Source organism: Bifidobacterium sp. B4111 (assembly GCF_026537235.1).
GTDB lineage: Bacteria > Actinomycetota > Actinomycetes > Actinomycetales > Bifidobacteriaceae > Bombiscardovia.
In genome coordinates this window covers 1-57,671 of the sequence record NZ_JAFNMO010000006.1, presented here as the reverse complement: position 1 = coordinate 57,671, position 57,671 = coordinate 1, and the positions used below count along the sequence as shown (strand labels likewise).

The following is a 57,671-nucleotide window of genomic DNA, read 5'->3' as shown; positions in this document are numbered from 1 at the left end:
CAGAACGGATCCGCCAATTCGGGGCAGGGCGGCGTTGCAGCCTAGGAAGTAGCCGGGGAAACGGTCCACAAAATCCAGCAGATTCCCAAAGGTGTCCCGATCCACGTGCATGGGGGTGTGATCAGCGTTGACACAGATGCCATGCTCGCGGAAGTACCCATAGGGCGAGAACTGCCAGAACCAGTCGTGGCCGCCCAGAGTCAGTGGGATGGTCCGCAGTGTACGCTTGTCACGCCCGGCGAAGCCCTCATTTTCATGGCAGATGGTGCACTTGGGGTACCCGCCTGCGGTGCTGTTGCCCGCCGCAGCCTTCTTCATGTCCTTGAATTCCGGCTTGGCCAGGTTGATGGTGACCACCACGCCCCCGGAGGAGAAACGAGGGTTCCTGTCCAGACGGGACTTCTTGATGTAGGTATTTTTGACGCAATAGTCATAGAACCAGTGCATGGCAGCCATACCACCCTGGGCCCCCTCCACCTGCGTGAAGCGCCGCTGCAGCTGGGATGGCCTAGAGGACAGGATTCCCATGACCGTATCTGCCAAGGAGAGGGCCTCATCCTGAGCCATAAGACCGGCACCCTCCAAGGCCTGCATAAAGGACTCCAGGAGTTCATCGACGCCACCGGAGACGGGATCAGCAGATCCATTCCCGGAATCGTAGGAGTCCAAGGAGAAAAGCGCCAGGATCTGATTGCGAGCCCAGTCGACATCGGACAGGTCCAGGTCCAGACAGGCACAGGCGTACCCGATCAGAGCATCGAGGCTCCGGTAAACCCGATTCAGCATCAGCTCCTCACCTCTTCGACCACCTGGGCGGTCATCTCCTGCATTTGGGCATCGTCAGCCTCCATCTCCTCCACCAAGCGCATCTGCGTATGGGTCCGCACCAGATTGTGCTCCGGGTAGGCGGTGGCGAAATAGGTGTCGCCCTGAAGGTAGTCGGTCAGGAAGCGCATGCCGCACTCCAAGGTCATAATCCTGCAGGAAGCCGGGAAGAGGCTCAGCTCCCGGTCCACAGCCTTGCCGGCCACGGCTCCCAGGAACCCTTGGGCATAGGCACGGTAAAGATCAGGGTTGAAATGGACCTTATCCAGATCACGCTCATCCTCCAGGGCTGTCGAAGCGCCGAAACGGATGGAGTCGCCGAAATCGAAGAGCATGGATCCGGGCATGATCGTGTCCAGGTCGATGATGGCCCTGGCCTTACCGGTGGCGGCATCCATCAGGATGTTGTTGAGCTTGGTGTCGTTATGGGTGACCCTGAGTGGAATGGATCCATCGGCCAGCCCGTTCATGATGACCGGGTACTGGTCGGCACGTTCCATATACCAGTCGATCTCGGTCCGGCAGGTGGATGCCCTGCCTTTGATATCTTCCTGAACAGCCCGTTTGAAGGTCTCGAACCGTTTGGGGGTGTCATGGAAGTGGGCGATGGTCTCGGTCAGCTGAGAGGCATCGAAGAGCGCCAGGGAGTTCTGGAAGCGTCCGAAAGCCTGGCCCGCCTCCCTAAAAACATCTGGGCTGGGAACCAAATCGTAGGAGATCGTGTTCTCAATGAAGGCATAGACCCGCCAGGCCCCACTTGCCAGCTCGCAGTAGGTATTGCCTTCTCTATTGCGGATGATATCCAGGGTCTCCTGACCCTGCGAGCGCAAAAATTCGGTCACCAACTCGATGTTGCGCATCAGGGAGGCCGTATCAGGGAAAACCGAGGTGTTCATTCGCTGCAGAATGTAACGACGCTTGTCCGTCTGTATCAGATAAGTCTGATTGATGTGCCCGTTGCCATAAGGCGCAATGCTCTCCACACGCCCTTTGAGGGGGTAGCGGGCGGCAACCGCGGCCAGCTCCTGATCCTGAACCGTCGTCATAATAGCCTCTTTCCTGCCGAACCTGCCCTTATGCCTGCTGCCAGACCATGGCGCTGGGTTCCAGGACAATGTCTCTGACCTGGCCGTCTGCCTGACGAACGCTGGTCTCCTGGGGCAAGTCGGTGTTGTTGACGACGCAGTAGATGCCCTCCTGCGGGAAGTAGGCCACCTCGCAATGAGGGTTGGTGCAGCTCCAGTCCCCATACCGATCCTGTCGCCCACTGGCGTAGAAGAGGATCCGTTCAAGAAGCCTGGCGTTGACGGCCGAATAGGGCAGTCCGGAAAGGTAGACCCCACGGCCCATGCCATACTGGTTGACCGCCAGCTGCACCTGACCCTGGTCAGCCCTGAGCAAGGTGACATCCTCGTTGATGGGGTAGGTGTTCACCACGGGCTCTCCGAAGTCCACCTTGCCGTCCTCGGGCAGATCGGCAGTGATGAAGTGCTTCTCGGTGACCTTCGGGAAGTACTTGTCTACCGAAAGAGTGTGGAAGCGCTCCTGATCAACGCCGAATACGTCGGCCAATTGGAAGAAGCGTCCCTCTCTTTCCAGAGCGGTCGGCTGGCCTATGCCGACCAGGGCCCCTCCCCCGTCGACCCAGGCTCGCAGGGTCTCCAGCAGGGCAGGATTCCTCCAGACCCCGCCACCGCTGAAGGCCGTATCGGCCGGGCCACCGGTGATGATCACATCCAGGTCATGATCCACGCCGTGGACCAGAATGTCGTTGAAGCTGATGAAGCGGACGTTCACCCTCATGCCCGACAGTGCCTCCAGAACCCCGTAGTAGGAGTAGGTCTGCTTGTTGGGCAGGGCGTGCGCCACCGTGTAGGCCATCCAGGACCGCATGGCGCCCCAGGAATTCAGCACCGCCACATTGAGCTGTCCCTGGGCCGCCCTCCCCTTGGTCCTGTCATGCAGATCGCGGAACTCGTCTGCGATGCGCGCCACGGTCTGAACGAACTTGGGGAACTTGACCGCCAGGGATGGGTAGCCGCCGTAGCCCATGCGCGATATGGGGCTGCGCAGAATGGCCCTACGGGCCTTGCGCCAATTGTCCAGCCCCTCGATGCTGGGATCGTTGCCCTCATGGAAGGTATCTGGGAAGAAGTAAGGCAGAAAACGACCTTCGGTGTAGCGGACCCCGGGAATATCGGAGATCATGCGCAGGGTGGTGCCGTCGCCCACGGACCCAACCACAGCATCCAGACCCAGCTTCTCGAAGCCCGGCTTGTAGGGCTCGGTGCCGATCCACTGGTCTCCCAGGAACATCATAGCTTCCTTGCCTGCCTGGTGGGTCATATCGACCATGGTCTTGACATTCTCCCGCACAAAATCCGAGAGGAAATCAATCCAATCGCGCTGTGCCCTGCCAGGAATGCAGAAGGAGGAGTTGTAGCTGCCCTTGTTGATGAAGTCCTCTGGACGCAGACGGTAACCGTACCGAGTCTCGAAGTCATCCAAGGCCTGGGGGGAGACCGTGCAGGCATATCCGAACCAGTCCACCAGCTTCTCCCGGTGGAGCTGGTCGAAGATCAGCGTGAACTGGTAGAAGAAGGTGGTGAACCGGACCACGTCGGTCGCCGGGTTCTCATCCAGCCACTGCCGATAGGCATCCATGACGAACTTTCGGGTGGCAGGATGGTAGATGTCCAGGGGAATCTCGTGTTCCTTGTCGCCCCAGTCGTTGGTCAGGTGGTTGTACATCTCGACCGGATCCCAGATGATGTAGGCCAGGAAGGATGCCGTGTACTCATGCATGGGGGTGGCCCCGGTCACGCGAACCAGGTCCTGATCCGGATCCAGGCTCCACTCCGACTGGTCCAGGACCCGTCCGGCGGTGCGGTCGATGACCTCCCAGTACCGATGGGGGTCGGCATCCCTGTTGGGCCTGAGCTGCTGGTCGAAATAGCGGTCCATCAAGGGAATCTGCACTTGATCTTCGTGGGCCAGTATGCGCTCAGACATCAGGTAGACCTGCGGGGTCTCGTCCATGTGCTTGCTGATCCACTCGTTGTGGGCGCGAGTAGGGAAGTAGGCGCTGTACACCTTCATCCCTAAGTTCAGCAGCTCCTGGTCCAAACGGGTGCCGTCCGAGTTGCGAATGGCATCCGCACCCCAGAGCTTGGCCAGCTCCTTGGTCTTTTCGGCAAAGTTCTCTTCGCCCGGCAGGGTAAAGCGCCCGGTCGTGGTCATTGAATCAAATCTCCTTGGAATATCTCGTAACGGAATGACTGAAAAACTGTGTGCAGCCTTGGACCCTTACTCCTTGACCGAACCGGCGGTCAGTCCAGCCTGCCAGAACCGCTGCAGGCAGAAGAAGAGGATGATCACCGGCAGAACACCCAGCAGCGACCCCATCATCAGCGCCCCTCGATCGGTAAAGACCGGCAGAGAGACCAGACCATAGAGGCCCAGGGTCACCGGGAAGAGGTTCTCGCTGGAGAGCATCATCAGCGGCAGGAGGAAGTTGTTCCAGGTGGCCACGAAGAGGAAGAGGAAGATCGTGACCATGGCGGGCGCAAGAATCCTCAACACGATCGTGAAGAAGATCCTGGCTTCACCGGCACCGTCGATCCTGGCCGCCTCCAGAAGCTCGGTAGGTACCGAACTTTGGGCATATACCCTTCCCAGGAAGAAACCGAAGGGCGAGACCGAGCAGGGGATGATCACTGCCAGCATGGTGTTGCTCAGATGCAGGGCATTGAAGATGGAGTACTGGGGGATGGTCATCAGTGCCGAGGGCATCAGCAGGGCAGACATGGCGATAGTCATGACGACACCCCTGCCCCGGAACTGGAACTTGGCTGTGCCATACCCGGCCATGACCGAAACCACCGTGCCGATCAGGGCGGATACCCCTGAGTAAATCAAGGAATTAAAGACCCAATGCCAGAACTGTGAGTGTGTCCAGCCCAGGAGGATCGAGTAGTTGGTGGCCACCGCCTGGGGAATCTTCTTCAGGTCGACAGCAAACCAGAGGCCGTTGCTGCTGACCAGCTGGGAGGGCGACTTGGTAGAGGCGATGATGGCCCAGTAGATGGGAAAGAGGAAGTAGATCAGGGCGAAAACCAGGACCACGATGGTGGTGATCTTGACCACCTTGGTGGGCCTCATGGAGCGGGGCAGTTCATCGGCCTTCTGCTTGAGGAGCTTCTCCTGCTTTTTTGCGAGGCGTGCGGGGTTGGCCGAGGTCATGATTCGTTCACCTTCCTCTCGATGTATGCGTAGAGGGCGGCAAGGACCCCGGCAATCAGTGCCATGACGATTGCGATGGCGGAAGCCGGACCGTCACCCTTAGGGGTGAGGATGCCTCGTGACGTGTTCATGGCCATCATCATAGGGGTGTAGGAGTTCGATATGCCCTTGTCGACGGTCTGCATGACCTGGGGCTCGTTGAAGAGCTGGATGCTGCCGATGATGGACAGGAGCATAGCTAGGAGGGCCGCCCCCCTGACGTTGGGGAGCTTGATCCTCATGGCGATCTGGAAGCCGTTGGCTCCGTCGATTCGTGCAGCCTCATAGAGATCACGAGGGATGGCCTGGAGAGCCGCCAGGAAGATCAGCATGTTGTAGCCCGTGAAGGTCCAGGTGGTGATGTTGGCCATGGAGGCGATCAGAGCGTTGGGCGCGAAGAAGTTGACATGGATTCCTATGGCTGCCAGGCCCTTGACGATGGGCGAGAACTGGTCGTTGTAAAGGAATACCCAGATGATGGCCGCGATCGCGCCCGGGATGGCATAGGGCAGGAAGTAGCCCAGCCGATAGGGGGTGACATGCTTGACGATGAAGGAATCCAGAAGCATGGCCAGGGACAGGGCGGCGATGATCATGACCGGGACCTGGATGACCGTGTAGATCAGGACCCTGCCGATGCCGGTCCAGAAGGCTGCGGAGGTGACTGTAAATCGGAAGTTCTCCAACCCGACGAACTTATTGATCATCTCGCCCCCGCCGTAGGCGCCGCCGCCCGAGGCCACCTGCTGGAAGAAGCTCATATAGACGGCATAGGCAATGGGGATGATGAAGACGATCGCAAAGAGGATGCAGAAAGGCATCATGAATGCCCAACCCGTCCGTTCGTTGCGTTTGACGATCTCGGATCTCCCCTTCTTCTGAGCCCCTGCCTCAGCTGCTGTTCGATGGCTCATGTGAATAACCCATCCTCTCGGAACCTATAAGGCGAGCGACCTTCCAGCAGGCGGGGAACACGGGCCACAGACCTGGGTTCCCCAACCTGGTGAGATTGTCAGGGAAGGTCTCCCTGCTGTATCCGCCGAAGAGCGGTTACCGATCAATCCTTGGCGATCGGAAGGCCATAATCCTTCAGTGTGGCAAGGGATGTCTTCTGTGCTGCATCGAAGGCATCGGAGACCTTAGCTTGACCCTTGCCGGCCTTGTCGGCAGCCTCGCCGACGGCGCTGCTCACCGCGGAGAATCCGGGCATGTAGTTGAAGGAGCCCATGTTGGCGTTGGCCTTGGCAAACTCCGCCATCACGTCCTGCCCGCCGAAGAACTCGGTCCAGGACTGGGGGGTCTTGGCTTTCTCGGTGGAGGCCGCGACAATCAGACCCTGAGAGGTCAGATCAGGCACCTGGGTGTTGAACCAATCCAGGAACTCCATGGCCTCTGCCTTGTGCTTGGTGCCCTTGATGGCTGCAACGCCCGAACCGCCGTTGGGTCCGGTCTTCTCGCCGTTCTTGAACCAGTCACCGATCTGGGTGACCCTCCACTGGCCCTTGCCGGCATCACCGATCCAGTCCATCATGATCGGGGCATTCCAGGCGGCGTCGATGGAACCGATAATGGAGCCGTCATGGAAGGCGCCAGCGAAGGAGGGGTCGGTGCTGGGGGTCAGGTTCATCGCCTTGGCATCGAGCAGCTGCTGGTAGAAGTCGGCTGTGGCCTTGGAGCCGGGCGTATCAACGTTGACGACCCACTTGCCGTCCTTGATTTTGTACCAGGGAGATGACGCACCGGAAAGGGCGGAGAAGGCCATGCCTGCACCATCGGGCTGGTAGGTCATGATGTACTTGCCCTGAGCCGCTGCCTTCTTGGCCGATTCGATGAATTCCTCGGCCGTGGTGGGAACCTTAATGCCCAGCTTGTCGAATTCCGTCTTGTTGTAGTAGTAGACCATGGGGCCGGTATCCTGGGGCAGACCGAAGACCTTGCCGTCCACGCTCATGAGCTTGCTGGGACCCTCTGCGAAGTCTTTGGAGTACTTGCCTGCCTCTGCAGTGACATCCTCGACGATGCCCTTGGTATAGACCTCGGGCAGCTCAGCGTAACCTACCTGGGCCAGATCGGGAGCATTACCGGCCTTGACGTCGGTCTCCAGCTTCTTGATCAGGTCGCCGGGGCTGCCGTTGAACTTGGTGGCCTTGACCTGGATGTTCGGGTGATCCTTGTTCCACCTGGCCACGGTGTCCTTGACCATGGTCATGCCCTGCTTGTCGGGAAGACGGTGCAGGTATGTCAGTTCGACCTTGCCACCCGACTTGGTGTCACCGCCCTTGCTGGCACCGGATCCGCCGGAGGAACCGCACCCGGCCAATGCCATGCTTAAGGCCGCCACTGCAGCCATGGCCGCCATTATGCGTTTGCTGCTGGTTCTCATCTTGATTCACCCCTTCATAAAAAACAACATTGTCTTAACCTCGAAGTGCACATTCAGTATAGCAGTACTTATTTGCGAGGACAGTTTATTAATTCAATTACAGGAAATGTAGATTTAGCAAAGCGGTGCTAAACCACGGGATTTTCATTTGATTATCTTCATTCACAATTGATATCAACCTGTTTGATCAAACGAACTCTAGGCTGGTGTAGCGCTTTGCGGTAGCAGCGCTTTCGACGACTTCGCCCTATGCCCTATAAGGCAAGCGCTCCTACCTTGTCTGAGAATCCCTCTATGCTTACCCGTAATTGCAAAGCCACTGAAGAGGTCGCCGAACCTATCAGTAACCGGGATCAGACAGTGCGGTGTCGCGCATTCCCGGCGAAAGGAGGTCCGGCCGAAACGGTTCGGATCCGCCCATCCGACCCGTTGGGCCCGGGTCGAACAGGTCCGGGACTGTCGCAACCCCATGTTGCGGAGCGCTATGTGCAGTGTCACAGACAGGCAACCCGCCTGGATTCCGCCTGAGCGGAACTGGCCGGAACCGTCGTCATAGGGCTCTCAGGTCAGTCCAAGGAAAAGAGCAGTTATGGCGACCAGGCAGGGCGGAAAGGACAGCCCCTCCGCTTCCACCGACCGGGTTCAACGCAACCTTAAAACCCGACACGTCACCATGATCGCCCTGGGCGGCTGCATCGGCACCGGCCTGTTCATGACCTCCGGCTCCACCATCGCCAAGGCCGGACCAGGAGGCGCGCTGGTGGCCTACGCGGCCATGGGCCTCATGGTCTATTTCCTGATGACCAGCCTGGGCGAGCTGGCCACCCACCTGCCCACCTCCGGCTCCTTTGCCGCATACAACGCCCGCTATGTGGATCCGGCCCTGGGATTCGCCATGGGCTGGAACTACTGGCTGAACTGGGCCATCACCGTGGCTGTGGACATCTCCACCGCCGCCCTGCTGATCCAGTACTGGCTGCCCAACACCCCAGGATGGGTCTGGAGCCTGCTGGTCCTAGTAGTCATCTTCCTGATCAACGCCCTGACCGTGTCGGCCTTCGGCGAGGCCGAGTTCTGGCTGGCTCTGATCAAGGTGGTAACGGTGATCGTCTTCCTGGTCATCGGTCTGGCCATGATCTGCGGCATCATGTTCCGCCCAGCCGTGGGCCTGGGCAATTTCACCTACAAGGACGCCCCCTTCGTGGGAGGATTCCCCGCCATCCTCAACGTCTTTCTGATTGCAGGCTTCTCCTTCCAGGGCACTGAGCTGATCGGGGTCACGGCCGGCGAGTCCGAAAACCCTGGCAAGGCGGTTCCCAAGGCCATCAACGACGTCTTCTGGCGGATCCTGCTCTTCTACGTGCTGTCCATCTTCGTCATCGCCGCCCTGATCCCCTACACCAGCCCCAATCTGCTGAGCTCCGCCGAGGGGGACATCGCCATGTCACCCTTCACCATGGTCTTCCAGCGGGCGGGCCTGGCCTCGGCAGCCAGCGTCATGAACGCCATCATCCTGACCTCGGTCCTCTCGTCCGCCAACTCGGGTGTCTACGCCTCCACCCGGATGCTCTACGCCCTTGCCAAGGACCATTACGCCCCCGCCTTCTTCGGGCACACCACCCGTCACGGCATACCCATGGCCTCGCTGATCGCCACTCTCGTGGTCTCCCTGGCCACCTTTGCCGCCAGCATCTTCGGCCAGCGGATGTACATGTGGCTGGTGGCCGCCTCGGGGCTGACCGGATTCATCGTCTGGGTCGGCATCGCCCTGAGCCATTACCGCTTCCGTCGCGCCTGGGTGGTCCAAGGCCACCGGGTTGAGGAGTTGCGCTACCATGCCAAGCTCTTCCCCCTGGGGCCCATCCTGGCCCTGATCCTGTGCATCATCGTCATCGGCGGGCAGAACATCGAGGCCTTCGTCAACTGGAACTGGCAGGAGATCGGCATCACCTACATCAGCGTGCCCCTGGTGCTTGCCCTCTACTTGGGTTACAAGATCCGGCACCATACCCGGATCGTGCCCCTGAAGGAGATGGATTTGAGCGGGGATCCGGAATCGCTATGACAGATCTGTCAACTACCATGACACATTGTGACCACGGGAGCCGAAAGGCCATACCAATGGCATAGACTCCCTAAGCGTTCGAGGACCGGCTCAAGGACCCGGCCATATGAATCCATTCCGGCATCCAGCCGGCATATCAGGAATCGCAATTTCAGTACGACCCCGGACTCCCCGGTGCGTCGCCCAGCCAAAAGGAGGAGGATCATGACGCAGAACACCAGCAATGCAGCGTCGAACACCAATCAATCCGACCGGGCCGGGCAAGAGCATCATGGCTACGGCAGCGTCAAGCGCAACCTCAAGACCCGCCACATCTCCATGATCGCCCTGGGCGGCTGCATCGGCACCGGCCTGTTCATGACCTCCGGCTCCACCATCTCTACAGCCGGCCCCGGCGGCGGACTTCTGGCCTACATAGCCATGGGCGTCATGGTCTACTTCCTGATGACCAGCCTGGGCGAGCTGGCCACCCACCTTCCAGTGTCGGGATCCTTCGCCGCCTACAGCGCCCGCTATGTGGATCCGGCCCTGGGATTCGCCATGGGCTGGGACTACTGGCTGAACTGGACCATCTCGGGTGCCGTGGACATCTCCACCGCGGCCCTGCTGATCCAGTACTGGCTGCCCAACACCCCAGGATGGGTCTGGAGTCTGCTGGTCCTGGTCATCGTCTTCCTGATCAACGCCCTGACAGTCTCCGCATTCGGGGAAACCGAATTCTGGCTCTCACTGATCAAGGTGGCCACCATCATCGTCTTCCTGGTCATCGGCATGGCCATGATCTGCGGCATCATGTTCCAGCCGGCGGTCGGCCTGAAGAACTTCACCTACAAGGACGCCCCCTTCGTGGGAGGATTCCCGGCCATCATGAGCGTCTTCCTGATCGCCGGCTATTCCTTCCAGGGCACCGAGGTAGTGGGCGTGACTGCCGGTGAATCCGAAAACCCCGGCAAGGCGGTCCCCAAGGCCATCAACGACGTCTTCTGGCGGATCCTGCTCTTCTATGTGCTGTCCATCTTCGTCATCGCCGCCCTGATCCCCTACACCAGCCCCAACCTCCTGGGAGCCTCCGACGGGAACATCGCCATGTCGCCATTCACCCTGGTCTTCCAGCGGGCCGGCCTGGCCTCGGCAGCCAGCGTCATGAATGCTGTGGTGCTGACATCCATCCTCTCGGCCGTCAACACCGGGGCCTACGCCTCCAGCCGCATGCTCTACGGACTGGCCAAGGATCACTATGCTCCGGCCATCTTCGCCAAGACCACCAAGAGGGGCATCCCCCTGGCAGCTCTGGTGGCCACGGTATGCATGTCTCTGGCCACCTTCGCCTCCAGCATCTTCGGCCAGTCCTTCTACATGTGGCTGGTGACCGCCACCGGACTGACCGGATTCATCGCCTGGATCGGCATTGCCCTGAGCCACTTCCGCTTCCGGAGAGCCTTCAAGCTCCAGGGGCACGACCTGAGCGAGCTCAAGTACCACTCCAAGCTTTACCCGTTCGGCCCGGTCCTGGCCATGGTGCTCTGCGTCATCGTCATCGCCGGACAGGACATCCCCTCCCTGCTCAACCTGAACTGGTCGCACATGGCCATGACCTACTTCAGCGTGGTACTGGTCCTGGTCCTCTACCTGGGCTTCAAGTTCGTCAACCACACCAAGATCGTGCGCCTCAAGGACATGGACGTGTCCGGCGCCGAATCCGCCCGCTGAAGCAGCAGGACACGGCGGACACCTTGTAAAAGTGCCCCGCAGATGATCTGTTCCATCTGCGGGGTACCATCGGGCCAAGCTCAAGCCTAGGTCAACGACGATGACATCGACCTTCTGACCGGAATGGCCACCATCAAGGCCAGCGAGACCATGAGCAAAGCCGCCAAACTTACTGCAGCGACATCCGCCCCGGTGGAGGACAAACCACCGCCCCCGACCGATGCATCACGGACAGGGTCGTGACGACCATGCCCGCTGGCGCCGGCAGAGATCAGACTGGTACCTTGTCCTATACTGCCGTCCTGCGTCCCGTTTCCGCCCGGTCTGCTGAGGGGAACCAGGGCCTTGACAGCCTCCTGAAGACCCTTCAGCGCCTCATTAACAGCAGCCTGGTCGGCATCGGGATCGTCATAGACAGCCTGTGCCCGCATTCGAGCCGCAGTGAAAGCCATCCAGGAACCGGACTCATATTTGCCTTGATCCAAACCATCGGCCTTCTTCAAGGCAGCAGAAAGACCGGATTTGTCGACCTTGGCTATGGAATCAACCACCTTGACCCGGACTTTCACATCAGGGTGGGCGAGTTCTTCATCCGCATCCATGTCCAGCACAGGCAGACCATCCGCTGCCCAATGTACTCGGCGCACGAAAGTATCCCGCCCGGAATAGTTGCGGTAGCCATCCGTCTTGTTGGCGTATGCGTGGAAGACGTAGATCTGATTGCCGTCCTCGTCCTCGCTCCACATGCCATGGCCCGTGCCCAGCTGCCATTTTCCGTTGAAAATGCCTGAATTCTGGATGGGATAGTTAAGGTTGCTCCAACTGGCTGGATTGGTCAGATCGGTATTGCCTGATCCGTCGGCCACGGCCATGCCCGTGGTGTAGGTCTTGCCGACCGAGGAACCGGAGTACATCAGATAGAGCTTGCCCTGGTGCAGGGTTACATTAGGCCCCTCGGCGATTGTGGCGTTCCAGGCGTAATCTGGGGCGACAATCCTCACCGGGTCGGCGGTGACGTGAGCAGGGTCGGCAGGATTCATCCTGGCCAAATAGGTGGCGCCCAACTGCTGCCAGACATAATAGGATTGTCCCTTCTGATCCTGGAAGTAGCTCATATCCAAGGACATGCCGACACTTCCATCAGCGGCAAGGGCCAGGGGACGCCCGTCGGAACGAGTCACGGCTTGCGGCCGCTCCCAGTTGGAAGCAACGGTCGGGTCGAGGTCATGACCTCCGGCATCCTGCTTGAGCTGCATATAGACGGCCTTGCCATTGGTCCACTGGTTTCCGTATCCCGCCATGAACAGGACTGTCAACCTGCCGTTGATCTCGTGAATCTCGGGCGCCCAGAAGCTGTGCATGATCGGCTGCCCCTCTGCATCAGGATCCCCCGCCTTAAGGATGATGTGTTCCTTGGCGTTGTACCCGTTGGCATCAATCAACCCGGAATCCTGGCCAAGGGTGTCAGCCAGATCGGCGATGGCATCGGCCATCCGCAGGGGCATATGGGGACTGCCATGCTGCCAGGTGCAGTCTCCTTCAATGTCGTTGGTGGCGATCATGAGGTACTTGGTATCCACCCGTTCATGACCGTCCACCTGCCGCTTCCACTGCCACTTATAGATGGAGGGGTCAGCGCGCTCCTCAGCGAAAGGAACTCTGTAGGAGGTCTGGCCAATGGTGCCGGTGACCTCATATTCCCCGACTTTGTTCAAGTCAAGATGCGAGGTATCCCAGTCTTTGATGGGCAGTGAACCTGTGGAACCATCGGAATAGGTCAGTCGAGCGGTTTTCGGCAGCTTCAATCCGTTTGCTGAACTCCCCTTGGTCACGGTGATGTCCTTGAAATCGTTCACGCCGGTGTTGGCCAGACGACCGAATCGGGTTTGCAGGGCCTTGACACGGTCCTGATCAATGACGATGGACGAACCGTGGCGATAGTCATCAATACCATGAACCTTTGACGCCGGTTGACTGCCGCCGACTGTGGCGAACCGCCCAACATGAACAGGCCCATGCGCGGAATCCTTGTCCTTGAGCTCAGCGAAACTGGTGTACTTGGGCACTCCGTTGTCGTCATACCACCCGATCATGGTGGTCTTGGACGCCGTATCGTAGACCCCGTAGGGGCTGTTGACCCCGTTGGTTTCGCCCAGGTCAATCAGGCCTGCGGAATTCGGGGACTCCTCATAGGCAAGCAGGTCAGCAGACCGGGCAAAAAGCAGATGACCGGGACTGTCCGGCACATCCGTCCCCCGGTTGGTGCGCACGGAGAGGATACCGTAAGACCCATCCCCCATCATGAAAATCGAGGGATCCTTGAGGCTGCGCGCGTAGTCCCTGGTGTTCTGGTTGACGGGCTGCGAGGCGTAACCCAGTGGGAAGAAGATGCCATAGTTGCCGTTGTAGGGCTGGTACCGCCCCGAAGCTTCGTCCTTGAGGGCCAGATGCATGCTGTGCGCGATATCGCCGTTGTTGGCAGTATCCGCCGAGGTCGCATTACGGTCGTAGGCAAGGAGGGTGCTGGCCTTCGACTTGGGAAGGACTTTCACCTCGAAGTCTTTGACAATAGGTTCAGCAACTCCCGCAGCTGTGATTGTGGCAGTGATCCGTCCAGAGACAGGTTTGTCGCCAGCTATGGAGACCAGTCCCCCGTCTTGGATGGAGATGCCGGACGCGGCCTTCAGCTGCAGAGTCGTATGATCCGGAGCCACAGGAAGCTTGGTCCCCGAGGCGATCAGGGGCGGGATGACGTAACCGTCAGCCGCCTCCTGCAACCTCTCGGCCTTGGTCTTCGTACTCGGTTTTACGGTGATGCGGTAGCTCTTGCTGCCGGTCAATCCACGCACTGTGGTGGTAGCCGTCATGGTTACCGTTTGATCCTGAGCGCCGGAGGGCGGCTGGTTGACCATACCTGTATCAGTGATGACCGAAGGATCCGATGAGGACCAGGTTACCGTGCCTCCTGCTGTGGGAAGTGCCAGGTAGTCGCCGTCCACGCTCTGGTCATGGAAGCCCAGGGCATCGATGCGTCCGTCCACCAGTTCGCTCCTGTGGATGTTGGCGTCGACAGTGCTGATGCTCTTGACCTTTCCAGCGTCCAGAGCCCTGCCGTAGACGCGGAAGTTGGCCACCTGGCCCTTGAAATTCACATCCTTCCAAGGCGAGTGGCCGATGGTGTTGAGGCTCTGGTCGCCAATGTCGGCAGTCGTGACGGGAACCTTGCCAGAGGCGACCTCCTCGCCATCGACATAGAGCTTGGCCATACCGTCCGACCCGTCCAAGGTGGCCGTCACCGACATCCACTGGTCGGCCCGGACTGCACAAGAACCCGACTGGACCAGATGCTCGGTCCCCTTCGCCTTGATGCCTACCAGGGGCTGGCGTCCGAAGGCGCAATTGAGGGAGCTGAACAGGTATTCCTGGTTGGAGGCGTTGCCGATGTTCCACATGAAGTGGAAGCTCTTCAGCATGTCGGGATCCGCCTTGACCTCCATCTGGACGGTAGCGGAGGACTTGCCGGAAAGCAGATCCGCAGGCAGCCGAACCCAGCTGCCCCCTCCGCTCCAATCTCCACCGGAAAGAACCAGCGATTGATCCTTCCACAGATCGTCTCCCGGATTCTGCACCTGGGCCTCACCAAAGGCGCTGCCAGAGGCGGTATTGGCGACCGTGTGCCCGTCCGATGGCTTGCTGGCAAAGGAGTACTCAGCCAGCAAATCCTCGGTGGGCAGGGTTTCAACAGCACTTGCTGCTGCAGGGATGAAAGCCAATCCGGCCAAGGCGGTCGGAATCGCCATCATCCAGGCGATCATTCTTCCACATCGTTTCACTTCTGCTCATCTCCGTCCATGGCTGTTGCCGGCCCCTGTCGACGGACGAAGAACCTACAGACGGCAATGAGAACCAGCCCCAGGCTTGCTGCCAGCAGGAGACTTGGAACCTTTGACAGGTCCACACCTGTGGCGGAGAGGGAGGGGCGAGCCTGTGCCTGCGGGTTCGCAGTACCGGATGGATTGCCGGATGATGAATGCCCCGGCTTCTGAGTGTTGTCTTTGTCGGGTGCAGGCTGGGCGCTGCGAATCTGGGTCAGTTTGACCTTGTAGGTCCTTGTGGTGGCCTTATCGGCTGCTGTGACCGTGATCGTCAGCATCCTTTCAGCTGATCCAGAAGAGTCCAAGGTCAAGGCGACAGTAGCCTGATCATCCGTGGCGAGAGCGGCGATGTCAGTCTCAGTCAGTCCATGCAGGTCGGCGAACGCCAGCGTAGCAGTACCCGCCAAGGCCTGCGCCAGGTCCACTGGTTGGCCGGCCACGGTCAGAGACTTGAGGCTGGCGTCATTGGAGAGGACCTTGACCGTGACCTCCACGGGCATCCGAGAAGCATCCGCAGCGATTCCGCTCACTCGGAAGGTTCCGGGGTGGTTGTAGGAGGACGGATCCACGGCATCCCAAGCCACCTTCACCTGCTCCTTGCTTCCGTCAGCCTTGGTCAGCTCCACCTGGGCAGGAAGATTCGGCGTGGGATCCTGACCGACCTTCGTCTCTACAGACATGGCCGGAACCGAGGCGACCGCCACATGGGGCGCATAGGCCTCCAGGACCTTCTGATACTGAGCCCTGGTCACTGGCAGGACAGTGCCGTGCCGTGGTTTGCCGCCGTCCGTATTGGTCGGGAAGTTGGCCTCGGGCATCTTGTCGCCGATCACCTTCCACTGGTCGGCCTTGGATATATTGTTCGTGGCCATCGGCACATAGTGGTTGGGGCCACCGTGGTAATTGGGCTGATCGGCAAAGAGGTAGTACTGATATCCGTTGACATCCCCATCGTTCGCCCGGAAAAGCGATGGGCCTTCGCCGGCGCTGAAAGTACCGCCGTAGCCGTTGGCCTGCCCGCCGCCGATGCGCTCCCCGACCAGAGACCAGTCGTTGGCATCACCGGATGCGGCAGTCGGATAGGATCCGGCAACCTTGGCCAGAAGGTCCTTGGACTTCTCCTGACGCAGGGTCATGGTCTTCTCGTCCTTGTAGACGCGATAGTAGGTGCCATCCTTCTTCTGCACGGTGGCATCGATGGATCCCGAGCCGGGCTGACCCCTGCGGTCTACATCGATCCAGACCTGGGGCTTGGAGAAGTTGATGAAATCGTCAGTGGTGACATACATCATCCGGTTGTAGGTCAGCGCGGTCCTTTCAGCCGGATCGGTGCCCGGATACAGGTTGGAGGCCCAATAGACCACGTACTTGCCGATCTCGGCATCGTAATAGGCCTCAGGCGCCCAGGTGTTCCCGGCATAGTCGGTGCTCACCTTGACATGCCGCTCCTGGGACCAGTGGGTCAGATCATCCGACTCCCAGATCTCGATGTATTTGGATCCGTTGGCCTGGGCACCCATGAAACCGCTCAGGCCTCCGGGCGCATTGGGACGTCCGGATATCTTCAGATCGGTGGCCAGCATGTAGAACTTGTCACCTTCCTTGGACCTCATGATGAAGGGATCGCGAAGTCCCTGCTCGCCCTTGCTTGAGGTGAAGAATGGCGAACCGTTGTTCAGCGTGTTCCAGTCCAAGGCATTGTTGCCCTTGGATGCAGCCAGACTGATCTTCTCGCCGCCGACGCCCTCGCCGGTGAAGAATGCCCAGACATAGGCCTGATCCTTGGAGTTGTCGGCAGGCATGGGCTGCACCTTAAGGGTGAACTCCTTGACCAGCCTGCTGTCGCCATGCCTGACCTCCAAGCTCAGGACCACGGTTGCAGCCGGCTTGCCAGCGGCGGGACGGTTGACCTTTACCGTCTTGGAAGAGCCGTTGACGCCATCGACAATGACCGCGCCGGCCGTTCCCGGATCCTTGACGGACCAGGTGAAGGTGGAGCCGTGCTCACCGAGCGTAGGTATGGAGACATTGGTTCGCACATCGTCGGCATTCTCAATGCCCACGGCATCCAGATCAGCCTGCGCCTGCTCCTGATCACTCGGAAGATGGGGAACTAAAACCTGATAGGCCTTGGTGCGAGTGACCCCGTTCAGGCTGAAAGTGGCCGTCAGAGTCACCTGCGCGTCCGGCTGCCCGGAAGCAGGCCTGTTCACGGTGACTGACCCGTCACCAGCTACTGCCAGGGCCGGTGAATCGGATGCCCAGTCCAGATGCACGCCCGAGAGATCCGTGGGAAGGGTGAAGTTCTCACTCGCCTGAGCAGGGACCGCTACCGTCGGCATGATCTTCTCCAAGGCCTGGCTGGTATAGAGCCCCTTGACCGCAGCGGAATCCATGGCCTGATCGTAGATGGCGTAATCATCGACCTCGATCTTGCTCTTGGGATCGGGATAGGAGGATTTGCCCAGGTAGGCGACCAGATCCCCGTAATTGCCGAGACCGCCTTGAGGTATGGAGTAGGTGGAAGAACCCAGCGGAGCGCCATTGAGATAGGAGCTCATCGTTCCTGTGGAGCCGCTGATGACTGTGGTGTACAGGGCCATGTCACCAGTGGATTTGGAGCCGGATGAGGGAGCCCCGGTGGATCCCGGACCCACTTCGGTGCCCCATGGGGACTGGTTGGGCTGATTGGCGGTCGCCGTGGTCATTACCGCCTTGACCCGCCCCGTAGGGTTGGACGGGTTGAGCAGGAAATACCCTTTGGTGGTATCTGCGTTCCCTATGTAGGCCGCTGAAGTGTTCATAGATCCGGAATTATTCTTCAGCCAGATCGAAACAGTAAGGTCCTGCTTATCCTTCAAGGCACCGGTGGGAATGACTACGTCCTGGGTGCCGGTCAGCACGAGGCGACCATCCTTGACGGAAGCATCGCCTTCCAGAGTGGCGTCACTGTGACCGTCAGAGCCCCCGTTGGCTATGGTCCGGCCGCTGGGGGCAACGTCGAAGGAATAATGGATCAGCGGTTTCTCTGCCTCCTCACCCGATGCGACAAGGGGCAGCAACAACCCCGATGCCAGTGTTACACACCCTAGGAGCAGCCCCAGGGCCCTCTTTCCATGTCCGTTCATTAACGGGCCTCTTCCTGTGTAATGCCATCACATCATTGCGGTGGCTCTTGAATGCTCCCAAGAACAGCTGATTCCAGGAGCCTTTTGTCTTGGACTGCCAATGCCGGCCATTCCTCGAAAACCCATAGGAACAGCCGGTCAGAACAGTCATCGCCTGGATGCCGACCTATACCCGGCCGATCGCAACCAGCAGATTGCCAGGACTGCGCATGCGAGCGCAGCCAAGGCAATGACGCCAACGGATGCACCTGTTTGAGAAAGCCCCTGATCCTGTGAAACCGACCCAGCACCTCCTGCCTTGACTTGTTCAATGGGAGATGTCTGGGAGGGGTGGGTATCCGACGTGCCAGGCACGCCAATGTCTGCAGCCTTGGCGACAAGCCCGGTCACCTTGGTCGAGGATGGCTTGACCAGCTTGTCGGTGTACCCCTGATAATCGACTCTGATATCTCCGGAAACCTCATCCGGCACAGTCAGCGCCGCCTTCCCATCGGCCCCCAGTTTCACATCGGCCGTCCAGGACTGACTCAGCCTTGATGCCGGGCTTTGCGTGATGCTCACGGTGCCAGCCACATCACCCTGGTCTTCGGCCTTGACGGTCACGCTCAGCTTGCGGCTGTCCGGGGCATAATCAGCCTGGGTCGTAGAGGCGACCGGTTCCAGATGTGAGGGATTGGCTGTGGTGTACCTATGCATGGCTTCCAGAACATTCCGAGGCACGGCCACGAAAGCCCCATGCCTCTTTGGGGTGGGCATGCCACCATCCGTGACATACCCGGTGACGCCCTTGCCGGGCTTCTTCTGAGTAAACCATCCCGGCGTCTGCGAAAGCCTGTGGGACCAGTCTGTTTTGCTCAGATCCGTCTTGCTGGTCATGAAGGGTTGATAACCCCCCGAATCAGCCATGATGACCATGGCGTCACCGGCTTCGTTCTGGTTGACGTCATCCTTGTTCAGAGCTATGGATTCCGGCCCCTCAAAGGGAAGCAGCCGCTGGTCGAGCAACCGCCAGGTGCTGGTCTCATCAGCATCGGGATCCGAACTGGACGTGGTGCAGGTCAGGCACTTCGACCGTTCCAGGAAGGTGGACTTGCCATCCACCACGTAGGATCCTGCGGCACCGTTCTCCTCGTTTTTGGTCATCCGGTAGTAGTAGCTGCCGATTTTGAAAACCGTGGAGTCAATGCGCGAGTATCCGGTGTCCTGCCAGTCCTTGGCGGGGGTGAAGGTCTTGAAGTCCCTGGTGATGGCATAGCGCACGATGTTGTACGGGGAACCCTTCTTCCCGGTGACGGCCGTCGAGCGTGAGCCGTCGGTATAGGCCCTTGAGGAGAAGAAGACCACATAGGCGTTCAGCGCGTCATCCCAGAATGCCTCAGGAGCCCAGGTCATCCCCTGGTTGGGGGAGTTGACGACGATGCCTGCATCCGAACCGTCCTCGGCGTTGGTCCGCGTCCAATTGACCATGTCCTTGGATTTCCAGGCTTCGATCTTCAGCGAACCATATTGCTGGTTCTGACCCCAGCCCTGGCGCGAGACCTTCAGATCGGTGGCGATCATATAGTATTCGTCGCCATCATGCGAGCGCAGCACATATGGATCGCGCAGGCCGGTGGTGTCCGTCTTGGAAGTGATGACGGGGTCACCGTTGTTAATGGGGCTGAATGAGAAGAAGTCATTGCGCTTGGTAGAAGTCGCCGATTCATACAGAGCCTCGCCGATCTTTCCTCCTGTCTTGTCCGCGTCAGAGAGAAAAGTGACCGCGGCGTACCCGACATTCGGCGCAGACCGTGGCTTCTCCTTGACCACAACATCGACACTGCGCGATACCGTGCGCCCATTGCCCGCCTTGGCGGTGGCCGTCAGACTGACCTTCTTGGAATCGCCCTGCCCATAAGAGGGTCGGGTGACGATTCCGGCGCCCCGATAAGGGTCGGCTGCACCATTGGCTGGTGCCCGGTAATTGCCGTCTGTCGGACTGATGCGACCGGGATCGGAAGAGGTCCAGGTGACATCAACATCATGTCTGGGTCCCTTGGCCAGCAAAGGCAGGTTCCCTGTCGCCTGAGACGGAATCCCAGTGATCAGAGCATCCACATCATCTTGGGCGGCCGTTTCCGGATCCAAGGGTTTGACGGTTACGTCGACTGAACTGACCAGTCTGCCAGCCCGGCTGGTGGCGGTAATGGTGCTGGTTCCAGCCTTCACAGCCTTGACCTTGCCCTTGGCATCGACCGTGGCTACAGAGGGATTGGACGAGGCCCAGCTCACCTCCTGGCTGATGGCATTCTCAGGCGTGATTGTTGCGGTCAGCTGCCGCTCATCGTTCTCCGTCAAGGCCAGGGATCCGTTCACCAGGCCGGTTCCGGTCACGGTTATCCCAGTCGGCATGACCAGATCGGCCCCCTTGTAGATCTTCAGGTCATCAATAGCGCCATTCCAGTACGCATCCCCCTGATAGAAGGATCTGCCGATGTAGGTGGTGGAGCCCCCCAGATCGGAGAGCTTGATACCGGTCTTGGCCTTGATTCCCACCAACTTGTTGTCCCTGAGCAGGGCCATGGAATCATCCTTGATGATGATTCGGAAGTCGTGCCAGATTCCGTCATTGTTGTCGAGCTGCTCCTTGAAAGAGGGCTCATTGTGCCAGCCATTGTCCGCAACAGCCAATTTGGCGCTGGTCTTGCTCAGATAGAAGAAAAGGTAATGCGAAGCATCTTTGCCGATAGCCAGCGAGAAGTAATTGCCATCGTCGGCATGCCTCGACTTGGCAGCGAAGTCGATGGTCGCCTCGTTGCCTATTGATCCGAAGATCTCCGAAGGCAGCTGAGCATATTGAACGTTTTTTGAAGCATCCGACTGACCGTTCTGCAGATTCAGGGCCTCGTTTCCGTTTCGGTCTCCGAAGGCCCCAATGGATGCCCCGCCGTGAAGAGTCATGGCATAGCCATTGACTGAATCCGATAAGTTTCCCTGGCTAAAGTCATAGGAGGCAACCGGGGTCAGTGATCTGGTTTCCTGCCCTTGTGCCTCAGGACGCTCAAGGGCGTATGCCGTACCTCCCGCGAAGGACAGCAACATCGGCAGGGTCACCATGACCGACACCAATGTTTTCATTTTTTTCATGCACTCCACCACCTTTGGCTCATCGGGATACCACAATCCCGCCTGCAGTGTCATGCCGACTACTGGCTTGGCTTCGATGACTACCCTTGAGCCGACACGACAAGTATTCATAGATGGGTCATGACTCATGATTGATCATCACGTCAGCACCTATGCCAAAATCCATTCTGGCATCTGCGATTAGCCACTGTCCCTGAAAAGAATAACGATTCAATAACAATAGATTCTCAGTATTAGCGAATACGAACAGCAGGCATTCCCCTACCGTACGGATCGAGGAACCATGCAACTGGGGCTCGACGCTGAACCCCGATGCCTCAAATAAAAAAAAAACGCCGCAGACCGGATTCATATCGAATGCTGGTCTGCGGCGATGCCAGGAAAATGGCAGCTGATGCTCAGAACCTAGAGGTCACTGCACCTGGGAGCGGGCGATCTTGCCGGTGAAGGACTGGGCCTCATCGGCATCCTTGACGTCCTTGTTCCAGGAGAACATGGCGCGCAGCTTGGGGCCGACCTCCTCGATCTTCTCGTGGGAGAACTTCTCCTGGAGCTCCTTGAACTTGGGGGCGCCGGCATCCTGGTCGTCAATGAACTCCTTGGCGAAGGAGCCGTCCTGAATGCGCTGCAGCTGGTGACGCATCCTGTCCTTGGTGGACTCATCCACCACGGTGGAGGTGAAATCGCCGTACTGGGCGGTGTCGGAGCAGGACCAGCGGGCCTTGTTCAGGCCACCCTCGTTCATCAGGTCGACCAGCATCTTGAGCTCGTGGCAGACCTCGAAGTAGGCGATCTCGGGCTGGTAGCCAGCCTCGGTCAGCACCTCGAAGCCAGCCTCGACCAGGTGGTTGACACCACCCATGAGCACATCCTGCTCACCGAAGAGGTCGGTCTCGGTCTCTTCCTTGAAGGTGGTCTTGATGGCGCCGGCGCGCAGGGCGCCCAGAGCCTTGGCGTAGGCCAGGGTGATGTCCCAGGCGTCGCCGCGCGGATCCTGTTCCACGGCCACGACCACCGGCACGCCACGACCAGCGACATACTCACGGCGGACGATATGGCCCGGACCCTTGGGGGCCACCATGAAGACGGGATGATCGGCGCTGGGCTTGATGTATCCGTAATGGATGTTGAACCCGTGGGCGAAGCCGACAGCGGCGCCCTCCTTGATGTTGGGCTCGATGTCATCACGCCAGATGGTGCGCTGGTACTGATCGGGGGCCAGGATCATGACGATGTCGGCTTCCTTGGTGGCCTCCGCCACGGTCTTGACCTCCAGACCCTGCTCCTTGGCGAACTCGACCGACTTGGAGCCGGCGCGCAGACCGACCACTACGTCAACACCGGAATCGCGCAGGTTCAGCGCATGAGCATGTCCTTGGGAACCGTAGCCGATGATGGCCACCTTCTTGCCCTGCAGAACCGAGAGATCCCCATCCTTCTCATACCAGATCTGTGCTGCCATTATCTTTACTCCTTTTTAAACGGTCCTGCCGGTCCATAAAGTGCGGCCAGGGATCGTGACGCATTACTTACTATTTGATCAGCTCTTGTTCAGCGGACGTTGCTCATCAACTCCGGCTCCGGATTTTGTCCTTTGCCCAGGTCGATTGACGGATACTGCTTCTTTGTCTCCAACCATACTCGTGGCGTGGCCAGGCGAGCATTCCGCGACTCATTGTTTGGACACCGACAGGTTGCCAACCCTGCATACAGGCCGGGAACCACCTCCATCCTCAGCCGGGTACATCCGAAATCACTACCGTGACAGGTCTTGGGCTGCGGTCACTTGGTGAAGTCCACATCCCTGGTCTCGTGGCAGGTCAGGACCGCCACCAGACAGCAGACCGCCATGACGGCCAGGTACAAGCCGACCGAGCGCACACCCCAGTGGGAAGAAAGCCAGGTGGCGACGGTGGGCACGAAGGCCGCACCGACTATGGCCGCCAGGTTGTAGCCGATGCCGGAGCCCGAGTACCTGACGTTGGCGTCGAAAAGTTCGGGGAGGAAGGCGCCGATCGGGCCGAAAGCCATGCCCATGAGGGCGAAGCCGACGCAGAGGAAGACCATGACCTGGAAGGTGTTGTGGTGATCCATGAGCAGGTAGGGGAAGGCCAGGCTGAAGACCACCAGCATGACCGAGCTGCCCACCAGGACCCGACGCCTGCCGATCCGGTCGGCGTAGACGCAGGAGAGCACGATGAAGAGGGCGAAGACGACGATGGAGACCATCAGCATGAGGAGGTATTCCTGGTTGCTGAAGCCCAGGCCGCCACCGCCCTGAGACCTGGGCTTGGTGCCGTAGGCCAGGGACCAGGTGGCCAGGGTGTAGAAGAGGGTGTAGGTGACGGCGACCAGGAAGGTGGCCTGGAGCACTTGGCGCCAGCTCTTGCGGAACACCTCGACCAGGGGGGTCTTGACGACCTTCTTCTGGTCCAGGGCCATCTGGAAGATCGGGGTCTCCTGCATGGAGACGCGGACGGCCAGGCCTACCAGGACCAGGATTGCGGAGAGAAGGAAGGGTACGCGCCATCCCCAGGTCAGCATCTGCTCAGACGTGCAGAACATCTCCAGGAGGAAGTAGGTCCCGTTGGCCAGGAAGAAGCCGATCGGGGCACCCAGCTCCGGGAAAGACCCGTAGAGGGCGCGCTTGCCCTCGGGGGCGTTCTCGGTGGCCACCAGGGCCGCACCCGACCATTCACCGCCCAGGCCGATACCCTGGACGAACCGGCAAAGGCAGAGGACCACGACGGCCCAGAGGCCCCAGGTGGCGTAGGTGGGCAGGACGCCAATCAGGACGGTTGAACAGCCCATGGTCAGGAGGGAGACCACCAGGGTGGTCTTGCGGCCCCGCCTGTCGCCGAAATGGCCGAAGATCAGGGACCCCAGGGGTCTGGCGATGAATGCGATGGCGAAGGTGAGCAGTGAGGCCAGGAGGGCCACGGTCGGGTCCGTCTTGGGGAAGAAGAGCTTGGGGAAGTAGTTGGCCGAGGCGGTCCCGTAGGCATAGAAGTCGTAGAACTCAATGGCGGTACCCACCATGGATGCCCCTATGACCATGCGGACCGAGCTACGGGTGACCTGGCGCGGCCGACCGGCTTGTTTGGTTTCGTCACCGGCCAAAGAGCCGGCGTCGGTATCACTTGCCGTCATCACTTCATCTCCTTCTCCCGGTCGGCTCCTGGCCTGAAGCCACGGAACCGAACCATTGCGGAAGACCCCGCCGTTGGCAGGGTCTGGTGAAATGAAGCGATGCTCGTTCAACCCTGCCTTCTGGCGGGGTCGAACAATATGAGGATTGCCGAATCAGTCCGCCAACGAAGACGGGCTAATAATTCGTGCGGACACAGTACCGAATCGACCTGTGCTCAATTTCCTTGTCATCGCGGCGAACCTCCTCTCGCAGTCTTCCCTTCGAATGCGTCCTGCATCCGGATTGGTTCTGACCTTAGGCCCGGGTAATCACCCGACCGGACTATGCATCCAATATATGGACGAACTGGTCCATTGATGGGCCGACAATTCAAGCCGGGCCAAGTTTCCGATGTCCGAGAATCAGTCTTGCCGCGGATCATGCCTTGCCGATCAAGACAGGGAACCGGTTCTAAAGCACGGTCCACGATCTCAGCCCGTGAAGATAGTTCCCGGAAAGCCCCTGGAGACCACGGCCCGACGATTGTCGTCAATCGTCGCACAGGCGAAGGAAAAGTGCTCGGCCAGGTCATTGGCATCAACCAGGAAGAGGGCCGTCGATAAGCCGTCTGCCAGGGCGGTCGGGTACAAATCCGCCAAACGACCATCCTTGCCCTTGCCCGGATTCTTGCCCTTCCTCGGAACACGATCCGGGGTCCAATCCCGTCCCGAGCGCTCCGGCGAGCATTGCCCCTGATTACATATCGATGCCCCCGCGCCCTGTTCGCCATCGTTCCCGTCCCGGCCAACCACCACCCAGGTGGCCTCGACCCGACGGACCGGCCAGCCATCAATAGCGTTGACAATGTGGTGAAGGACCATCAAACCGCCCGCCGCCCCGTCCTTGCGAGGAGCGGTCCACCGCCGTCTGCTGGGGGCCGAGGCACAGAGGGACCCCGATACCATGGAAACCAACCCAACCGCCTTGGTCAGATCATCCGGGTCCTCCATGGCGATGGAAACGGCCTTGGGAGCATGGATCCTCATGTCGCCGCCGGCGTCAATCAGATAGTCCCCGACCCGGTAGGAGCCTTGGGCATGCTCCAGAATACCGGCCAAGAGGTCGACCAGATACCCTTTGCCCAGGGCCCCGAAGTCCAGCTGGACCGACCCCGTGGTCCTCAGGGTCGTACCCACACGTTCAACCTCATCGCCCCAGGTGGCCCTGCCCCGAATCCTGCCGAGATGGTCGACTGCATCGGCACTCATGCGGAAGGTCATATCCCTGCCATAGCCCAGACGGACCAGGTCGGCGCCCACAGCAGGATCCAAGGCGCCCCCGGTGGCGACATACAAGCAGTCATACAGGTCGAACAGACCCTGGCAGTATTCGGGGAAATCGAAGCTTCCGCCCCGATCAGACTCGGCCATGGCTGCCGGAATCGAATCATCCCGGAACCTGGACAGGGTCGATTCATAGGCCTCGATCAGGTGGCCCATCCTGGCTCTGAGCCCTGATCCGACAGGCTTGGCGGTGTTGATGATGATGCCGGTCCCCAACGCCTCCGGGAAGGCGGTCAGGTGGGGCATGGAAACAGGGTTGCATCCTGATCTCAGCCACGTCCCAGCACGCTTCCCTCGGCCTGCAGAGCCGAGGAATGTGTCGTATCCTGCCTTCATACCATCAAATTGTATGCACTCAATAAACGGGGGGGGGGGGGCGAACTGTATTCAGTTATGTTCCACGAACCAGAGACAGGCATTTTCAGGCAAAGTATCCTTTTGGGCACCTTCGCAGGCTTCGTTACTACGCAGAATAATCTTCCCATCGATACCCAGCCCAACGGCACCTGGGCCAAAGTTCAGCAGGCAATGCAACCCCGTTGAGAGTCTGATATGCAGAACTCCTGGATCACCACCCTCCACGATTTTCATCGTGGTTCCCCCTTCTGCGACCACCCACCGACGCCGAAGTTTGAGAGCCTTTTTATATAATTCCAGGGGTGATTTCGGCCGCCCGTCTTCAGCCTGAACCGCATAGTTCGCAAACCAATCCGGCTGAGGCAACCAGGGCCGGACACCCTCAGCGGCACTGAATCCATAAGCATATTCCTTCGAAGTCGTCCAGGGAAGCGGAACCCTGCACCCATCACGTCCTTTGACCTTATGACCTGAACGTTCCCAGCTGGGATCCTGGATATCCTCTTCCTTGATTTCCAAATCCTCCGGCAACCCCAATTCATCACCTTGATATATGTATGCAGTTCCCGGCAGTGCTAGGAGAAGCATTCCCGCTGCACACGCACGGGCCTCACCCACGGTCTGATCGATGACTGGCCGGGTACCGTTGGAAGCCACCCAGTCAACCGCATCCGCCCCTTTTGGCAAAGCAAGACGCGACGCCACACGAGGCACGTCATGATTACCCAGCACCCAACTCGGAGTACTGCCGACACGACGGAAACCGTTCCATGTTCGCTGAATCGCTTCCTGATACTCCCGTCTATCCCAATCGCACTTTGACAGCGAGAAATCAAATACGGATCCAAGCTCGTCAGGCCGGGCATAGTCGTATACTCGCTCTGTAATCGGAGTCCAAGATTCACCTATGGCCATACGTGGTGGATCATACCGGTTGAAAACCTTGCGCCATTCCCGGTAGATGTCATGAACCTCGTCACGATCGTACAGTGGGTCATCGCCCTTATCCGACATGGGTTCCGGATTAGCAGGGTCAGGCCTGTCGCGCAAAGGCTCACTCAAATCCTTGGCCAAACCATGCGACACATCAATGCGGAATCCGTCGACCCCATGGTCGCTCCAGAAAGTTAGGGTCTTCAAAAAGTCCTTCCTGACTTCTTCGTTTTCCCAATTGAAATCAGGCTGCTCCTTGGTGAAGATATGAAGGTAGTACCATCCATCCCCGCATGGTTCCCATGCACTACCGCCAACCCCTGAAAGCCAGTTAGTCGGCGGCAGACTACCATCCGGCCCCTTACCTTTTCGGAAAACAAATCGCTGACGCATCAGTGAATCAGGGCCCTCTTTCAGGGCCTGCTTGAACCAGGGATGCTGGTCAGAGCAATGATTAGGGACAATGTCCACAATCACCTTGATTCCTAAGTCATGCGCATCGTGTACGAGGGCATCAAAATCTTCCATGGTCCCTAGCCGCGAATCCACATTTCGGTAATCAGTCACATCATAGCCACCATCGACCAACGGCGAAGGATAGAAAGGAGTCAACCATATGGCATCGATGCCTAAATTGACAAGGTAGGGCAACCCAGACCTCACACCTTGCAGGTCACCGATCCCGTCGCCGTTAGCATCTCGGAAGGACCGGGGATAGATCTGATAGACGACGGCATTCCTCCACCAGTCAGGGTCCAGCATATTGTCGATCATTAATTACTCCTTTACTGAGCCTTCCAGCATTGCGCGTATGAAATATTTCTGCAGGAATATGAAGAGAATCATGGTTGGCGCCATGATGAGCAGAGAACCCGCATTAAGTAGGACAATATCGGTCGAGTACTGTCCCACAAAGCTTTGGAGGGCCCCAGCCATTGTGCGTTTGGTCGGATCATCGATGAGCACCACAGCCAATAGGAACTGATTCCAAGTGGACAGAAAAGTCAGTATTCCCAGTGATGATATGGCAGGAATGACTAAAGGCAACTGGATACTCCGGAATATACGCAACTGGCTGGCACCATCGAGGCTGGCGGCTTCAATCAAGTCGCGGGGCATCTGGGCGAAGTAAGATCGCATCCAAATGATGCCGAACGGCATATTAAGACCGATCATCGGCAAGATCATGGCCAACCGAGTATTAAGCAACCCCATCGACTGAATTTCATAATATAGAGGCGTCACAAGAACTTCGAATGGCAGTGTCAAACCGACAAAGAGAAGAGCATAGGCAACCCAACCACCAGCTACGTGCAGAGAACCCAACGCATACCCACCCATGGCACTGCAGAGGAGGGTCACCGGAACCACAGCCACCACCAGAATCACACTGGAAACCAGCAGAGGGGTGATATTGGCGACTTTCCACGCAGCTACAAAATTCTCCCAGTGAGGATGAGCTGTGAACTGAATCCCATAGGGCATGGAACCTTGAGGTTGTAAGGCAGCCGAAAGCATACTGACGAAGGGAAGGATACAGAAGATAACCGTTACTGCCAAGGTCAGATTCCCCAGGACTCGAACAGTCAAGGACTGCTTCATGCTTCTTCCTCCCGTCCACCTTGCACCAGACGCTGCAAGGGCCCGACCACAAGCAAGACCAAGGCCATGAGCACCAAGGCCAAAGCAGAAGCCAGCCCTACCTTGTTCTGGGTGAAGGCCAGTCGATAGACCATAACTCCTGGGACCATCGTCGAATAGCCGGGGCCTCCCTGGGTCGCCATGAAAACGACATCAAAACTTGCCAGAGCCGCAACAATGGTCATAGTCAGGCAAATGGCGATCTGGCCGCGGAGACCGGGCAGGGTAATATGCCAAAGCTGACTCCACCAGCCGGCCCCATCAATGCTGGCCGCTTCATATAGAGATTTATTGATACTGCCAATGCCGGCCGAGAGAAGGACAATGCAAAAACCCAATTGAAGCCAGAATCCGATAACACCGACAGCATTGAGAGCCGTACTTTGGTTTCCCAGCCATGCAGTAGCGTGTGATCCAAGCCCTATAGCCTTAAGCATCTGATTGACGATGCCATCCTGGGCAAGCATCCAAGACCAAGCCACACCTGCCGCAGCACCCGGAATAACCCTGGGCAGGAACATGCAGACCTGCGCCACCGTACTGGCTGTCTTGTTCTGTACATCGCGTATCAGTGAGGCCAGAATAATCCCGAGTACCACAGGAATCAGAGCAAAAAAGATGATCAGATAGAAAGAGTGCCCAATACTCCCCCTCAGTACCGGGTCGCTAAAAACCCGAATGAAGTTATCGAGCCCAACCCATGTGCTGGCATCAACCCCATTCCAGCTATAGAAGGAGTACCAAGCCGTTTGAAGAATGGGCCAGAAAACGAAAACCAGATAGAAAGCAAGGCCGGGCAACAGGAAGAGCCAACCGACCAGTGTCAGGCCCGCCTGGTGCCTATGCCCACCTCCCCTGGCGGGGCGTGCGACAGCCGAGTGACTTCGCTTCGCGCCCGCCTTAATCTTGGCGAATTTACTCACTGCATGACCTCTTGCTTGTATTCATTTTGAACGTTTTGAGTGAATTGCTCAGGCGAGATGCTGCCATCCACCAAAAGCTGGAAGTTGGGCACGAGGGCGCTAGCTTGGAGACCGGCCGTGGCATTGTTGATGAAATCCGTGGAGTTCCCAGACTCGAAAACGTTCTGATAAGAATCAAACATGCTCTTCTGCAGGTCATTCCTGGCTTTGGGCAGGGACTGTCCCTTCACGGTCTTGGGGAAGTAACCACTGACCTCGGCCACTATCTGACGCGCCTCATCGCTCTGCGTGTAATCAAGGAAGCAAGCTGCCGCATCCTTCTTGGTAGAATTCGTCGGAATGCCGAAGAAACTTCCTCCATTGGCCGCAATGTTGGGTTTCTGATCCGCCGAATTGGCAGGGAACGGAACGAACCGGACATCTCCACCTAAGGAATCATTCATCTGATCCAGGTTCCAATTCCCACTGGGGAAAAAAACGCCCTGGCCGCTCGCGAACCTGTTCAATGCGGATGAACCATCGATGGCATTGACATCCGAGGGGAAGTACTCTTTCTTGCTCCAAGCCTGGATTCGTTCAGCGGCCTTCTTGGCCCCCTTGGTCTCAAAGGTGGCCCCATCCTTCTGCAGAATCCAATCGGTAACTGTTTTCAACGAGTCATCATTGACCATCATCGCCTGGAAAATAGTGGAAAGTCCCCCATCCTTCCCGTTGATCATCACGGGAATCTCCCCAGAACCCTTGACCTTAGCCATGTCTGATTCAAAATCACTCATGGTTACCGGCACCTTTTCAATGCCCGACTTCTTCAACAATTTGGTATTGACATACATGCCGGCCACTGAATAGGAGTTGGGCAGTGCGTACAGGTTGCCCTTGCCTACCCTGCCTGCACTATCAGCGCGATACAACTGGGTCTGCGCCCGAGGAACCTTCCAGCCGTATGCTTGAACATAAGGCTCAAGAGAGATGACATGTTTGCCACGGACTGCGCTGTTGACATCTGTGACTCTAGCTATATCAGGCGCATCCTTGGATGCGATAAGTCGGGGACCATTCTGGGAAGTGACATTGTCGGGATCGTAATGGGCCTTGATCGTGATTTTTGGATGCTTCTTGACAAATCCCTTAATCAAGGCATCGTCTATGGTCTTCAGTCCTGCACCATCCCAGAGAGTCAGACTGTATGTCTTATCACCCAAATCTGTGCTGACAGACTCAGGGTCATTACTAGCTGCCTGCTTGTTCGATCCCCCGGGCCCACAGGCCACAAGCGAAAGAGCGAGTCCGGCGGACAGCAGCACCGCTGCCCCATGTCTAAAGTGCAATTGCATCTTTTCTCCTGTCGTACTAATGTTCACTTCTTCGATGAACAGGTGCAACCGATATTATTAGCTTAAATACAAAGTTTTAATCCTAAGTTCCTCTCAAATACATCTATTGGATAATATCGGTTGCACATAGTATATAAATCATATTTGCTTCTTGTCAAATCGTTTTGATTCCATAAATCTAAGGCACGCTAGCAGTGGGATGAATGCTCTCTTGCCCACTTCATTAATCCGACAGCGATGACGCCTTACACCATGCTGTAAAATCGGTTGTGTTCCGAGGTAACTACAACAGAGGCACATGCATGCGAGAACCGACCATTTACGATGTCGCCAAAAAGGCAGGCGTCTCACCATCGACAGTCTCTCGTGCACTTCACGGTAAGGATAGGGTCTCGGATCACACCAGAGACAAGATTTTCGAAGCCAGTGAACAGCTTGGTTTCACAGCATCCAAGGAGGCCTCAAGACTCAGGAGTGGTAAAACAGGGCGGATTGCTCTGATCGTTGGCAACAGGATGTCGGGGTGGTACAGCTCCGAATTGGCAGAGGGGGTCTACTCCGCCCTGAGTAATGACGGTTATGATTTGCTCTTCTACCGAGTTGCAGACCAAAAGCAACGTACTGATTTCTTTTCCTCGATGCCCATCAAGCGCAACACGGATGCTGTCATCATCTCGTCATTTGCTCCTACCGAGAACGAGGGTCGGTCTTTGCGTGATGTAGGAGTTCCCATAGTGGGTGTCAATACCATGCACCTTAATGACCGATATAGCATGGCATCTATTGGCGTGGATGAGGTATCCACGCTGAGGGACCTAGTCTATCGCCTCTCTGTCATGGGGCATAAACGCATCGCCTTCATCCAGACAACCCCAATCAACGAGGATTTCGTCTGGGATGCCGACCAGCGAATCGAGGGGTACCGCCAAGGACTCCGGGCTGCCGGCATTACCCATCGAGAGGATTATGAGATTCCGGTTCCCCACAGCCAGGAGGCAGGCAGCGTCGCAGTCAGTGCCATACTCGCCTTAGACCCCCAACCAACTGCTGTATGCTGTATCAGCGATGAAGTGGCCATCAGCCTGGTGCACGAATTACGACGCTACGGCGTGCGCGTTCCAAACGACATCTCCGTCGTGGGCTTCGACGACCGCGAAATGGCAGCCTCACTTGGCATCTCAACAATCAGACACCGACCTGACGAGTACGGGAAGACCGCTGGTGAGATGGCTGTGAAACTGGCCCGCGGAGAGGAACTGGACCAACCAAGATTGATTGCGCCGACTTCGCTCATTTTACGGGAAACCATCGGACCTGCACATCAAGTGCACTGACAGACAGGACATCAGGTCTATCAGACGATTATAGGTGGATCCTGGAGCAGATCCGAGCTGTGATAACGCCCTGTCCTGCTCTCCCAATCCAGCTCAGCCACGGAGATGACATCCTCCGGGTTGGTTCCTTTTGTAGGGTCAAAGGTCAGTTGAATCCTGCTTGTTTCTCCCTCCCATCTTAGGAGGAGAGGGCCCCTGTCAACCAATTCGTATGAAAAGTCACCATCAAAGGCATCCAGCTGATTACGCAGTCTGCACAGAGCATTAAGAGCGTGGACTACGGGACGCTTAAGGGCTTGGTCTATCTCCTTGACCGGGAAGACGTGCCGGTTGATGTCCCTCCCGTTGCCAGTCCGTTTGAGAAGACCCATATCATTCACTCCCGCCAGAGCACCGACGTAATAGACCTGAGGAACCCCGGGTAGGAAGAACTGCACAGCTCGGGCCGCCAGATAGAGACGATCGTTGCATCCCAGGGCCGAGTAGTAGGTGGAGTTAACCTGATAAAGGTCCAGATTGCTAGCTGCAGCTCCCGTAGCCTCTTGCGACTGACCAGCCGTTCTCCGATGGATATTTCGTACCAGAGCATCGACCTCGTCATCATTAACCAGCCCCTTACGGCTCCTATCCATCTGATCAGAGCCGATGTCGATGACGCCGATACCGTCGTGTGTATCCAGAACATTGACAGAATTGTCCGGCCGCACGCTTACCCAATGAGTCAGTGCTTCCAAATCACCCGTATAAATCGAGTGAAGGAGGAGAGCCGGTAAAGCGAAGTCGTAGACCCGATCGACTTTAGCAGCTATTTCAATCTGCTTCTTGTAATAGGAATGAACCTCAATCAGGGTTTCCAGACCGCGCTTCCCAGCCTCCTGCTTGATGGCCCCGATCAGTTCGAAGGTCTTTGGAGTCATGAAACAGCTGGTGCCGGCTTGTTTGGCTCCATAACCGACAGCATCTAGACGGATGTACCGTACACGACTTTCTGCCAGCCTGTCGAGAATCGATATGATATAGTTCCACCCCTGCTCAGTCCCGGTGTCAATGTCGACCTGCTGTGGGGTGAAAGTGGTCCAGACCAATCTCGTTTTTCCCGCCCAGTCGTACTGGGTAAAGGGCAAACCCGGACGAGGACGGTAAATACCCGCCAAATCTTCTTCCGAAGCACCTTCCGGGAAGACAGAAGACATGGTTAGGAACATATTGTGGTAAAGGCTTGCCTCGCCCCGGCGCATGACATCCTGGAATTCTCTGGATTCCCATGACATGTGGTTGACAATGGTGTCCACCATGACCCCATGGGTGCGACTAAGGTCCCTAACGTCCTCCCAGGACCCGAGACGCGAATCCACCTTGGTGTGATCGATTGGATCGAAGCCGGCATCCGCGCCATCGTACGGGGTGAAAAAAGGCAATATGTGAACGCCGCAATAAACACCATCGAACCTGGTTCGCAGCATTTCAGTCAAGGACGCCAGAGTGCCGTCCCCGAAACGATCCGCATAGGCGATGAGCTGAACCTTGTTATCCACGATTTCTCCTTACAACGCCTGCAGGGCCACTCGGGATATTTTATAAAATCGATTTTACAAGCATCCTACAAGCCAAGGACACTACACGACACTGACGAATTCGTCAGTCCGTCAGGGAGTGGATCTGAACGATCTGGTCGCGGCCGGGGCCCGAGCCGATGGCCGAGATGCGGCAGCCGGAGATATCCTCCAGGCGGTGGACGTAGTCCTTGGCCTTGACGGGGAACTCCTCGAAACTGCGAGCTCCGGAGATGTCCTCACCCCAGCCCGGCAGCTCCTCGTAGACCGGCTGGGCGGACTGGAATTCAGCCTGGTCGGTAGGCATTTCATTGACACGGACCCGGGAACCGTCGGCCCCGGTCACGTCATAGCCGACACAGACGGGGATGGTCTCCAGCCCGGAAAGGACATCCAGCTTAGTCAGGACGATGTCGGTCAAGCCGTTGATCTGGACCGCATAGCGGGCCACCAGGGCATCGAACCAGCCGCAACGGCGGGGGCGACCGGTGGTGACCCCGAACTCATGGCCCTGCTTACGGAGCCATTCGCCCTGCTCATTGTCGAGCTCGGTGGGGAAGGGCCCCTCACCCACGCGGGTCACATAGGCCTTGGCCACGCCGACCACACGATCTATCTTGGTGGGGCCGACCCCGGTTCCGGTGCAGGCACCGCCGGCCGTGCAGTTCGAAGAGGTGACGAAGGGGTAGGTACCGTGGTCCACGTCCAGCATGGTGGCCTGGCCGCCCTCGAAGAGGACGTTCCTGCCCCGGTCAAGGGCATTATTGAGGATGAGCGAGGTGTTGGCCACGTAGGGGCGCAGGCGATCCGCGTATTCGCTCAGTTCGTCCACAGTGGCATCGACGTCGATGGCACGACGGTTGTAGAGCTTGACCAGCATCTGGTTCTTCTGGTGGAGGCTGGCCTCGACCTTGTCGCGCAGGTGGTCGGTGTTGAAGAGGTCATGCACGCGGATACCCACACGGTTGATCTTGTCGGCGTAAGCCGGGCCGATGCCACGACCGGTGGTACCGATTTTGCGCTTGCCCAGGAAGCGTTCGGTCACCTTATCCAGGGTCCGGTCGTAGGGGGCGATGACGTGCGCAGACTCGCTGATCCTCAACCGGCTGCAGTCCACGCCGCGGGACTGGAGCCCGTCGATCTCCTCGAAGAGGGCGGCCGGGTCGACCACGACGCCGTTGCCGATGACCGGAATGATGGCCGGGTGAATGATCCCCGAGGGCAGGAGGTGGAGGGCGTACTCCTGGTCGCCCACGACCACGGTATGGCCGGCATTGTTGCCCCCGTTGAACCTGGCGACATAGTCCATATGCTCGCCGATCAGATCCGTTGCCTTGCCCTTGCCCTCGTCGCCCCACTGGGCCCCAACGATCACGATTCCAGGCATACGATGCTCCTTATCCACTGGTCGCCATCCAAGGAAATGACGGCAGACCATCCATAGACGAGCCTAACCCTACGTATGGAGCGCAAGACCGACCGACCCAGGCACCATAAGGCCTGAACGGGCTCAGCAGCCAATCGTGGCTTCCACGCCCGCAAGATCCTCCTGGTACGGCCGGTTGTCAGTCATCTCATGGCACGTCCCGCGCTGCCCAACTGCTGGCAGGCCTCGACTACACGAGCCGCCATCCCGTCCTCGGCCTGGCGTCCCCAGGAACGGGGGTCGTACTCGCTCTTGTCGCCGACCTCTCCATCCACTTTGAGGACCTTGTCGTAATTAGCGAACATGTGCCCTGCCGCGGCCCTGGTGAAGGCGTACTGGGTGTCGGTATCCACATTCATCTTGACCACGCCATGAGCGACGGCGGAGGCGATCTCCTCCGGCTGCGAACCAGAACCACCATGGAAGACCAAAAGGAAGGGCTTATCGGCAGGGGAACCCGGGGAGGGTATGCCGCCAACCTCTCCCTCGGATACGGCTCTAGCGGTCCTGGCCTGGATCTGCCCCAGCAGGTCGGGCCTCAGTTTGACCACACCGGGCTTGTAGGATCCGTGCACGTTACCGAAGGTGAAGGCCACCATGTAGTGGCCGCGCTCGCCCAGACCCAGGGCATCAACCACCTTGAGACCGTCCTCGGGCGAGGAATAGAGCCGCTGGTCGATAGCGGCCGAATGACCATCCTCCTCGCCACCGACAGTGCCTACCTCGATCTCCAGAATGGTGTGGGCGGCCCGGGACTGCTCCAGCAGCTCTGCCGCCGTGGCCAAATTCTCCCGCAGAGACAGGCTGGAACCGTCCCACATGTGCGACTGGAAGAGTGGATCCTGACCGTGGGCCACCTGGTCCTTCTCGTAGGCCAGCAGAGGCCGAACCCATTCGTCCAGGTACTTCGGGGCACAGTGGTCCGTATGCAGGGCCACGGTGATGCTCGGATAGCGGGCGATCACCTCATGGGCGAATCTGGCAAAGGCGATGGAACCAACCACCCGGTCGGCCAGGCGCTGTCCGGAGAGGTAGGCGGCACCTCCCACCGAGACCTGGATGATCCCGTCGGACTGAGCGTTATCCAATCCCTGCAGGGCCGCGTTCAGAGTCTGCGTGCTGGTCACATTGATGGCGGGATAGGCGTAGGACCCCCGTCTGGCCGCATCGAGCATCGCCACATACCGTTCAGGAGTCGCTAAAGTCATACCCTCATTATCGTCGGCTGCAAGGAAAATCGGCAAAAGACCCGCTGCCGCAGACACCACCGATAGATCGCAGGTCTCTGCCCTGATGGCGAACACACCACGACGCACTTTGACAAGCCTCCAAGCCGCGGGTAGTTTAGCTCCGTACAGTTTGATGAAACGTTACATCAAACAGGTTGTTTGTTTCACAGCAGTAACGAATCAGCCTAGGGAAGGCACGACATAGGTAAGCAGAAGGTTGGTGCTGCCCATCCTTCTGGGAAGGAGACCAACGTGTCAGCAAGTAAGGAAACCGTCCGCAAGATCATTCTGGATCTGGACACTGGCATCGATGACACGCTGGCTTTGTCCTACGTCCTGGGTTCCCCGGATGCCGAACTGATCGGGATCACCGGCACCTACGGCAACGTGGTGCTCGACCAAGGCGTCGACAACGATCTGCGGCTGCTGGCCATGTACGGCAGGGAGGATATCCCCGTCTTCAAGGGGATCGACCACCCCAGCACGACCGACTCCTTCAGCGTTCCGCCGGACTCCGAGATCTTCCACGGGGCCAACGGCACTGGAAATGTTGAAATCCCAGCACAGACCGATCGGCAGGCCAGCCAGCAGAGCTCGGTGGACTTCATCATCGACGCAGTCCGCCGTTACCCCAAGGGCGAGCTGGCCGTGGTGCCCACCGGCGCCCTGACCACCATCGCCGCCGCCCTGGAAAAGGCCCCCGACATCGTCGACCGCATCAGCATTGTTATGATGGGCGGCACTCTGACCCAGCCTGGCAACGTGGGACCCTTCGCAGAAGCCAACATCAACCAGGATCCTGAGGCAGCCAACCGGGTCTTCGCCACCACCGCAGACATCACCATGGTTGGTCTGGACGTGACCACCCAGGCTCTGATGAGCCGCGAGGACACCGAGGCCCTGCGCGCCACAGGCACCAGCGCCGGCCGCTTCCTGGCAGACATGACCGACTACTACATCGACATCAGCGAAAAAGAGAGCGGGGTCTACCTGGGGGGCTGCAACCTGCACGACCCCCTGGCCGCCGCCGTAGCCATCGACCCCAGCCTGGTCACCACCTTCGCCACCAACCTGATGGTCGAGACCGAAGGACCACAGCGGGCCCGTACCATCGGTGACCCCAGCAGGCTCCTGGACACAGTCAAGAACACCAAGGTTGCCCTGTCGATCGACACCGAGCGGTTCACCCGGCGCTTCATGGACAGGCTTCTGACCCTGGTGCGCAAGACCGAGAACGAACGTTAGAAAGACGGCAGTCATGAGCGAATCCATCACCACCGAGACTACCGAAGCGACCGTTGATGAAAACCGCCGCAGCACTAAGCGGGCCCTGCCGGCCCTGCTGACCATCTTCCTGCTGGGCACACTGATGATCCAGGCCTTCAACCTGGTCTTCCAGAACGTGGGCGACTCCTTGGGAATGTCCGCCAACGCCTCGCTGATCAGCACCCTGCCTGGCATCGTCCTGGGCGTGGTCTGCATGCTCTACGGAACCCTCTGCGACTACATCTCCCCTCGGAAGATGACCCTGTTCGGCGTGGGCGCCCTGATCATCGGCAGCCTCCTGGGCTTCTTCGGCGCATCGAATTTCTGGGCCGTGGTCCTGGCCCGCATGATCCAGACAGCGGGTGGCCAGGTGGCCGGCTCGGTCTTCCTGGTCATGGCCATGAAATACCTGAGCGACAAGGAGCGCGCCTTCTATCTGGGTATCTTCAACGCCGTCTACTACGCCTCCTCTGCGGTGGGCATCTTCGCCGGCGGCCTGATCACCTCCATCGATTGGCGCTACCTCTTCCTGGTACCGCTGGTCTCCATTCTCCTGATCCCTCCGGTGCTCAAGTACACGCCTGACACCGGCATCAAGGGTGAGCGCATCGACGTCTTCGGCATCGCCCTGTTCGCGCTGATCGCCGGGTTCGTGGCCGTCTACTTCTCCTTCCCAGCCACCTGGATGCTGGGGGTGCTGGCCGTCCTGATCCTGATCTTCGCCGGCTATGTCTGGAAGGGCGCCAACCCCTTCCTGAGCCGAGGGTTCGTGACCAACGGCGCCTACATGGCTGTCCTGCTGGCCCTCTTCGTCTTCTACTTCTTCAACTTTGCCTGCGTGCCCATCTACAACGTGATCGGCGACCGGATCTACGGGATCTCCCTGAGCCAGGTCTCCCTCTGCCTGACAATCGTCTACATCGTGGCCACCCTGGTGGGCTGCCTGTCCGGAGTCATCATGAACGCCATGGGACGCCTGCCTATGCTGATCCTGTCCGCACTGCTCATGATCGCCGGAGCCGTAGGGTCGGCCCTTTCGCTCACCTCGGGCTTTTGGGTCCTGACTGCGCTGGCTTCGGTCTTCATCGCCGGCATCACCATGTCCTACACACCCCTCTACGATTCCTTCTCGGCCACCCTGCCCGTGGACCAGAACGGACGCGGCATCGGCATTGGGGATCTGATGATGAATACCTCGGCCTCCATCGGCATGGCTGTCTACAGCGGACTCATGGCTAATCCCCAATTCGGGTCACATGCTCTGGGGGGTGTCAAGACCGGCATCCAGGCTCAGGTGGCCAACATGTTCTGGGTCATGGCGCTGACCGCCCTGCTGGCCCTGATCATCGTGACCGTCTTCCACAAGGCCATGTCAGCCAAGGCTCCCCAGGAGTAAGGCTGGTGTGACACATACATACTTGGTCGGATAGCTGCACGGCCCGGTCCGCTCTTCCCAGTCTTGGGAATGAGTCAGGCCCAGACCCGGCACCCGGCCGCGCGAACCGGGGAGGGAGCGGGGTTCGGACTGCTTTCGGCATTGTGATAGTCCCCCTCTTCCCTCAGCCGCCGAAGGCGAGAAGTTCGCCGTCCCTCCCCCCGGTGGAGAACCCCCGTCATAGCCATAACTGACGGGGGTTCTTCCATATCGTCGGCCCCTACCTTCAATCCTTTGCCTATAAAACACAACTTATACAGACGCCAGAGAAGAGGAGTCCCAGAATGCGGCTCCATGAAACTTTTCATCCCATTTTGGTATCCGTCAACCTTTCGTCTCACATCCAGAGAAGCAGAAATCCAAAGGGCAGATGACCGGCCCAGCCAAGCACGAAGCGACTCATTGATTTGCAGGACTCATGGGTTTGCAAACGCCTGACCGTCCCGCAATAGACCTTAACGAGCTCAATCGAGCCATTGGCCGTGCGGTTTCACGTGAAACGTCGACACACTGATACTTCCCCACAATGAAGAGAACCCGACGGTGCGTGAACATCGCCGGGCGAGAGAGAAGAAAGGGAAATCAGTTGTCGGACGGAGGTCAGCCGCCCGTTCGGTTTTTGAGCCGACATTTATAGTAAAGAATAGCTACCTTATGGCGACGATAGTGTTATCTGAGAATTCTCTGTGAATCCAGCGAGATCAGAAGCGGGCATAGGGCCGGTTAGACTGGATTTCGGATGGTTTCCCGCCCAAGGAGAGACCCTCGACGAACGAGCCTAAAGGAGATACCTCGGCATGTTGCTCAGCGACCATGACATCCTGGATGCCCACCAGGCAGGACATCTGAATCTGGACCCGTGGACACCTGCCATGGTTCAGCCCTCCAGCGTGGATGTGCGCCTGGACCGCTACTTCCGGGTCTTCAACAACCATCAGTACACCTATGTGGATCCCGCAGAGGACCAGGGTGCACTGACTGAGCAGTTCGAGGTGCCAAAGGACGAACCCTGGATTTTGCATCCAGGCGAGTTCGTTCTGGGATCCACCTGGGAGTATGTCAAGCTGGACTCCACCCTGGCAGCCCGGCTGGAGGGTAAGAGCTCCCTGGGCCGTCTGGGCATCCTGACTCACTCCACTGCCGGTTTCGTTGATCCCGGCTTTGAAGGGCACATCACCCTGGAGCTGTCGAACGTGAGCACCCTGCCGGTCAAACTCTGGCCAGGCATGAAGATCGGCCAGATGTGCTTCTTCCAACTCTCCTCCCCGGCCCAGTACCCCTATGGATCCAAGCACAACGGCTCCCATTACCAGGGCCAGCGCGGTCCAACCCCTTCCCGCTCCTACGTCAACTTCTACAAGGCCGATGTCTCGGACTGACGAAGCAACACGACTGAACTTGCATGAAGTCTGCATGGCGCCATTGACGTAAAGAGCCAGAATGCCGCTACATGAGCTCAACGGCCTGTTCATGCATGGTTTTCATAAGGCTCACTCATTGGGATTCAAATACGTCCTCCAGTTATGGGGCGTATGAGCAAGGCAGACATAGACCCGCGTTTTCTACGGACTCGTCCGCAGAATAGAATCGGCATCTCACTCAACGAAGTACCCGGCTTGCCCGATATCTCACTTGAGAATTGCATACAATCTGACCATGCAGAAGGCTAATGAATTGCGGCCAGGCTTCAGGCTGGAGAGGGATGGCGCCAAAGACCTCGCCCATGTTGGAGCAGAGTGGTAGCGCAGGAACTTGCAGATATCATTGAAAATGCCGCAGTCCTCCCGCACAGCCTTGACAATGTCCTGGTCCTGGCCATGCCCACGTCACTTGACTTCAAGCCCACTTGAAGGCGTACAGATAAAGAGACGATTTACCACAAACAACTCGCCACGGGAGAATGGATGACCAATCTGCTGATACTGGGCGCCAACGGTCGTATAGCCCGCCTGGTCCGGAAGGACCTGCTGACCGGTGAAAGCGACACGCACCTGACCGAGTACCTGCGCATCGCCGACCGACTGCCCGTCCTTGACCCGACCAGGGAAACCACCATCGAGGGGGACGTGAACGACTATCCCCACCTTGTTCATGCAATGCAGGGCCAGGATATCGTCCTGGCCGATCTTGGCGGGCAATTCGAGCCCATGGCCGACAAAACGGTCCGGGCCATGGAACAGGCAGGGGTCAAGCGCCTGATCTGGATTACCGGACTCGGGCTCTACCATGAGGTGCCGGGCGAATTCGGCCGTTGGGTCGAGGAGTCCTGCGGCCATGAGGTCATGGAGGACACCCGTCGGGCAGGACGTCTCATCGAAGATTCCGACCTGGACTACACGATCATCCGCGCCGCCTACTTGGATGACCAGCCCGACCGTGACTACGAACTGACTGAGAAAGGTCAACCGTACAGAGGGACGACCGTGTCCCGGAACTCTATAGCGGACCTGATTGAAAAGATCCTGGCCGACCCGGCCGAGCACAGCCGAGCCAGTCTGGGCATATCCCGACCAAGCACCGATGGCGACAGGCCGGTCTGGGTGGGCTGACGGCGTTCCAAACATCCAGGTGCTCTGACCCGCAGCAACCAAAAGACCCGAATATCGTAGATATGCCAAAATGACGGCGGACATGAAAGAAGGAGAACTATCATGGCAATCAAACAGACGGCTGGGCACGATCAGCTCGGCGACTTCGCACCCCTCTTCGCCCACTTCAACGACGACGTGCTTTTCGGCCAGGTTTGGTCCCGCGAGGAGGAACTCTCGGCCCACGACCGGAGCATGATCACCTGCGCCGGGCTGATGGCCATGGGCCTCTTCCCCCAGCTGCAGAGCCACATGAACCTGGCCAAGCGCAATGGGGTCACCAGATCCGAAATGGTGGAACTGATCACCCAGCTAGCCTTCTACGCCGGCTGGCCCAAGGCCTGGAGCGCCTTCAACCTGGCCAAGGAGATCTTCGGCGATGAGGAAGCAACGGCGGACGCAGGCCGATCAGAGGCCATGAACCAGGCAGACGTCCTGCCCGACTCCGGCTTCTACCCCCTAGGGGACCCTGCCGATGGCCCCAACTTCACCGGTCATGCCTGGCTGTACCACCTAACCGAACCAGATGTGGAATGCTCAGCAGGCAACGTCACCTTCGCCCCCGGCTGCTTCAACCGCTGGCACACCCACCCACATGGCCAGCTCCTCCTGGTTACGGCCGGTTTGGGCTGGGAGCAGGAAGAGGGCCGGAAGCCTCGGCAGCTCAAGCCAGGCGATGTGGTCTTCTGCCCCGCAGGCGTCAGACACTGGCACGGGGCATCGAGGAACTCATCCATGACCCACGTCGCCGTCACCCCGACCCGGGAAGGCCAGTCACCGGTCGAGTGGCTGGACTTCCCCGATTCCGAACAGGTGGCCGCCCTGGGTTGAACCGCCTTATAAATAAACCTGGGTGGATAATATCTCCAGCGGGAAGGACGATAATTCCAACCGAATCATTGCTGTTTCACCCTTACTGCACGACCAGGCCATACTGCAGCTGATAGCCGCCGTTGGCTCAGCCGGTACCGACGGACACGTGGCGACGGCAGACGCTCCACCCAGCCTTTCGGCCGGGCCATCTTGGGCTCTTCGGACGAGGACAAATCCAGCAGCGTATCCGCAGGAACCTTCAGATGGCCTCCCTTCTCACCTTCCGGCGCGTGGATGCAGGAATGCGAGGTTGGTTGGCAGACCGGCCGGTTTCCGCCTGCCCCTAGTATGGAGAGCATGGCTAACAAGAAAGGCCCGACCAAGGGTTCGGGCGGCAAGCACCGCAACAAACTGCGCGGCCGAGGGCCTACCCCCAAAGCTGAGGATCGCGTCTACCACAAGGCCTACAAGGCCCGGCAGGCGGCCCAGCGCAGACAAGCGGCCGATCCACGTCTGGCTGCCCGCCGCCGGGCCGACCGATTCACCTCTGATTCCGACGATCTGGTTATCGGCCGCAACGCAGTCCTGGAAGCCCTGCGTGTAGGCGTCCCGGCCAGCCAGCTCTATCTGGCCGCCCGGATGGACCATGACGATAGGACCAGAGAGATCGTGCGACTGGCCGGGCAGGAGGGACTCAACCTGCTGGAAGCCGACCGCCTAGAGATGAACCGCATCGCCCGGTCCAGCAACCACCAAGGTGTGGTCCTCAAGGTGCAGCCTTACCAGTACGCCTCCCTGCAGAGCCTGGTCGACAGGGCCGAAAAGCACGCAGCCGCCCTAGACGGGGCCGACCAGGAGACCAAGGTTGCCGCCCGCCCGCTGTTCATCGCCCTGGATGGAGTAACCGATCCGCAGAATCTAGGGGCCGTGATCCGTTCAGCCGCAGCCTTCGGAGCCTCGGGAGTGGTTCTGCCCGAGCGCCGCAGCGCCTCGGTCACAGCTGCGGCCTGGAAGGTGTCTGCCGGAGCCGCCGCCCACCTGCCCGTGGCCCGTGTGGTCAATCTGACCAAGGCCATTCAAGGGCTTAAAGAGCGCGGCTACTATGCGGTTGGCCTGGACGGCGCAGGCAGCGCCATAGTAGGCGAGACTGGCTTCGAGACTGATCCTCTTGTGGTGGTCCTAGGGTCCGAGGGCAAGGGGCTGAGCCGCCTGGTCCGAGAGAACTGTGATGCCTTGGCCTCCATCCCCATCTCCAGCTCGGTGGAATCCCTGAACGCCTCGGTTGCAGCTGGCATCAGCCTTTACGCCGTAGCCATGGCACGCCGACGGTCCGCGCACCAAGCCAAATAGCCCTAGGTAGGCACCGGCAATCTGAAGACGGACAGTCCCAAGCGGCAACAGTCTGCGTGCAGCGGCCGACATGCAGCGGACCCTTGCCGCACAAACTCAAGAGTCAGCTGGAGGCCCAGACCGCGTCATCCTGGTCATCCTGGTCGGCAGCCGCATCCAGGCTGCCGGGGGCGTAGACCGATCTCAGCGAGCTTCGACCGCCATTCGTGTCTTCAAAGACTGGTTGCGACGGCACCTCCTCGCCTGCCCAGTCACGGTCCTTCTGCGTGCCCGCTCCGGTCTGGCCTCCAACATCGGTTTGTTCAGTCGCCCTTGTGTTAGCTGCGTCATGGCCTTTCACTTCATGGCCATTTGCATCCTTGTCGGTCTGATCACGGGTGACTTGCTTACCCTGACCAGCCTGGGCATGGGCACCCTGCCAGTTCATCTCGTCATCGACCACGCCGGCGTCCGCCTCTTCGTTGATGGTCTTCATGTCCTCGGAATCCAGCCGGTACTCTGGCAGGGACTCACTGATGTAGCTCTGCACGGCCTCGGCCATGGGCACGTCGTGGCCGGCCTTCTCGGCCATCAGCCAGCGGTGGGTCAGCACCTCGTGGAAGAACTGGGCCGGTTCGATCTGCGATCGGTATTCCGGTGGAATCATACGCACAGTGGGCTCGAAGACCTCGCGCATCCAGTCGGTGGCCACGATCTCCAGGTCCTCGCCCTGCCGCCAGGTAGATGCCCGGTAAGCATCCAGATCGTTGAGCAGCCGCCGGGCCTGATTCTCCTGCACATCCAGGCCGGTCAGCCGCAACAGCTTGCGGGAGGCGTAGCCGGCATCGACCACCCTTGGGCGCACCAACACCCGGTTGCCGTTCTCCTCGGTCTTCATCTCCAGCTCGTCCACGTCAAAGCCTAGATCGTTGAGCCGGTTGACGCGGCGCTCGATCTTCCACATCTCGTCCGGATCGAAGCTGTCCACGTCCGTCAGAGCGCTCCAGAGGGAATGGTAGCGGTCCACCAGCCGGTTGCCCACGCCAACCTCGTCCACCTCGCCGGCCAGAAGATTGCCGGAGTCCAAATCCATGAGCTCGCCGATGATGTTGGTCCTGGCCAGGTCAATGTCATACTCGCGCTGGCCGTCGGTCAAACTGGGGTGCAGATCGCCGGTTTCAGCATCGACCAGGAAGGCTGAGAAGGCATCGGCATCACGCAGGAAGAGCACATTGGACAGGGAGACGTCTCCCCAGTAGAAACCTGCCAGATGGAGCCTCACCAAGAGGACCGCCAGAGCATCGATCAGGCGCTCGGCCGTGTCCGGACGCAGGTTGCGGGCGAAGAGGGCACGGTAGGGCAGTGAGAACTTCAGATGCTGGGTGACCAGCATGGCCTCAAGAGGCTCCCCTTCGCGAGTGTGCCGACCGGTGACCACGGCTATGGGATTGACCGTGGGCAGCTCCAGTTTTTGCAACTTACGCAGGAGCTCGTACTCACGCTCGGCCACCCGCTGGGTGATCTCCTTCATGGCGTAGACATCGTCACCGACATGGACGAAGCGAACCACGTGGCGGGAGATGCCCCTGGGCAGGTTGGCCAGCAGATCCCGCGGCCAGGTGGCCAGCGGCCGCTCCCAAGGCAAGGTGAACATCCTGGGATTGGAGCTGGTGGCCGTGATGTGCAGGGCAGCCGGCTCCTGCTCTGAGGAGGGATCGGCCGTGGTCTTTATTGAAGTGGCTTTCAATGCGCGGGGGTCCAGAGAGGAGGCCGTCGCCCTATTGATGTTCACGCTAGTCATGCTTCATCCATCCCATCGCCGCCCATCCTATACGGGAGGAGCCCCGCACGGATGCACCGCGCGGGGCTCTTGGTCACCCGGTCAATAAGGAAAGGAGATAATATCAATGATCAATACGGGCCCTACGGGTCGACGGGGAAACCGTAGCCGAACCTCAGGGTCGCAGAGACGCTCAGTTCAGCCGCAACTCGCTGGCCGGGGAGAACAAGTGCATCTTTTCCGGATCGATGTGGATCTTGACCACGTCGCCAACCTTGGGCAGATCGCGCGGGTTGACACGGATGGTGGTCAGCTTGTTCTGGTCGGACATGACGATGGTCTGCTCAGCTGCGCTGTTGTCGGTCAGAATATTGCCGTAAATGTAGCCGTCGGAGCCTAGGTCTTCCACATTGGCCACCTTCAGCGAGAAGGCATCCGGCTCGCCAGTGCCGGCCAGAGAGGCATCCTCGGGACGGAAGCCTACGACGATCCTGCTCTGATCGTCGGGGGTCAGCTTGTCAACGGCCTCGCGCGGCAGGCTGATGGTATCCTCGCCTATCTTGGCCTGGCCGTTGACCACCGGATGGATGTTGATGTTCATAGAGGGCGAGCCGATGAAGCCGGCCACGAAGACATTCTCCGGCCGGTCATAGAGCTCAGTGGGCGCACCCACCTGCTGCAGGACACCCAGCTTGATAACGGCGATCCTGTCGCCCATGGTCAGAGCCTCGGTCTGATCGTGGGTCACATACAGGGTGGTGACGTTGAGCTGACGCTGCAGAGCAGCAATCTGAGTACGGGTCTGGACACGCAGCTTGGCATCCAAGTTGGACAGAGGCTCATCCATCAGGAAGACCTTGGGCTGACGCACAATAGCGCGGCCCATGGCCACACGCTGACGCTGACCGCCGGACAGAGCCTTGGGCTTGCGGTCCAGGTATTCGGTCAGATCCAGCACCTCGGCGGCCTTCTCCACCCGCTGGCGAATCTCATCCTTGGGGGTGCCGGCGATCTTCAGGGCGAAGCCCATGTTGTCGGCAACGGTCATATGGGGGTAAAGGGCGTAATTCTGGAAGACCATGGCGATGTCGCGGTCCTTGGGCTGCATGGTCGTCACGTCCTTGTCGCCAATCATGATGCGGCCCTTGTTGACCTCCTCCAGGCCGGCCAGCATGCGCAGGGTGGTGGACTTTCCGCAGCCGGAAGGCCCTACCAGAACAAGGAATTCGCCGTCTTTGATGTCCAGACTGAGGTCACTGACCGAGGGCTCATCGTTGCCCGGGTAGATACGAGTGACGTGGTCGAATACCACTTCTGCCATTGTTCATCCTTTCATCGGCAGGTACGTGCCGAACGATCCGTAGTGAAGGGTTGATTTTCACTGTGGTTTCCGCCCCGGGGTCAACACCGACATCGGCATGGCCATACGACGGTTTTCTTTTTTGGTTAAGAGAAACTCTCCCTTGAGCCAGTGCCCACTATACACCAATGACTGAATTCGACGTGCGAACCCTTGCCGACTCAATCCTTGGTCTTGTCGGAAATTTCGGAGCTAGGCTCGAAGACCGTCCTGGCCACGTTGATCGCGTTGATGACCCGCGGGAATCCCACGTAGGGAGCGCATTGGAGTATGGCTTCGACCACAGCCTCCTTGCTCAGCCCCACATTCAAGGCTCCCTGTATGTGAACGGCCAGCTGCGGAGCTGCGCCACCCTGCGTGACCAGACTGCCTATGGTGACCAGCTCCCGCTGCTGAAGATCAAGTCCTTTCCGCGTGTATATGTCGCCAAAGGCGAATTCCACGATCCAGCGTCCAAGGTCCGGCGCTATGTCCTGAAGGGAGTCAATGACAGCCTGGCCTCCCTTGCCATCGATAGCGGCCAAAGCCTCAGATCCCTTGTCAAAGCGCGAAGCTTCCATGAAGTTCCTTCCCTTCTTTCTGTTGTTTGCATTTTCCCCAGCCGAGAATATTGTATCAACGCCTGTTTGCGCACTATGCCGCCGGCAGTCGAGCCATCTGCGGCAATCCTGGATGCGGCGAAACAGCAGCGGCCACAATCAGGTGCTTTTCAACCAGTTGGGGCACAATGGAGATATGAGCGATCTTGAGGGTTTGGACCTGGGGCCGGGACGGCTGGTCGGGGGCTACACCCTGATTGAGCCCTTGGGCGGCGGAGCCATGGGGTCCGTCTGGCGCGCACGGGATGGCGGTGGCCAGGACTACGCCATGAAGATCCTACGGGAATCCCTGGAGGAGGACCAGGTCTCGTCAGACAGCCTCGACGAACGTGACCGCGCCTCGGCACGCGAGCGCCTGCGACGCGAGGCCCTGGCCCTGCAACGAATCCGTCATCCAGGCGTCTGCCGAATCGTGGATATGGAACTTGATGATGCTCTGGCTTTCATCGTGACCGAGCTGATCGAGGGGCGCAACCTGCACGACGACGTGGCTGTCAACGGTCCCTATCGGGGCGACGACCTGGAGCGGCTGGCACACAAGCTGACCGATGCCGTCGCAGCCGTCCACCGGGCGGGCATCGTCCACCGGGACATCAAACCCACCAATGTCATGATCTCGGTCTCGGGGCCGGTGCTGGTGGACTTCGGCATCGCCATGGGCCAGGGGCAGAGCCATGTGACCCGGACCGGGCTGGTCATGGGGACCCCTGGCTTCATCGCCCCGGAGATCATCGATGGAGCCGAGGCCGACCAGGAAACCGACTGGTGGAGCACGGCAGCCGTTCTGGCCTATGCAGCCACCGGACGGGCGGTCTTCGGCGACAAACCCATGATGGCGGTCCTGGAGCGGGAGGCCTCAGGCAATGCTGACCTGTCCGGGCTACCCATGGGCACCATGAGAGCCCTGCGCTCGGCCCTCTCCCCCGATCGAGGCGCGCGTTGCACACCTCAGGAACTCCTGGAGGCCATCAGTCGGGACGCCATGGATCCGCAGGCCTGGCAGGGTGAGCAAGACGACCATGATGCGGGAGAGCAGCAGACCGGCAAGGGCAGCCAGGAGACGATGCGCCCTTTTGGCGGCGGCTCTTCGGAAGCTGAGGGGCAGGCCGACTCCCCCACCATGGTCGTTGAGCCGGCCACCATGCCCATGCCGCCGATCGCGCGGGCCGATCCAGACAGTCCGCGGACGGCCTGGTCACAACCCCCCGCAGACAGCGAAGCAGATGAACAGACGACCCTCCTGCCCGACTCGGAGCAGCCCATCAGCCTCTTGGATCCCCTTCCTGCAGCCGAGGAGCAGCAAGAGCAGACACAGACCTGGCAGGATCGGCAACCCTTAGCCGATCGCCAAGATCTTCAAGCCACCGCCGTTCAGGATTCGCTACCGCCGGCACAGCCCCTGCCCAGCGGATACCGCAACGAGGCGAACGCCCACTGGCTGGGAGACCAGCCTCCCGCCCAGATGCGACGTCTGCGCTACCTGAAAGCGGGAACTCCCTGCCTGGTCTTGCTGGGAATCCTTCCCGCCCTGCTGACAGCACTGGCCCCGGTCTCGGCTCTGGCGACCGCCGGAATCCTCCTCTGGGCCCTGAGCACTACCGGATGGAGCATAAAAGCCCAGATCGAACGCGAGCTGCGCCGTAACGGACCTCGGCGGGGCACCGATCGTCTGCTAAGCGCAGCCGCCCTTCCCTGGCACCTGCTCAAGGGCCTGGCAGCCGCCCTGCTCCGCCTGCCGGGCATGATCCTTGTCCAAGTCCTAGTCGCCCTGCCGCTGACCTGGGCGGGCGCCCTCACAACCGTTCGCGCAGGCCTGACCCTAGGCGAGCATCTGCTGACCTTCCCCCTGCCAGCGGCCAGGCCCCTGTCTGTCGGCGGACTGGCCATGGCCCTGGCAACGCTGGCCGGATGGCTGTTGGCGACCCTGCCCACACAGGACCGTTCAACCCCCAAAGCGAACAGCGGCAACATGGTCCTACGTCTGGCAGCGGGCCGTATTCCCCTTGGTCGTCAGGATCCCGAGGCGCCGAGCAGCCCCTGCCGCAGGTGGATTCTGCTCCTGATCTGGCTGCTGATTACTGCCGTCCTCCTGGCCGGGCTGATTGCCCAGCCCTCCATGGACTGGGCCCCCATCCACCTCCTGCGCGCCTAAGACCGACCTCCACCCCTGGCGGCTACACTATGCTCAGTATGCCAAGGAAAGGATCCAGGTCATGTCCAAGGGCAAGCAGAACCGCAAGGCCGCGCTCAGGGCCCAGGAAGAGGCCCGGCGGCTCCAGGAGGCCAAGGAGCGCCGCCAGCAGACCATGATCGGCGTCATCGTCACCGTGGTGCTCATCGCACTGATCGCTCTGGGCGGATTCCTATACTGGCGCAGCCATCGCCCGGTCAAGACCCAGGACCTGGAGCAGGCCCGTCAGGCCGTCGCACGAGTCAAGGAAAAGCCCTCGGCCGCCAATGACCAAGGCGGCTTCCTGATCAGTTCCAAGGGGCTGGGCAAGCCGGTGGCCAAGGCTCCGACCGTGGAGATCTACATGGACTTCATGTGCCCAGGCTGCGGCGCCCTGCATCGCGGGCTGGACTCCACCCTGACCAGTCTTGTGGACGCCGGGCAGATCAACCTGGTCATCTACCCCATGAGTTTCATGGACCGGCTCTCCACCGACAACTACTCGAGCAGAACGGGCACGGCCACCATCTACGTGGCCCAGCACGACCCCGACCACCTGCTGCCTTTCATCGCCAATCTCTACGCCAAGGACTTCCAGCCGGATGAGTCCGACTATCACCCCATCAGCAACGACAAGATCCGCCAACAGGCCATCAAGGCCGGGGTTGATCCCAAGGTTGCCGATCAGGCGGTCAAGGGTCACTACCGGGCTTGGATCAAGGCCATGGATGCCTATACGCCCCTGCGCAAGGAGCTCTGGAATCCCTCCGGATCCAACAAGGGGCAGATGACCACGCCCACGGTTCGCATCAACGGCAATTACTGGGAACTGGGCAACCTGTCCCAGGCGGGCTTGGACTATCGTTCGGGCCTGCTCAAGACTCTGGGCCTGGGCCAGTCCAAGGTGGGCGTCAAGGGTGCCATGCCGACCATCGGCGCCTCCGGCCAACCGCGCTCGCTGAACTGAACCGGTCAGGTCGAGAAGAATTTCGCGCCCAGCGTCCCCTTGGGGACACGGTGATGGTAGGATATCATTCCGTACCGCGGCCTGGAATGCTGTCATGGACCACCGGGACCGCCTCCTTAGCTCAGTTGGCCAGAGCAGCCGCCTTGTAAGCGGCAGGTCGTCAGTTCGACTCTGACAGGAGGCTCTACGCCAGGAATGAACCCCCCTATTCCACATATTCAGCTTCGTCTCGGGACAGGCTATAATAATGGACATTACCTGGATAATTACAAATACTTCCCTCGAGTAAGTCATTTCGGAGGCTCGTTCTCCGAAGTACGAACGGAGCTTTTTCCCCAACCATCTCCGTTCGTATTCGAGGACGGGATCATTCCCCTTCATTCCCGTCCTCTTGACGTTGATCCGCCGGCCCAAGGCCCGGGTCTTGAGAAGCCGACTGACCGATGACGGCCAGGTCGGCTTTTTTGTTGCCACCCATCTGTAACAAATGTGGATGTTTGCCCGACCTTGCGGATTGTCTGGCTTAGCTCCATGCCCGCGCCGCTAGAATTACCAGGTACAGACAAGGCAGGAACGGGGAGGCGAGCACATGGCCAGACGCTGGACGCCGCGGCGTTTTGTCATGCTCAGAAGGATCCGCGTGGCCTCCTGCGCGATCCTGGTCGTTCTGGCCATGGCCTTGGCCTTCGGCATCACTGCACGCAAGAGCGTGGCTTTAAGCGTCAACGGGCAGACCAAAACGGTGACCACCTACGCCTACAGCGTGGACGGCCTGCTGCGCCAGCAGGGAATCAAGGTCAAGACCCACGACCTGGTCGATTCCACCTCCGGAGGCCAGCTGAACAACCATGCGGCAGTCACTGTGCGTTCCGCCTATCAGACCACCATCGTCATCCAGGGCCAGCGAGTGCCTTTCTGGACCACAGCCACCAGCATGGACCAGTTGCTGGGATTCTTCGAGGAGAACCGCAAGCAGGCCATGAAGGTCACCGTGGATATAGGCAACGTCTACAACCAGCTGACTGGCGGTCTGGTCATCAACCAGGCGGGGCCGGTCACGGTCGTGGCCGACGGGAAGACCTCGGTGGCCCCTGACGGCAAGCTTCCGGCTGCCTCCATCCTGGACTCCAAGGGCATCGTGCTGGGCAAGGAGGACCGCGTCAGCGTGGAGCACGACCAGGGCGCCACCGTTCTGCGTGTCCGACGGGTCACCCACGGGAACACCCAGAAGACCATCCCCTTGGCCTTTGCCACACGTACCGTGGTCGACCCGAACCTGGCGCCAGGCCAGACCCATATCCGACAGGAGGGCGTAGCCGGCCAGCGTCTGCAGACCATCCAGGTCACCTATGTGGACGGACAGGCAGAATCGGAGCAGGTCGTCAAGGAGGAGACCGTGGCCATGCCAGTGGATCAGGTGGTGGCCGTCGGCCCCGACAAGCCAAAGGAGGGGCAGAGCAGCGGGCAGCAGTCCAAGGACAAGGGGTCCGATCACGCCAAGGACACCTCCTCTCCAAGCTCCTCGCCAAGCAAGGATGCGCAGTCGGGAAAGACAACTACCACGCCCTCGCAGACATCACAACCATCAGGCTCGAATACAACGCCCAAACCAGACCCCCCGAGCCAGAACGAAAACACACCAGCCCCGTCGCCAGCACCAAGTCCATCTCCAAGCGGCCTCTGGCATGCCAGCGCAGAGCTTGCCCAGACCTATGCCTCGGGCGCAGCTGCTCAGCGCGGGTGGACAGGTTCGCAGTTCGCAGACCTAGTGAAACTCTGGAACAAAGAATCAGGATGGCAATGGGATGCCGAAAACCTCTCCGGTGCCTACGGCATCCCCCAAAGCCTGCCGGGCTCTAAAATGAGTAAGTTCGGTGCCAACTGGCATGACGATGCTGCCATCCAAATCGATTGGGGCCTCTGGTATATCGCCCAACAATACGGGAATCCCAGCACGGCCTGGCGTCACTCGGAACAGTACAACTGGTACTGACTCCCTACTGCATTCACGAGCAGCGAACCGACATGAACACGAGAACCGAGAACGACCGCCTTCTGGGCGCCGCCGATATCCGACGCATTGCCGACCAGGCCGGCATCCATCCCACCAAGCGCCTGGGCCAGAACTTCGTCATCGATCCAGGCACTGTCCGCAGGATCGTCCGCCTGGCAGAGGTGAAGCCCGGTCAGTCCGTCTTGGAGGTGGGTCCAGGTCTGGGATCCCTGACCCTGGGGCTACTGGAGGCAGGCTGTCTGGTGACCGCCGACGAGATCGACTCCGGGCTGGCCCGGCGCCTGCCTCAGACCGTCAGCCAACGCATGCCGGAAGCCCTGGACCGGCTGACCGTGATCAACCGGGATGCCCTGACCCTGACCCCTCAGCTGGCAGGCGACGCGGGCAGAACCGCCGACCTGACCCTGGTAGCCAACCTGCCCTACAACGTGGCCACTCCCATCATCCTGACCCTTCTGGCCCGGTTCGCCAATCTGAACCGGTTCCTGGTCATGGTCCAGAAGGAGGTAGCGGATCGTCTGACGGCTGGCCCGGGTTCCAAGGTCTACGGCACCCCCAGCCTGAAACTGGCCTGGTACGGCCGTGCCACCCAAGCGGGAAGGATCGGACGTCACGTCTTCTGGCCCGCTCCCAATGTCGACTCGGCACTGGTCTGCTTTGTCCGTAACGAGAAAGGACACATCGGCGAGGACGAGCGAACGCGGATTCGGGTTTTCGCTCTGATCGACGCTGCCTTCGGCCAGCGCCGCAAGACCCTGCATGCTGCCCTGAAGGGCCTGGTGTCTCCCGAGGCCTTCAAAGCGGCAGGTATCGATCCGAGCCGACGTGGAGAGACCATGACCATTGCGGAATTCGCCGCCCTGGAGCGGGCCGACCGCGAGGTGGCCGCGTGAGCCCGGCCGTCGGCAGGGAGGGGATCGCCCTGGACTGCCCGGCAAAGCTCAACCTGCTACTTCGGGTAGGACCCGCCCGAGCGGACTGGGGTGGCCGTCACCGCTTGGACACCATCTACAGCGCCGTAAGCATCCTTGACAGAGTGGAGCTGCGTCCAAGAGAGCCTGGCAGCGGTTTCAGGCTGCACATGGAAGGCGAGCATCTGGGTGATCTGGCTGACAATGACGCCGATCCCCATGCAAACCTGGCCGTCAAGGCCCTCCTAGCCATGACCCAGGCCACCGGGCATCAGCCGGATGTGGACATCCGCATCATTAAGCGAATACCGGTGGGTGCCGGTCTGGCCGGGGGCTCCACGGATGCGGCCGGAACCATGCTGGGCCTGAACCGGCTCTGGGAGCTCGGGCTGAGCGCAGCTGAACTGGATGAGATCGCCGCCGGGCTGGGCGCAGACCTGCCCTTCTGCCTGCATGGTGGTCTCAGCCACGGCTCGGGTTTCGGCCAGGTTCTGGAGCCTTTGGATCCGGCTGGCGCAGAGGCTCGAAGCTTGCGCAATGCCGGACTGACCGGTCGCCTGCTGATCGGCGCCTATGAAGATCAGCTGAGCACGGCCCAGGTATACAAGGCCTTCGACGCGATCGGCCCCAGCCCCGGCGACCTGAACGACCTGCAAAAAACCGCCTGCGCTCTTCACCCACGCTCGCTCCTGGCTCTGGATCTGGCCCGGCGGGCAGGGGCAGGGCCAGCTTTCGTCTCGGGATCTGGCCCATCGGTGGTGGCTATGGTTCCTCACTTGGACCAGGCGGCAACACTGATAAGACTCTGGCGGGAGCAGAATGCCGTGGACAGAATCATTGAGGCTGACTCGCCAGTCCTGCCCAGGATGGTTCCCCTGCGAGTCACCCATGGACAGTAGAGTAGGCAACATGACGAATCCCGAACCACTCGACGAACGCGAGGCCCGCAGGCAGTTCGTGCGACGGCGGCAGAAGATGGTCTTCACCATAGTCGTCAGCGCCTTGGTTGCCATCCTGATTATCTGCGGACTGATCATCTTCGGGTCCATCGGGCATACCGCCAAACACGCCACTATCGCCAAGCCCAACTATGGGGTCGCTGTGCCCTGCCCGCCCGACAAGTCCAAGCTGGTCAACCACCCCGACATCCGTGTGCGGGTGCTCAACGGAACCAACAAGTCCGGTCTGGCCACTGCCCTGGCGTCGGCCCTGCGCAATCGGGGATTCAACATGCAGGATGTGGCAGACTATCCGGGCAAGACCGAGACAGCGCGCACCCAGATACGCTTTGGCGCCTCGGCCATTGATCGCGGCTACACGGTGGGGTCCCAATTCAACGATGCCGTTCTGGTCATGGACGACCGCAGCGACGATCTGATCGATGTGGTCATCGGAGCAACCTTTACCGATCTGAACGACGAGGACAGCACCTCTGTCGTAGGCCGTAACATCAAAGCCATCAAAGGCTGCCTGGCTGACCCCTCCTCCCTGAAGAACCTGCCCAAGGCTCCCAAGGCCTGACATCGCAGCAATGTTGCCGGCCTGGCATCCCGCCCAGGAGCACGGACCCGGCTGTTGCGGAACCATCAACCGGAGGCGTTTGCGCTTGTAGTACAACGACAGGCAAACACCAGGCGTGGTGACACCCGGCGGCAGGGAGGGATGTTTGCGTGCGTGATATGGTAGTCGGTGCAACGCCTTTGGGTTGTGGGTGTTCGCGCGCTTGTTACAGTTTTGAGTGCGATGTCCGGGGGAATGCTGTAGCAGGCTCTGCGAAGGAAGGAGTCAGCTCATCATGCGTCAGCGTTTGGGCATGGTAGCCGCCTTGGCCTTTCTTCTCGCCTTGTCCTGTACACCCGCTTTGGCTGGGGGCACCAGCAGCCCAGACGGCACCGCCGTGCCCGCTACCCTGGACAAACAGCAGGGGGAGAACCCTTACAGGGATGATAGCCCGCAGGCTGCATCGTCATCCTCGCCTCTGGCCACGTCCTCACCCCTGAGCCACACGACCCCAAGCCCAGCCGCCGCGCCCGCCAGGACCGGCCTGGCCGACACCACAGGCAGCCGGCCGCAGGCCCAATCCTCCCAAACCTGGACGGTCAGCTTCGACCCGGCCGGCGGCAGCAGCATCGGCGGGCAGACCATCCCCGACGGGGGGCAGGCCAGCCGGCCCAGCCCCGACCCGTCCAGGGACGGGTACCTGTTCGACGGCTGGTTCCAAGGCGATGTCGCCTACGACTTCAGCCAGCCCGTCACCGGGGATGTCACCCTGACCGCCCGGTGGACCAGCACTGACAGCCAGCAGTGGACCATCAGCCCCACCCAAGGGCCCGCAGCCGGAGGCGCCAAGGTCACCCTCACCCCACCCAAGCCAAGAGGCATCCGCTTCAACCAAATCAGTCTGAACGGCTTTCACTCCGCTGCCATCAGATCCGACGGCAACCTCTATACTTGGGGAAACAACAGCAGCGGCCAGCTGGGCGACGGCACCACCAGCAACCAGAAAAGGCCAATCCTGGTCGACAAGCCCGCAGGAGCGCCGAACGGATTCACCTGGAAACAAACCATCCTAGGCAGCTATTATTCCGCGGCGTTCGGCTCGGACGGCAACCTCTACACCTGGGGAGACAACAGTAACGGCACGCTTGGAGATGGCACCACCACCGACCGGAGCAGGCCAGTCCTAGTCGGCAAACCCGCAGGCACGCCCGACGGATTCACCTGGAAACAAGTCAGCTTAGGCGCTTGGCATTCCGCAGCCATCGGCTCGGACGGCAACCTCTACACCTGGGGAAGAAATAGCAACGGCCAGCTGGGCAGGGACACGAACATCACGCCCGCCAACCGACCAGGCCTGGTCGGCAAGCCCCAAGGCGCGCCCGATGGATTCACCTGGAAACAAGCCAGCCTCGGCTGGTTTCATTCCGCAGCGATCGGCTCGGACGGCAACCTCTACACCTGGGGAAGAAATGACTCCGGGCAGCTGGGCGACGGCACCACCACCGACCGAAACAAGCCAGCCAAACTCGACGGGATCACTTGGAAACAAATCAGCCTAAACAACAATTTTTCCGCAGGGATTGGCTCCGACGGCAACCTGTACGCGTGGGGAGGCAACAGCAGCGGCCAGCTGGGCGACGGCACCACCACCAACCAGGCCAGGCCAGTCAAGATCGACAAGCCCCAAGGCGCCCCCAACGGATTCACTTGGAAACACATCAGCCTAGGAGGCGCTCATTCCGCAGCCATTGGCTCCGACGGCAACCTGTACGCGTGGGGAGGCAACAGCAGCGGCCAGCTGGGCGACGGCACCACCACCAACCGGAACAGGCCAACCCTGATCCGAAAGCCCACAGACGCACCCGACGGATTCACCTGGAAACACATCAGCCTAGGCGAGACTCATTCCGCAGCTTTGGGATCGGACGGCAACTTATATGCCTGGGGGCGCAACAACACTGGCCAGCTGGGCGACGGCACCACCACCGACCGGAACCGGCCGGTCATGGTCGTCTTCCCCGGCGCCACCACGCCTACTGATGTCCTGTTCGGCCAGGCCAAGGCCATGGGGGGGATCACGCCAAACCCTGACGGCACCTGGCAGGCGTCCACGCCCGAGCATGCCCCGGGGGCCGTGGACGTGAGGGTCGTCTGGAACAGGAACGGGCCGCAGCCGGACGCGCACCTGCAATACACATATATCGCCCCCGAATACCAGGTCGGCTTCACCTCCAAGGACAGCTCCTGCCCCGCACCCGCGGGCATGCCCCCCAGCCAGGCCGTCACCCAGGACGGGCAGGCGGAACGCCCCCAGCCGGACCCGAAGGCCGACGGCTGCCTGTT

Annotated in this window: 37 protein-coding genes, 1 tRNA gene, 1 pseudogene and 1 riboswitch (1 of these 40 running past the window's edge); of the genes and pseudogenes, 17 read left to right on the top strand and 22 right to left on the bottom strand. The window is 59.7% G+C overall.

The genetic code is table 11. The features are described from left to right. The 6 genes from J3T93_RS09005 to J3T93_RS08980 form a co-directional block, all read right to left on the bottom strand. On the bottom strand, window positions 1–786 hold the 5' portion of the coding sequence (locus J3T93_RS09005) for a UDP-glucose--hexose-1-phosphate uridylyltransferase (protein ID WP_267431397.1). 687 nt of this gene lie to the left of the window's left edge; 786 of the gene's 1,473 nt are visible here — the first part of the coding sequence; it begins with the start codon at window positions 784–786; the stop codon falls past the left edge of the window. Then, on the bottom strand, window positions 786–1,871 hold the full coding sequence (locus tag J3T93_RS09000; protein ID WP_267431396.1) for a phosphotransferase enzyme family protein: 1,086 nt from the start codon (window positions 1,869–1,871) through the stop codon (window positions 786–788). The genes J3T93_RS09005 and J3T93_RS09000 overlap by 1 nt, the downstream gene beginning before the upstream one ends. 28 nt (window positions 1,872–1,899) lie before the next feature. After that, a complete protein-coding gene (gene gnpA, locus J3T93_RS08995; protein WP_267431395.1) occupies window positions 1,900–4,065 on the bottom strand; it encodes a 1,3-beta-galactosyl-N-acetylhexosamine phosphorylase in 2,166 nt (721 codons plus the stop codon). A 66-nt stretch (window positions 4,066–4,131) separates the two neighbouring features. Then, window positions 4,132–5,067 carry a carbohydrate ABC transporter permease gene (locus tag J3T93_RS08990; protein WP_198199416.1) on the bottom strand — a complete coding sequence of 312 codons (936 nt, stop codon included), beginning with the start codon at window positions 5,065–5,067 and terminating at the stop codon, window positions 4,132–4,134. Beyond that, window positions 5,064–6,020: a carbohydrate ABC transporter permease gene (locus J3T93_RS08985; RefSeq protein WP_267400851.1), complete on the bottom strand. Its 957-nt coding sequence runs from the start codon at window positions 6,018–6,020 to the stop codon at window positions 5,064–5,066. Before J3T93_RS08985 ends, J3T93_RS08990 begins: the two co-directional genes overlap by 4 nt. A gap of 143 nt (window positions 6,021–6,163) precedes the next feature. Beyond that, a complete protein-coding gene (locus J3T93_RS08980; RefSeq protein WP_267400852.1) occupies window positions 6,164–7,489 on the bottom strand; it encodes an ABC transporter substrate-binding protein in 1,326 nt (441 codons plus the stop codon). Between the two features lie 314 nt (window positions 7,490–7,803). After that, window positions 7,804–7,982, top strand: a riboswitch (Lysine riboswitch). Window positions 7,983–8,078: 96 nt separating this feature from the next. On the opposite strand from J3T93_RS08980, the gene J3T93_RS08975 reads away from it, so the two are divergent. Together J3T93_RS08975 and J3T93_RS08970 are read left to right on the top strand one after the other, a co-directional pair. Then, window positions 8,079–9,554, top strand: a complete 1,476-nt coding sequence (locus tag J3T93_RS08975; protein WP_267431394.1) for an amino acid permease — start codon at window positions 8,079–8,081, stop codon at window positions 9,552–9,554. Between the two features lie 204 nt (window positions 9,555–9,758). Beyond that, window positions 9,759–11,264 carry an amino acid permease gene (locus J3T93_RS08970; protein ID WP_267431393.1) on the top strand — a complete coding sequence of 502 codons (1,506 nt, stop codon included), beginning with the start codon at window positions 9,759–9,761 and terminating at the stop codon, window positions 11,262–11,264. Between the two features lie 86 nt (window positions 11,265–11,350). On the opposite strand, the gene J3T93_RS08965 is transcribed toward J3T93_RS08970, so the two are convergent. From J3T93_RS08965 to J3T93_RS08920, 10 genes are all read right to left on the bottom strand, one after another. Further along, window positions 11,351–15,067, bottom strand: a complete 3,717-nt coding sequence (locus tag J3T93_RS08965; protein WP_267431392.1) for a family 43 glycosylhydrolase — start codon at window positions 15,065–15,067, stop codon at window positions 11,351–11,353. A 26-nt stretch (window positions 15,068–15,093) separates the two neighbouring features. Next, a complete protein-coding gene (locus tag J3T93_RS08960; protein WP_267431391.1) occupies window positions 15,094–18,267 on the bottom strand; it encodes an immunoglobulin-like domain-containing protein in 3,174 nt (1,057 codons plus the stop codon). Between the two features lie 147 nt (window positions 18,268–18,414). After that, window positions 18,415–21,393, bottom strand: a complete 2,979-nt coding sequence (locus tag J3T93_RS08955) for an Ig-like domain-containing protein (RefSeq protein ID WP_267431390.1) — start codon at window positions 21,391–21,393, stop codon at window positions 18,415–18,417. A 412-nt stretch (window positions 21,394–21,805) separates the two neighbouring features. Beyond that, window positions 21,806–22,855 (bottom strand): ketol-acid reductoisomerase, encoded by a 1,050-nt coding sequence (gene ilvC, locus J3T93_RS08950; RefSeq protein ID WP_267431389.1) that lies wholly within the window; start codon window positions 22,853–22,855, stop codon window positions 21,806–21,808. A gap of 320 nt (window positions 22,856–23,175) precedes the next feature. Then, on the bottom strand, window positions 23,176–24,450 hold the full coding sequence (locus J3T93_RS08945) for an MFS transporter (RefSeq protein WP_267431425.1): 1,275 nt from the start codon (window positions 24,448–24,450) through the stop codon (window positions 23,176–23,178). Window positions 24,451–25,014: 564 nt separating this feature from the next. Continuing rightward, window positions 25,015–26,112, bottom strand: a complete 1,098-nt coding sequence (locus tag J3T93_RS08940) for an FAD:protein FMN transferase (protein ID WP_267431388.1) — start codon at window positions 26,110–26,112, stop codon at window positions 25,015–25,017. Window positions 26,113–26,253: 141 nt separating this feature from the next. Beyond that, a complete protein-coding gene (locus J3T93_RS08935) occupies window positions 26,254–27,930 on the bottom strand; it encodes a glycoside hydrolase family 13 protein (RefSeq protein ID WP_267431387.1) in 1,677 nt (558 codons plus the stop codon). Window positions 27,931–27,933: 3 nt separating this feature from the next. After that, a complete protein-coding gene (locus J3T93_RS08930; protein ID WP_267431386.1) occupies window positions 27,934–28,758 on the bottom strand; it encodes a carbohydrate ABC transporter permease in 825 nt (274 codons plus the stop codon). Further along, window positions 28,755–29,624, bottom strand: coding sequence for a carbohydrate ABC transporter permease (locus J3T93_RS08925; protein WP_267431424.1), 870 nt, complete (start codon window positions 29,622–29,624; stop codon window positions 28,755–28,757). The genes J3T93_RS08930 and J3T93_RS08925 overlap by 4 nt, the downstream gene beginning before the upstream one ends. A gap of 92 nt (window positions 29,625–29,716) precedes the next feature. After that, window positions 29,717–31,054 carry an ABC transporter substrate-binding protein gene (locus J3T93_RS08920; RefSeq protein ID WP_416378852.1) on the bottom strand — a complete coding sequence of 446 codons (1,338 nt, stop codon included), beginning with the start codon at window positions 31,052–31,054 and terminating at the stop codon, window positions 29,717–29,719. Window positions 31,055–31,356: 302 nt separating this feature from the next. On the opposite strand from J3T93_RS08920, the gene J3T93_RS08915 reads away from it, so the two are divergent. Continuing rightward, window positions 31,357–32,388 carry a LacI family DNA-binding transcriptional regulator gene (locus J3T93_RS08915; protein ID WP_267431384.1) on the top strand — a complete coding sequence of 344 codons (1,032 nt, stop codon included), beginning with the start codon at window positions 31,357–31,359 and terminating at the stop codon, window positions 32,386–32,388. 20 nt (window positions 32,389–32,408) lie between these two features. Here J3T93_RS08915 and gtfA read toward each other — a convergent pair whose 3' ends face one another. The 3 genes from gtfA to fbaA form a co-directional block, all read right to left on the bottom strand. Next, entirely contained in the window at window positions 32,409–33,923 is a 1,515-nt protein-coding gene (gene gtfA / locus J3T93_RS08910) for a sucrose phosphorylase (protein ID WP_267431383.1), read from the bottom strand. Window positions 33,924–34,026: 103 nt separating this feature from the next. Continuing rightward, on the bottom strand, window positions 34,027–35,328 hold the full coding sequence (locus J3T93_RS08905) for an adenylosuccinate synthase (protein WP_267431382.1): 1,302 nt from the start codon (window positions 35,326–35,328) through the stop codon (window positions 34,027–34,029). A gap of 182 nt (window positions 35,329–35,510) precedes the next feature. Next, on the bottom strand, window positions 35,511–36,575 hold the full coding sequence (fbaA, locus tag J3T93_RS08900; RefSeq protein WP_267400862.1) for a class II fructose-bisphosphate aldolase: 1,065 nt from the start codon (window positions 36,573–36,575) through the stop codon (window positions 35,511–35,513). Window positions 36,576–36,848: 273 nt separating this feature from the next. Here fbaA and J3T93_RS08895 point away from each other — a divergent pair, with 273 nt between their 5' ends. The 6 genes from J3T93_RS08895 to rlmB all read left to right on the top strand — a co-directional run bounded on the left by J3T93_RS08895 (window position 36,849) and on the right by rlmB (window position 44,048). Further along, window positions 36,849–37,841, top strand: coding sequence for a nucleoside hydrolase (locus J3T93_RS08895; RefSeq protein ID WP_220236534.1), 993 nt, complete (start codon window positions 36,849–36,851; stop codon window positions 37,839–37,841). Between the two features lie 13 nt (window positions 37,842–37,854). Next, window positions 37,855–39,258 carry an MFS transporter gene (locus J3T93_RS08890; protein WP_267431381.1) on the top strand — a complete coding sequence of 468 codons (1,404 nt, stop codon included), beginning with the start codon at window positions 37,855–37,857 and terminating at the stop codon, window positions 39,256–39,258. Between the two features lie 836 nt (window positions 39,259–40,094). After that, window positions 40,095–40,676 carry a dCTP deaminase gene (gene dcd, locus J3T93_RS08885; RefSeq protein ID WP_024627087.1) on the top strand — a complete coding sequence of 194 codons (582 nt, stop codon included), beginning with the start codon at window positions 40,095–40,097 and terminating at the stop codon, window positions 40,674–40,676. Between the two features lie 525 nt (window positions 40,677–41,201). Further along, complete coding sequence (locus tag J3T93_RS08880; protein WP_267431380.1) at window positions 41,202–41,846, top strand: NAD(P)H-binding protein; 645 nt, start codon at window positions 41,202–41,204, stop codon at window positions 41,844–41,846. Window positions 41,847–41,948: 102 nt separating this feature from the next. Continuing rightward, window positions 41,949–42,716, top strand: coding sequence for a carboxymuconolactone decarboxylase family protein (locus J3T93_RS08875; RefSeq protein ID WP_267431379.1), 768 nt, complete (start codon window positions 41,949–41,951; stop codon window positions 42,714–42,716). Window positions 42,717–43,055: 339 nt separating this feature from the next. Beyond that, complete coding sequence (gene rlmB, locus J3T93_RS08870) at window positions 43,056–44,048, top strand: 23S rRNA (guanosine(2251)-2'-O)-methyltransferase RlmB (RefSeq protein ID WP_220236540.1); 993 nt, start codon at window positions 43,056–43,058, stop codon at window positions 44,046–44,048. 418 nt (window positions 44,049–44,466) lie between these two features. Here the strand turns inward: rlmB and J3T93_RS08865 are convergent. The 3 genes and pseudogenes from J3T93_RS08865 to J3T93_RS08855 all read right to left on the bottom strand — a co-directional run. Then, window positions 44,467–45,828 (bottom strand): annotated as a pseudogene (locus J3T93_RS08865) (DUF4032 domain-containing protein); the annotation flags it as partial. Window positions 45,829–46,000: 172 nt separating this feature from the next. Beyond that, window positions 46,001–47,128 (bottom strand): ABC transporter ATP-binding protein, encoded by a 1,128-nt coding sequence (locus J3T93_RS08860; protein WP_267431377.1) that lies wholly within the window; start codon window positions 47,126–47,128, stop codon window positions 46,001–46,003. Between the two features lie 200 nt (window positions 47,129–47,328). Further along, window positions 47,329–47,727, bottom strand: a complete 399-nt coding sequence (locus tag J3T93_RS08855) for a carboxymuconolactone decarboxylase family protein (protein WP_267431376.1) — start codon at window positions 47,725–47,727, stop codon at window positions 47,329–47,331. 175 nt (window positions 47,728–47,902) lie between these two features. Between J3T93_RS08855 and J3T93_RS08850 the strand changes: the two genes are divergently transcribed. The 8 genes from J3T93_RS08850 to J3T93_RS08815 form a co-directional block, all read left to right on the top strand. Then, window positions 47,903–49,918, top strand: coding sequence for a serine/threonine-protein kinase (locus tag J3T93_RS08850; RefSeq protein WP_267431375.1), 2,016 nt, complete (start codon window positions 47,903–47,905; stop codon window positions 49,916–49,918). 61 nt (window positions 49,919–49,979) lie between these two features. Then, window positions 49,980–50,903 (top strand): DsbA family protein, encoded by a 924-nt coding sequence (locus tag J3T93_RS08845; RefSeq protein WP_267431374.1) that lies wholly within the window; start codon window positions 49,980–49,982, stop codon window positions 50,901–50,903. A 110-nt stretch (window positions 50,904–51,013) separates the two neighbouring features. After that, window positions 51,014–51,087 (top strand) — tRNA-Thr (locus tag J3T93_RS08840). A gap of 405 nt (window positions 51,088–51,492) precedes the next feature. Further along, window positions 51,493–52,896 (top strand): G5 domain-containing protein, encoded by a 1,404-nt coding sequence (locus J3T93_RS08835; RefSeq protein WP_267400884.1) that lies wholly within the window; start codon window positions 51,493–51,495, stop codon window positions 52,894–52,896. 32 nt (window positions 52,897–52,928) lie between these two features. Next, on the top strand, window positions 52,929–53,810 hold the full coding sequence (gene rsmA, locus J3T93_RS08830) for a 16S rRNA (adenine(1518)-N(6)/adenine(1519)-N(6))-dimethyltransferase RsmA (RefSeq protein ID WP_267431373.1): 882 nt from the start codon (window positions 52,929–52,931) through the stop codon (window positions 53,808–53,810). Further along, complete coding sequence (locus J3T93_RS08825; RefSeq protein WP_267431372.1) at window positions 53,807–54,727, top strand: 4-(cytidine 5'-diphospho)-2-C-methyl-D-erythritol kinase; 921 nt, start codon at window positions 53,807–53,809, stop codon at window positions 54,725–54,727. Before rsmA ends, J3T93_RS08825 begins: the two co-directional genes overlap by 4 nt. 10 nt (window positions 54,728–54,737) lie before the next feature. After that, window positions 54,738–55,349 (top strand): LytR C-terminal domain-containing protein, encoded by a 612-nt coding sequence (locus tag J3T93_RS08820; protein ID WP_267431371.1) that lies wholly within the window; start codon window positions 54,738–54,740, stop codon window positions 55,347–55,349. A gap of 274 nt (window positions 55,350–55,623) precedes the next feature. Further along, window positions 55,624–57,671: InlB B-repeat-containing protein (locus J3T93_RS08815; protein WP_267431370.1), on the top strand; the 2,048-nt coding region annotated here is incomplete at its 3' end.

What these genes read in the sequence shown, in the direction of transcription:
- J3T93_RS08905 (WP_267431382.1), bottom strand. Translation starts at nt 35,328, where the DNA reads ATGCCTGGAATCGTGATCGTTGGGGCCCAGTGGGGCGACGAGGGCAAG.
- J3T93_RS08975 (WP_267431394.1), top strand. Translation starts at nt 8,079, where the DNA reads ATGGCGACCAGGCAGGGCGGAAAGGACAGCCCCTCCGCTTCCACCGAC.
- J3T93_RS08890 (WP_267431381.1), top strand. Translation starts at nt 37,855, where the DNA reads ATGAGCGAATCCATCACCACCGAGACTACCGAAGCGACCGTTGATGAA.
- fbaA (WP_267400862.1), bottom strand. Translation starts at nt 36,575, where the DNA reads ATGACTTTAGCGACTCCTGAACGGTATGTGGCGATGCTCGATGCGGCC.
- J3T93_RS08960 (WP_267431391.1), bottom strand. Translation starts at nt 18,267, where the DNA reads ATGAACGGACATGGAAAGAGGGCCCTGGGGCTGCTCCTAGGGTGTGTA.
- J3T93_RS08820 (WP_267431371.1), top strand. Translation starts at nt 54,738, where the DNA reads ATGACGAATCCCGAACCACTCGACGAACGCGAGGCCCGCAGGCAGTTC.
- rlmB (WP_220236540.1), top strand. Translation starts at nt 43,056, where the DNA reads ATGGCTAACAAGAAAGGCCCGACCAAGGGTTCGGGCGGCAAGCACCGC.
- J3T93_RS08915 (WP_267431384.1), top strand. Translation starts at nt 31,357, where the DNA reads ATGCGAGAACCGACCATTTACGATGTCGCCAAAAAGGCAGGCGTCTCA.
- J3T93_RS08940 (WP_267431388.1), bottom strand. Translation starts at nt 26,112, where the DNA reads ATGCCCCACCTGACCGCCTTCCCGGAGGCGTTGGGGACCGGCATCATC.
- J3T93_RS08965 (WP_267431392.1), bottom strand. Translation starts at nt 15,067, where the DNA reads ATGATGGCGATTCCGACCGCCTTGGCCGGATTGGCTTTCATCCCTGCA.
- J3T93_RS09000 (WP_267431396.1), bottom strand. Translation starts at nt 1,871, where the DNA reads ATGACGACGGTTCAGGATCAGGAGCTGGCCGCGGTTGCCGCCCGCTAC.
- gnpA (WP_267431395.1), bottom strand. Translation starts at nt 4,065, where the DNA reads ATGACCACGACCGGGCGCTTTACCCTGCCGGGCGAAGAGAACTTTGCC.
- J3T93_RS08955 (WP_267431390.1), bottom strand. Translation starts at nt 21,393, where the DNA reads ATGAAAAAAATGAAAACATTGGTGTCGGTCATGGTGACCCTGCCGATG.
- J3T93_RS08980 (WP_267400852.1), bottom strand. Translation starts at nt 7,489, where the DNA reads ATGAGAACCAGCAGCAAACGCATAATGGCGGCCATGGCTGCAGTGGCG.
- J3T93_RS08835 (WP_267400884.1), top strand. Translation starts at nt 51,493, where the DNA reads ATGGCCAGACGCTGGACGCCGCGGCGTTTTGTCATGCTCAGAAGGATC.
- J3T93_RS08855 (WP_267431376.1), bottom strand. Translation starts at nt 47,727, where the DNA reads ATGGAAGCTTCGCGCTTTGACAAGGGATCTGAGGCTTTGGCCGCTATC.
- J3T93_RS08935 (WP_267431387.1), bottom strand. Translation starts at nt 27,930, where the DNA reads ATGATCGACAATATGCTGGACCCTGACTGGTGGAGGAATGCCGTCGTC.
- J3T93_RS08930 (WP_267431386.1), bottom strand. Translation starts at nt 28,758, where the DNA reads ATGAAGCAGTCCTTGACTGTTCGAGTCCTGGGGAATCTGACCTTGGCA.
- J3T93_RS08970 (WP_267431393.1), top strand. Translation starts at nt 9,759, where the DNA reads ATGACGCAGAACACCAGCAATGCAGCGTCGAACACCAATCAATCCGAC.
- J3T93_RS08880 (WP_267431380.1), top strand. Translation starts at nt 41,202, where the DNA reads ATGACCAATCTGCTGATACTGGGCGCCAACGGTCGTATAGCCCGCCTG.
- J3T93_RS08945 (WP_267431425.1), bottom strand. Translation starts at nt 24,450, where the DNA reads ATGGTCATAGGGGCATCCATGGTGGGTACCGCCATTGAGTTCTACGAC.
- J3T93_RS08990 (WP_198199416.1), bottom strand. Translation starts at nt 5,067, where the DNA reads ATGACCTCGGCCAACCCCGCACGCCTCGCAAAAAAGCAGGAGAAGCTC.
- rsmA (WP_267431373.1), top strand. Translation starts at nt 52,929, where the DNA reads ATGAACACGAGAACCGAGAACGACCGCCTTCTGGGCGCCGCCGATATC.
- J3T93_RS08920 (WP_416378852.1), bottom strand. Translation starts at nt 31,054, where the DNA reads ATGCAATTGCACTTTAGACATGGGGCAGCGGTGCTGCTGTCCGCCGGA.
- J3T93_RS08985 (WP_267400851.1), bottom strand. Translation starts at nt 6,020, where the DNA reads ATGAGCCATCGAACAGCAGCTGAGGCAGGGGCTCAGAAGAAGGGGAGA.
- J3T93_RS08850 (WP_267431375.1), top strand. Translation starts at nt 47,903, where the DNA reads ATGAGCGATCTTGAGGGTTTGGACCTGGGGCCGGGACGGCTGGTCGGG.
- dcd (WP_024627087.1), top strand. Translation starts at nt 40,095, where the DNA reads ATGTTGCTCAGCGACCATGACATCCTGGATGCCCACCAGGCAGGACAT.
- J3T93_RS08860 (WP_267431377.1), bottom strand. Translation starts at nt 47,128, where the DNA reads ATGGCAGAAGTGGTATTCGACCACGTCACTCGTATCTACCCGGGCAAC.
- ilvC (WP_267431389.1), bottom strand. Translation starts at nt 22,855, where the DNA reads ATGGCAGCACAGATCTGGTATGAGAAGGATGGGGATCTCTCGGTTCTG.
- J3T93_RS08845 (WP_267431374.1), top strand. Translation starts at nt 49,980, where the DNA reads ATGTCCAAGGGCAAGCAGAACCGCAAGGCCGCGCTCAGGGCCCAGGAA.
- J3T93_RS08875 (WP_267431379.1), top strand. Translation starts at nt 41,949, where the DNA reads ATGGCAATCAAACAGACGGCTGGGCACGATCAGCTCGGCGACTTCGCA.